The 57,671-nt window shown below is 41.5% G+C and carries 40 protein-coding genes (1 of these 40 cut by a window edge); 13 read left to right on the top strand and 27 right to left on the bottom strand.

What is annotated here, in order from left to right:
* Positions 1–58: 58 nt before the first annotated feature.
* The 3 genes from WKR92_RS13455 to WKR92_RS13445 form a co-directional block, all read right to left on the bottom strand.
* The gene (locus WKR92_RS13455; protein WP_375558356.1) at positions 59–1,696 is read right to left on the bottom strand and encodes a RagB/SusD family nutrient uptake outer membrane protein; all 1,638 of its coding nucleotides are present in this window, start codon (positions 1,694–1,696) and stop codon (positions 59–61) included.
* 50 nt (positions 1,697–1,746) lie between these two features.
* The gene (locus WKR92_RS13450) at positions 1,747–4,761 is read right to left on the bottom strand and encodes a SusC/RagA family TonB-linked outer membrane protein (RefSeq protein ID WP_375558355.1); all 3,015 of its coding nucleotides are present in this window, start codon (positions 4,759–4,761) and stop codon (positions 1,747–1,749) included.
* A gap of 754 nt (positions 4,762–5,515) precedes the next feature.
* Positions 5,516–5,980 (bottom strand): META domain-containing protein, encoded by a 465-nt coding sequence (locus WKR92_RS13445; protein ID WP_375558354.1) that lies wholly within the window; start codon positions 5,978–5,980, stop codon positions 5,516–5,518.
* Between the two features lie 206 nt (positions 5,981–6,186).
* Here WKR92_RS13445 and purL point away from each other — a divergent pair, with 206 nt between their 5' ends.
* Positions 6,187–9,846: a phosphoribosylformylglycinamidine synthase gene (gene purL / locus WKR92_RS13440; RefSeq protein WP_375558353.1), complete on the top strand. Its 3,660-nt coding sequence runs from the start codon at positions 6,187–6,189 to the stop codon at positions 9,844–9,846.
* Here purL and WKR92_RS13435 read toward each other — a convergent pair.
* Positions 9,843–10,856 carry a LacI family DNA-binding transcriptional regulator gene (locus WKR92_RS13435; protein WP_375558352.1) on the bottom strand — a complete coding sequence of 338 codons (1,014 nt, stop codon included), beginning with the start codon at positions 10,854–10,856 and terminating at the stop codon, positions 9,843–9,845. The two genes, purL and WKR92_RS13435, sit on opposite strands and share 4 nt — an antisense overlap.
* A gap of 133 nt (positions 10,857–10,989) precedes the next feature.
* Between WKR92_RS13435 and WKR92_RS13430 the strand changes: the two genes are divergently transcribed.
* The 4 genes from WKR92_RS13430 to WKR92_RS13415 are packed head-to-tail and all read left to right on the top strand — an operon-like array spanning position 10,990 to position 16,074.
* Positions 10,990–12,474 carry a xylulokinase gene (locus WKR92_RS13430; RefSeq protein ID WP_375558351.1) on the top strand — a complete coding sequence of 495 codons (1,485 nt, stop codon included), beginning with the start codon at positions 10,990–10,992 and terminating at the stop codon, positions 12,472–12,474.
* A 33-nt stretch (positions 12,475–12,507) separates the two neighbouring features.
* Positions 12,508–13,839, top strand: a complete 1,332-nt coding sequence (gene xylA / locus WKR92_RS13425) for a xylose isomerase (protein WP_375558350.1) — start codon at positions 12,508–12,510, stop codon at positions 13,837–13,839.
* 56 nt (positions 13,840–13,895) lie between these two features.
* Entirely contained in the window at positions 13,896–14,792 is an 897-nt protein-coding gene (locus WKR92_RS13420) for an AraC family transcriptional regulator (RefSeq protein ID WP_375558349.1), read from the top strand.
* A 43-nt stretch (positions 14,793–14,835) separates the two neighbouring features.
* Positions 14,836–16,074, top strand: a complete 1,239-nt coding sequence (locus WKR92_RS13415; RefSeq protein ID WP_375558348.1) for an MFS transporter — start codon at positions 14,836–14,838, stop codon at positions 16,072–16,074.
* Positions 16,075–16,164: 90 nt separating this feature from the next.
* On the opposite strand, the gene WKR92_RS13410 is transcribed toward WKR92_RS13415, so the two are convergent.
* The 6 genes from WKR92_RS13410 to WKR92_RS13385 form a co-directional block, all read right to left on the bottom strand.
* Positions 16,165–16,842 carry a DUF3823 domain-containing protein gene (locus tag WKR92_RS13410; RefSeq protein WP_375558347.1) on the bottom strand — a complete coding sequence of 226 codons (678 nt, stop codon included), beginning with the start codon at positions 16,840–16,842 and terminating at the stop codon, positions 16,165–16,167.
* Between the two features lie 10 nt (positions 16,843–16,852).
* Positions 16,853–18,712 (bottom strand): RagB/SusD family nutrient uptake outer membrane protein, encoded by a 1,860-nt coding sequence (locus tag WKR92_RS13405; protein WP_375558346.1) that lies wholly within the window; start codon positions 18,710–18,712, stop codon positions 16,853–16,855.
* 10 nt (positions 18,713–18,722) lie between these two features.
* Complete coding sequence (locus WKR92_RS13400) at positions 18,723–21,950, bottom strand: SusC/RagA family TonB-linked outer membrane protein (RefSeq protein WP_375558345.1); 3,228 nt, start codon at positions 21,948–21,950, stop codon at positions 18,723–18,725.
* Between the two features lie 276 nt (positions 21,951–22,226).
* Positions 22,227–25,154 carry a PVC-type heme-binding CxxCH protein gene (locus tag WKR92_RS13395; RefSeq protein WP_375558344.1) on the bottom strand — a complete coding sequence of 976 codons (2,928 nt, stop codon included), beginning with the start codon at positions 25,152–25,154 and terminating at the stop codon, positions 22,227–22,229.
* Positions 25,155–25,169: 15 nt separating this feature from the next.
* A complete protein-coding gene (locus WKR92_RS13390) occupies positions 25,170–26,306 on the bottom strand; it encodes a Gfo/Idh/MocA family protein (protein ID WP_375558343.1) in 1,137 nt (378 codons plus the stop codon).
* 10 nt (positions 26,307–26,316) lie between these two features.
* On the bottom strand, positions 26,317–27,186 hold the full coding sequence (locus tag WKR92_RS13385) for a sugar phosphate isomerase/epimerase family protein (RefSeq protein ID WP_375558342.1): 870 nt from the start codon (positions 27,184–27,186) through the stop codon (positions 26,317–26,319).
* A 251-nt stretch (positions 27,187–27,437) separates the two neighbouring features.
* On the opposite strand from WKR92_RS13385, the gene WKR92_RS13380 reads away from it, so the two are divergent.
* The gene (locus WKR92_RS13380; RefSeq protein ID WP_375558341.1) at positions 27,438–28,334 is read left to right on the top strand and encodes a YncE family protein; all 897 of its coding nucleotides are present in this window, start codon (positions 27,438–27,440) and stop codon (positions 28,332–28,334) included.
* A 79-nt stretch (positions 28,335–28,413) separates the two neighbouring features.
* Here WKR92_RS13380 and WKR92_RS13375 read toward each other — a convergent pair whose 3' ends face one another.
* The 3 genes from WKR92_RS13375 to WKR92_RS13365 all read right to left on the bottom strand — a co-directional run bounded on the left by WKR92_RS13375 (position 28,414) and on the right by WKR92_RS13365 (position 32,483).
* On the bottom strand, positions 28,414–29,673 hold the full coding sequence (locus tag WKR92_RS13375) for a PQQ-dependent sugar dehydrogenase (RefSeq protein WP_375558340.1): 1,260 nt from the start codon (positions 29,671–29,673) through the stop codon (positions 28,414–28,416).
* 75 nt (positions 29,674–29,748) lie between these two features.
* Positions 29,749–31,917 (bottom strand): GH92 family glycosyl hydrolase, encoded by a 2,169-nt coding sequence (locus WKR92_RS13370; RefSeq protein WP_375558339.1) that lies wholly within the window; start codon positions 31,915–31,917, stop codon positions 29,749–29,751.
* A 74-nt stretch (positions 31,918–31,991) separates the two neighbouring features.
* On the bottom strand, positions 31,992–32,483 hold the full coding sequence (locus WKR92_RS13365) for an SRPBCC family protein (RefSeq protein WP_375558338.1): 492 nt from the start codon (positions 32,481–32,483) through the stop codon (positions 31,992–31,994).
* Positions 32,484–32,688: 205 nt separating this feature from the next.
* Here WKR92_RS13365 and WKR92_RS13360 point away from each other — a divergent pair, with 205 nt between their 5' ends.
* The 3 genes from WKR92_RS13360 to WKR92_RS13350 all read left to right on the top strand — a co-directional run bounded on the left by WKR92_RS13360 (position 32,689) and on the right by WKR92_RS13350 (position 37,825).
* On the top strand, positions 32,689–35,688 hold the full coding sequence (locus tag WKR92_RS13360; RefSeq protein ID WP_375558337.1) for a SusC/RagA family TonB-linked outer membrane protein: 3,000 nt from the start codon (positions 32,689–32,691) through the stop codon (positions 35,686–35,688).
* Positions 35,689–35,698: 10 nt separating this feature from the next.
* Positions 35,699–37,330, top strand: a complete 1,632-nt coding sequence (locus tag WKR92_RS13355) for a RagB/SusD family nutrient uptake outer membrane protein (protein ID WP_375558336.1) — start codon at positions 35,699–35,701, stop codon at positions 37,328–37,330.
* A 117-nt stretch (positions 37,331–37,447) separates the two neighbouring features.
* On the top strand, positions 37,448–37,825 hold the full coding sequence (locus tag WKR92_RS13350; protein ID WP_375558335.1) for a hypothetical protein: 378 nt from the start codon (positions 37,448–37,450) through the stop codon (positions 37,823–37,825).
* 73 nt (positions 37,826–37,898) lie between these two features.
* On the opposite strand, the gene WKR92_RS13345 is transcribed toward WKR92_RS13350, so the two are convergent.
* Positions 37,899–39,206 carry a hypothetical protein gene (locus WKR92_RS13345; RefSeq protein WP_375558334.1) on the bottom strand — a complete coding sequence of 436 codons (1,308 nt, stop codon included), beginning with the start codon at positions 39,204–39,206 and terminating at the stop codon, positions 37,899–37,901.
* A 199-nt stretch (positions 39,207–39,405) separates the two neighbouring features.
* Here WKR92_RS13345 and WKR92_RS13340 point away from each other — a divergent pair, with 199 nt between their 5' ends.
* Genes WKR92_RS13340 through WKR92_RS13325 form a run of 4 tightly spaced genes read left to right on the top strand, consistent with a single transcriptional unit; the run spans position 39,406 to position 41,395 of the window.
* Positions 39,406–39,750, top strand: a complete 345-nt coding sequence (locus WKR92_RS13340; protein ID WP_375558333.1) for a TM2 domain-containing protein — start codon at positions 39,406–39,408, stop codon at positions 39,748–39,750.
* Between the two features lie 4 nt (positions 39,751–39,754).
* The gene (locus WKR92_RS13335; RefSeq protein ID WP_375558332.1) at positions 39,755–40,165 is read left to right on the top strand and encodes a DUF2752 domain-containing protein; all 411 of its coding nucleotides are present in this window, start codon (positions 39,755–39,757) and stop codon (positions 40,163–40,165) included.
* Complete coding sequence (locus WKR92_RS13330) at positions 40,162–40,593, top strand: magnetosome magnetite crystal formation protein family (RefSeq protein WP_375558331.1); 432 nt, start codon at positions 40,162–40,164, stop codon at positions 40,591–40,593. Before WKR92_RS13335 ends, WKR92_RS13330 begins: the two co-directional genes overlap by 4 nt.
* 1 nt (position 40,594) lies before the next feature.
* Complete coding sequence (locus WKR92_RS13325; protein ID WP_375558330.1) at positions 40,595–41,395, top strand: M48 family metallopeptidase; 801 nt, start codon at positions 40,595–40,597, stop codon at positions 41,393–41,395.
* A 70-nt stretch (positions 41,396–41,465) separates the two neighbouring features.
* Here WKR92_RS13325 and asnB read toward each other — a convergent pair whose 3' ends face one another.
* From asnB to WKR92_RS13260, 13 genes are all read right to left on the bottom strand, one after another.
* The gene (gene asnB, locus WKR92_RS13320) at positions 41,466–43,157 is read right to left on the bottom strand and encodes an asparagine synthase B (RefSeq protein WP_375558329.1); all 1,692 of its coding nucleotides are present in this window, start codon (positions 43,155–43,157) and stop codon (positions 41,466–41,468) included.
* A 170-nt stretch (positions 43,158–43,327) separates the two neighbouring features.
* Positions 43,328–44,110, bottom strand: coding sequence for a glycerophosphodiester phosphodiesterase (locus WKR92_RS13315; protein ID WP_375558328.1), 783 nt, complete (start codon positions 44,108–44,110; stop codon positions 43,328–43,330).
* Positions 44,111–44,150: 40 nt separating this feature from the next.
* On the bottom strand, positions 44,151–46,058 hold the full coding sequence (locus tag WKR92_RS13310) for a sodium/solute symporter (protein ID WP_375558327.1): 1,908 nt from the start codon (positions 46,056–46,058) through the stop codon (positions 44,151–44,153).
* A complete protein-coding gene (locus tag WKR92_RS13305) occupies positions 46,055–46,351 on the bottom strand; it encodes a DUF485 domain-containing protein (protein ID WP_375558326.1) in 297 nt (98 codons plus the stop codon). Before WKR92_RS13305 ends, WKR92_RS13310 begins: the two co-directional genes overlap by 4 nt.
* A gap of 130 nt (positions 46,352–46,481) precedes the next feature.
* Entirely contained in the window at positions 46,482–47,324 is an 843-nt protein-coding gene (locus WKR92_RS13300; RefSeq protein ID WP_375558325.1) for a sugar phosphate isomerase/epimerase family protein, read from the bottom strand.
* A gap of 30 nt (positions 47,325–47,354) precedes the next feature.
* Entirely contained in the window at positions 47,355–48,473 is a 1,119-nt protein-coding gene (locus tag WKR92_RS13295; protein ID WP_375558324.1) for a Gfo/Idh/MocA family protein, read from the bottom strand.
* 24 nt (positions 48,474–48,497) lie between these two features.
* Entirely contained in the window at positions 48,498–49,232 is a 735-nt protein-coding gene (locus WKR92_RS13290) for a ThuA domain-containing protein (protein ID WP_375558323.1), read from the bottom strand.
* Between the two features lie 7 nt (positions 49,233–49,239).
* Complete coding sequence (locus WKR92_RS13285) at positions 49,240–52,383, bottom strand: PVC-type heme-binding CxxCH protein (protein ID WP_375558322.1); 3,144 nt, start codon at positions 52,381–52,383, stop codon at positions 49,240–49,242.
* An 859-nt stretch (positions 52,384–53,242) separates the two neighbouring features.
* Positions 53,243–53,593 (bottom strand): hypothetical protein, encoded by a 351-nt coding sequence (locus WKR92_RS13280; RefSeq protein ID WP_375558321.1) that lies wholly within the window; start codon positions 53,591–53,593, stop codon positions 53,243–53,245.
* 287 nt (positions 53,594–53,880) lie between these two features.
* Positions 53,881–54,642 (bottom strand): glucosamine-6-phosphate deaminase, encoded by a 762-nt coding sequence (locus tag WKR92_RS13275; RefSeq protein ID WP_375558320.1) that lies wholly within the window; start codon positions 54,640–54,642, stop codon positions 53,881–53,883.
* Positions 54,643–54,741: 99 nt separating this feature from the next.
* Positions 54,742–55,803: a LacI family DNA-binding transcriptional regulator gene (locus tag WKR92_RS13270; RefSeq protein WP_375558319.1), complete on the bottom strand. Its 1,062-nt coding sequence runs from the start codon at positions 55,801–55,803 to the stop codon at positions 54,742–54,744.
* Positions 55,804–55,819: 16 nt separating this feature from the next.
* On the bottom strand, positions 55,820–57,004 hold the full coding sequence (gene nagA, locus WKR92_RS13265) for an N-acetylglucosamine-6-phosphate deacetylase (protein WP_375558318.1): 1,185 nt from the start codon (positions 57,002–57,004) through the stop codon (positions 55,820–55,822).
* Between the two features lie 27 nt (positions 57,005–57,031).
* On the bottom strand, positions 57,032–57,671 hold the end of the coding sequence (locus WKR92_RS13260; protein WP_375558317.1) for a Gfo/Idh/MocA family oxidoreductase. Its footprint extends 704 nt past the window's final position; only the last 640 of its 1,344 coding nucleotides appear in the window; its start codon lies off the right edge, out of view; the stop codon is at positions 57,032–57,034.

The raw sequence follows: 57,671 nt of genomic DNA, 5'->3' as shown, positions 1-57,671 counted from the left end.
AAAATCAAAAAAGCCACCCCAAATGGAGTGGCTTTTGTTACCGAATAAAAATTACATCCTATTGTGGATAACCCGGATTCTGATCTAAATTCGGATTTAAATCACGCTGTCTCTGCGGAATCGGGAACAATTCTCTGTACGGTTCAGAAGGTTCATGGTCCCACCAGCTCTCGGTAGTAAACTTACCGAAGCGGATCAGATCATTTCGCCTAAACCCTTCGAAAATAAACTCCCTACCTCTCTCTGCTAACAATTCATCCATTGTTAACGTCGCAGTAGTATATGCGTTGGCTCCTCTATCCTCTTCATCAAAAGCGCGTTGTCTAGATTGGTTAATCAAATCTACAGCCTCGGCTGTAGCCGTATTACCATTCTTACGCATCAAAGCCTCTGCCTTAGCAAAATAGATCCAAGTTAGGCGATAAATGTTCCAATCTGTATTATTGTAATTTGGATCGATAGGTGTTCCGTCTTCACCCACCACTTGATTTCCAAGTTTATATTTATTAAATCTAACCCCGCTATTCTCTTCGCCTTCACTCATGGTAGATTCAGTAGATCCGCTTTTATTCTTTTGAATGTTGTCTACAAACACAAGCTGTTGCCCATTGTACTCCTCTGATCCTGTTACTGGGTCTCCCGTTTCAAAATTAAACATAGGACCTTCCAACAGCCATTCGCTTTTTCTCAAATCCTCATCATCATAGGTGGTGTAAACACCTGGAATAAGCACGATCCCGTCATTTCCATTTCTTCCTCCACCGTATATTTCACGTTGTTTAAAATGATAGAACTCACTAGGCCACGACGGTTGAAATTGAGCAATGGTATAGTCATAAGCGATCGAGAAAATCACTTCTTTTGACAGGTGGTTTGTTGTATTAAATTGATCCTCTATATTCGGATCCAAGGCCATTACACCATTTTGCGCGCCACCTTCTCCATTCATTAATTTATCAGCAGCAGCTATACAATCGTCCCAACGCGGTGTTCCGGTCCATACTTCTGCATTGAGATAGAGTTCAACCAACATGGCATAAGCCCCTGCTTGAGTCATTCTTCCTAACATATCTTCAGAAAGCTTAGGAGCTTTATCTATGTTTTCCAGAATTTCACTCTCAATAAAATTAAACACCTCAACTCTAGACCTAGTTTCTGGCTGTGCCGGCACCCCAACTTCAGTTACAATTGGAATATTCCCAAAAAGGTCCATCAACTTAAGATAATGAAAAGCCCGCAACAGCTTTAATTCAGCAATAAATGCGTCTTTTTCTTCTTGCGTTATACCCATTTGCACCAAATCTCTGGACTCGATATTTTGTATTGGGTCATTACACAAACCCATCCCCCAGTACATTAGAGACCAGGCGTTGTTTAGTCCCCCTTCATCAACTGTCCATGTGTGGTAATGTAGCCTTTTCCACTTTCCTCCATCCTCTCCGTGTCTTCCTTTGGTTGGCCACGCTAGCTGATCACCGGAAAGTTCCGCAGGCCGCCACCAACCATCTTGCCCTGATGGTGTTACCCAAGCGTTGGCATGAGTATATGGTCTTAAAACTGCTGATATTACCTCTGTTCGATTATTATAAAAATTATCAGTTATCATTTCATCATAAGCATTCTCGTCCAGCTTAGTACATCCCGCCAGCAAGATTATGCCCATCATGAATACTTTTAAAAATGGTTGCTTTTTCATCAAAATATTTTTTTATTAATTACTTTTTCAGATTTCCTTAATTATCAGCACTAAAAAGTCAGGTTCAATCCTAAAAGGAAAGATCGAGTACTTGGATAAGCGCTCCGGCCGTCGATACCAGGTCCGAGACCTGTGTCGGAAACGAAATCAGGATCGTTGCCCGAATAACCAGTAATGGTTGCTAAATTTTGGCCAGTGGCATATACCCGTAGGTTCTTAACAAATTTTGTTGGCAAATTAAAGGTATAGCCCACGGTAACTTCATCGATTTTCCAGTAACTTCCACTCTCCAAATAGTAATCAGAATACATGTACGTATCGTCAATCTCAGAATACTTTCCGAAAGCTTCTTCCAAGAGATTACCACTCCAGGTTTTATTGCCATAAGTCAACGCCGATGTATTTAAGATATCGTAATCAAATTTACCGCGCATAAATAACCGAAAATCAAAGTTCTTATAGGTAAAACTATTCGTCAGTGACAAATAGTATTTAGGAATCGCATTTCCAATATGTTGCAAATCGGTCACGTCCCGATCTTTGGAATTATTAATCTGGTCATTACGAACAGCTTCTCCGTCCCGGTTATAAAAAAGCCACTTTCCATCTTCAGTAAAACCAGCAAAACGTTTGCCCCAGAACTGACCCACTCTTTCTCCTTCATAAGTTGTAATAGCATCACCCAAATCGCCTGCACCACCTATGCCTCCAAATGTTTTGTATTCTACTTTATAAATATCATTCGAATAAGAATCTAACACATTTTCGTTCGTGCTAGCAGTCAAGTCCACAATCCACGAAAAATCCTCTTTTGAAATTGCAGAGTAGCTTAAACCCAACTCTATACCTTTAGAAGAAATGGTACCTACATTTGTGTATATATTCGATTGGATATATGGTGGCTGTGGTGAAGTATATTGATCTAATAGGTCTTTAGTTGTACGGTCATAAATATCAATGCTACCGCTCAATTTATTTTGGAATAGCGTATAATCAATACCAATATTTAGTTCGTGTTTCGTTTCCCATCTCAGGTCCGGATTCGGATTTCTGTTAGGGCCATACGTTTCCCGATATGAACCGTCTGGATAAAGGTATCTTCCGCCTCCACCTAAAGTAACACGCGATGCATTATTGGAAAAACCTGAGTTCCCAGTGACTCCGTAACCGACTCTTAACTTAAGGTAATCAACAAAATCAACGTCCGCCATGAAATCTTCTTGGGATATATTCCATCCTGCTGATACGGCCGGGAAATTTCCCCATTTATTATTCTCACCAAACCGAGAAGAACCTTCGCGACGGAGGATAAACTGTGCCATGTATTTACCATCAAGCATATAATTTACACGACCGAAAAACGCGATTAAGGTATTGTCATTTTTATAACTATCCATTGAAGCTTTACCATCAATTAAGGCAGTTCCATCGCTCAAGTTATCTTCGTGGAACAAATCATTGATAAATCCTCTATTGGATGCGCTTAAGCCTTCGTTGATTTCATACCGATAGCTATAACCCGCAATAGCGGTTAAATCGTGTCTCTCGTTAAGGGTTGTATTATATTGTAGCGTCGGCTCAAAAGCATATTGTTGTGAGAGAACATCGCTTTTAGAGGCCCAAGCGCCACCTGGGTAATCCGAATTTTCAAGTGAGTTTTCACTATCCTGCGGAGCGTACTGGCTGTTTACCCATGTATTTCTTTGATAAGACCCAAATACTGACCCTTTTAAACCTTCAATAATATCCAAATCAGCTTTAAAGTCAGCAGAGGTTGTCTGTTGCTTTCTTAACGAGGTTTCTTGCATTAATCTAGCGTACTCATTCGTGCTCGTGAGATCGAACCGGTAACTGCCGTCTTCATTATAGTTTGATAGCGTAGGATTTTTATAAGCCTCGCTTTCCCATGCACCTCCTCCCAACAAATTAGCATTGTTAAAGTTGGTCGCTAAATTCATAGAAACATTTAAACGGTCGTCCAAACCACGTTGGTTTATATTCAACCTTGCACCGTATTCTTGTCGGCTGTTTTCTAAGCTAATACCTTGTAAATTCCGATAATTAACGCTTGCGCGATAGTTGGTTGTGGCGGTACCGCCGCTCATCGCAAAATTATGGTTGTTGGAGATATTGCTATGATTAATTAATTTGTCGTAAAAATCAGTACTGTGACCAAAGTCTTCTTGATCGATATCTCCTGACGCTATTCTGTCGCGGAACTCTTGAGGAGACAAGGTGTTTGGTCTTCTAGCCAAATATTCTTTTCGTGCATAACTGCTGTAAGAGAACGATGGCTCTCCGGCCTTCCCTTTTTTTGTTGTCACTAAAATAACCCCAGCATTGGCGCTCGACCCATATATAGCCGCTCCAGATCCATCTTTTAATACGTCGATAGAAAGGATATCGTCTTGTTGGAGTAAATCCATATTTCCGCCCGGAATTCCATCAATTACATACAATGGACTTGCACTTCCCGTAACAGTTACAACACCCCTTAATTGAACACTTGGACTTGAATTAGGATTAGACCCGCTAGAACGAGTGACTTGTAATCCAGGAACCTTACCTTGAATTAAATCCAACGCATTTCTTGAACCACTTTGACGAAAATCTTCTGAATCGACGTGCGCAACAGCCGAAGTTACTTCCTTTTGCTTCATCGAACCATATCCCACCTCAATCACCACAGCTTCTAATGCCTTGGTGTCCGGAGCTAGGGTAACATCGATATTTGTACGATTTCCCACAAGTTCCTCCTGTTTGATAAATCCGATGAGGTTAAATTCAAGAACGTCATCAGGGCTAGCTTGAATCTGATAGGTTCCATCTCCATCAGTGCTTGTTCCCTGCGTGGTACCTTTTATCGTCACCGTTACTCCGGGCAACACGATACCGTCGGAATCAACGACTTTCCCGGTAATGGTTTGTTGAGCTTCGGTTGCATAGACATTACTGCCAAATTGAATAAAAAAAGCAAAGAGCAAAAGTAGAAGCCCCTTTGAATACAGTGGAACACGTTCTTTTAGACGATGTCCAAAATCATTTTTTAGTTTAAAGTTTCGCATATTAATCAGTTTATTTTCTCAGAAAATTTTAAGGTTCTCATGGTTTTTCGATAGGCTATTATTGGCTTTTCAGTTTACAATTGTAGCTGCATACTTATAGTTTAGCTTATTATATTATTAAGGCGTGAGTTCATTATAATTGGTTAAAATTGTTAAAACGTTTTAGCTATTGCAAAATAATCGTAGTAACGATTATTTGACATGTAATAATATAGACGATGTGGAAAAATAAAGTGTAGTTAATGAGGATATTTCCGGCAATTTACATTCACGCCAAAACCAACATTTTATTTCCATCAAAAACGAGATTACAAAAACCCTATCTACCAAGTGACTTTCTTATCGGCACTAACGACTGGATAACATGGAAATGTTTTGGTTTACTTCAATGAGGAATCTAACCTTGACGCATAGGCACCAAATCCGCATTTTGAGCCTAAAATGCGGATGAAATGCGGATTGAATGCGCCCTGAATCCATTATGATGTCAAACAATTTTAATCGAACTTATGCAGATTATATCTTACTTTAAGATGGACCTTGTATAGGACTTGTTCGACACGCCTCCGCGGTGGCCGGACGGTGACTCCCTAATGCTCGTAGTCAAACCGCCGTTCCAGCGGGTCCACCGTGTGGTCACTCTTGGTGCACCAAAGGAGTGTCTCGAAGAAGCATTTAATATGGTTAGTAGGAAAAGTTCGAGCAACTAAATACGATTGGCTAGAAAGGTTTGCTGGCGATAAAATGAATTGTATTAAAAATAAACAGCAACGAACTTGGCCAAAGGGGCCATACGTGCTTTATTGAGCGTCAGCGTGTCACCATTTAAGGAATAATTATCGGCTTTGCTTAGTACATCCATAAAGGCCTGTTCAACCGACATATCCGGACATGCCATTTTTGTCGAGAATAGTTCTGAAAAGGAAATCCGTTTGGTTTCTTCATTTACTGTATAAGTCCCGCCGAAACCATTGCAACCGCCATTGCCGTTTACACGATTATCTTCATTTTTCAGAATAAAATGTGGTTCCCTGTTGAAATCTCCAGAAATAGGCTGACCATTAATCTCGGTTAACTTCCAGTATTTTTCCTTAACAGATTGATCGAAATCTTTAGCTCCGTTCGAGCGACCGCCACCATGCTTTCCTTGAAAAATAGAACAAGCAGAAAACAAGATAACTGCGACCGTTACAATACTCAATAATAATCGATTTTTCATATTCATTATTGTTTATTCAAGATACGAAAATAAAACTATTGGTGCTACACACAAACGGAAACTTTTCGAAAATGCAGTGGAGACTGATCGGCTAAGGAGTATTTTAAGTCGATATCGAATGGCTAAAATAAAAGCTAGTCGGAAATAGGAACGAGATAAGGATATTACCTTAATAATCCTTAAATTTGTGCTTTCTAAATAAGATCATGATTTATTTCTTTTCAAGTCCCTCAAACTCCATTTTTGCACTACAAACAGAGCAAAATTTATCATCCGAAGACATCGCTAAATTGAACTGGCTTTTTGGTGGCTCAAAACTGCTTGACGACAAGACAGTAAGCGGAACTTTTGTTGGCCCTCGTGCTACGATGGTTACCCCCTGGAGCACGAATGCTGTCGAGATTACCCAGAACATGGTTATCGACGGGGTGCAACGTATCGAAGAGTTTCATGAGGTAGATTCTGATTTTGAAGGTCTCGACCCAATGCTGTCGCAGAAATATTTGCAATTGAATCAGGATATTTTCACCATTGATATTCAACCGGAGTCGATTTTGGAAATTGATGATATAGCAGCTTTCAATGATCAAGAAGGCTTGGCACTTAGTGAAGATGAAGTAGATTACTTGAATAACCTGGCGAAACAAATCGGCAGGAAGCTAACGGATTCTGAAGTATTTGGTTTTTCACAAGTGAACTCAGAACATTGTCGTCATAAAATATTCAATGGCACTTTTGTCATTGACGGCGAAGAAAAGCCACTGAGCTTATTTAAATTGATCCGCAAAACATCGGAGACGAATCCTAACGATATCGTATCGGCTTATAAAGACAACGTGGCCTTCTTAAAGGGTCCTTATGTACAGCAGTTTGCACCAAAAAGAGCAGATGAACCAGACTATTATAAGTTGAGTGAATATGAATCTGTTTTCTCACTAAAAGCTGAAACGCATAATTTTCCGACAACGGTTGAGCCCTTTAACGGGGCTGCTACAGGCTCGGGAGGTGAAATCAGAGACCGACTCTCGGGCGGTAAAGGATCCTTGCCTTTGGCCGGAACGGCTGTGTATATGACTTCCTTTTCAAGACTCGAGAAAAATCGGCCTTGGGAGCAGGGTGTAAAAGAAAGGGAATGGCTGTATCAGACACCGATGGATATTTTGATTAAAGCATCAAACGGTGCGTCCGACTTTGGCAATAAGTTTGGCCAACCACTAATTACAGGGTCGGTTCTGACCTTCGAACATGAAGAAGACGCTCGCATTTTGGGTTTCGATAAAGTGATTATGCTTGCCGGCGGTGTAGGATATGCGAAAGCGGACCAAGCCAAAAAAGGCACACCACAGAGCGGCGATAAAATCGTTGTTCTGGGTGGTGATAATTATCGCATCGGTATGGGAGGCGCAGCTGTTTCTTCCGCAAACACGGGTGTTTTTGGAGCAGGGATTGAGTTGAACGCGATTCAACGTTCAAATCCCGAAATGCAAAAAAGAGCCGCCAATGCGGTGCGGGGCATGGTAGAAAGTGATCATAATGACATTGTTTCAATTCATGATCACGGTGCAGGCGGACATTTAAATTGTTTATCGGAACTGGTGGAAGATACGGGAGGTCATATAGATCTGGATAAATTACCGGTGGGCGACCCTACCCTCTCTGCAAAAGAGATTATCGGAAACGAATCTCAAGAGCGCCTAGGATTGGTTATTAGTGAAAAACACATTGATACCTTACAGAAAATAGCAGATCGTGAACGTTCACCGATGTATACTGTCGGGGATGTTAGTGACGATCATCGCTTTGTGTTTCAGTCGAAAACCACCAATGCGAAACCAATGGATTTTAAGCTGAGCGATATGTTCGGCAGTTCGCCAAAGGTGGTGATGAACGACAAGACTGTTGACCGCGACTATGCTCCTCTGGAATACGAACAGAGTAAATTATCATCCTATCTGGAGAGTGTATTGCAATTGGAAGCTGTAGCATCTAAGGATTGGCTAACAAACAAAGTGGATCGTTGTGTAGGGGGCCGAGTTGCGAAACAACAGAATGTGGGTCCGCTTCACTTGCCCTTAAATAATTGCGGCGTGATGGCATTCGATTTCCAAGGGAAGGAAGGGATTGCAACTTCCATTGGCCATTCGCCACTGTCAGCATTAATTGATCCAGCTGCTGGAAGCCGGAATTCAATTGGCGAATCTCTATCCAATATCATCTGGGCTCCATTGAAAGAAGGCATCAAGAGCGTATCGCTTTCTGCCAACTGGATGTGGCCTTGTAAAAATGAAGGTGAAGATGCTCGTCTGTATGAAGCTGTTGAAGCCTGTTCAGATTTTGCTATCCAACTAGGTATAAATATTCCAACTGGCAAGGATTCCTTGTCGATGAAACAAAAATATTCAGATAAGGAAGTAATTTCACCAGGAACGGTGATTATCTCAGCCGCAGGCAACTGCGTGGATGTAAGGAACGTTATCGAACCGGTTTTAAATAAAAACGGAGGATCGATTTATTATATTAATCTATCAGGCGATGCGCACAAGCTGGGTGGGTCTTCTTTCGCACAAATACTAAACAGAATTGGTAGCGAAACAGCAGATATAAAAGATGCGGCACAGTTTAAAAAGATCTTCGACACCATACAGGAATTAATTAAGGCGAAAAAGATACATGCTGGTCATGACGTCGGCAGCGGAGGTCTGATCACGACCTTACTGGAAATGTGTTTTGCAGATCGTGATCTGGGTGCAGAAATCGATCTAAGCAGTGTCAACGAGGCTGATACGATCAAACTTCTATTTTCTGAGAACATTTCCATTGTATTCCAAGCGGATGAATCGGTTGAGGCCGTCCTAAATGAAAAGGACATTGAATTTCATAAGATAGGTCGCGTTAGCAAAACTGCGAATCTGAATCTCAAGAATGCTGGGAAGGAATGGAATTTTGATATCGATCAGCTAAGAGATGTTTGGTTTAAGACTTCATACTTGCTGGACAGAAAGCAGAGTGGCGACAAAAAAGCAAAAGAACGCTATGATAACTATAAGGATCATGTTCTGAAGTTCAGGTTCCCGTCACACTTCCGTGGACGAGCACCGCAGATAGACCCTGCCAAACCAAGACCGAAAGCCGCTATTATCCGTGAGAAGGGAAGTAACTCCGAACGAGAAATGGCAAATGCTATGTATATGGCAGGGTTTGATGTAAAAGATGTGCATATGACCGATTTGATTTCGGGAAGAGAAACGCTGGAAGATATTCAGTTTATTGGTGCAGTCGGAGGTTTCTCTAATTCGGATGTCTTAGGTTCCGCGAAAGGTTGGGCAGGTGCATTTCTTTATAACGAGAAAGCCAAGAAAGCCCTTGATGATTTCTTCAAGAGACCAGATACGCTTTCGATTGGTATCTGCAACGGTTGCCAGCTGTTCATCGAGTTAGGTTTAATCAACCCCGATCATAAAATTAAACCAAGAATGCTGCATAATGATAGCCGGAAACACGAGAGTGGGTTTACTTCCCTAACGATTCAGGAAAATAATTCGGTAATGCTTTCGACTTTAGCCGGAAGTACCTTGGGTGTCTGGATTTCAAATGGCGAAGGCAAATACGATCTTCCTTATGGTGAGGACCAATACAATATTGTGGGTAAATACACATACCAGTCCTACCCCGCTAACCCAAATGGTTCGAGCTACAATACGGCGATCATGTGTGATTCAACGGGCAGACATTTAGTAACCATGCCACACATTGAACGCTCTTTATTGCAATGGCAGTGGCCGTACTATCCTCAAGGAAGAAACGATGAGGTTTCGCCATGGATGGAAGCTTTTTTGAACGCTAGGAAGTGGATAGAGCAAAACTAGATAGAGCTTTCCCTAACTAACAAGGTAGGCTCAAATACAAATTTTTCGGGAGTATGCTTGTAGTAGTCACCTTTTTTAAGAAGTTTCAAAAAAAGGTGGGCTACTTCCCTTCCCATACCCATTGAATTTTGATCTACTGTAGATATTGACGGTGTGACCAAACTTGTGAAGTCTTCGTTAGCGAAACCGACCACCGATACATCGTCCGGGATCTTTATGGAATATTCCTTAAGTTGTTGAACTACACCCATGGCAGTAAAATCTTCAAGAGTGAACACTGCATCAAAGTCGATTTTCTTTGAAACTAGATCGCAGATGCATTGGCGACCAAAATCGAGTGAAAAGTCGCCTTTTATAATCAAGTCTTCATCGATCGGTAACCCATAGTGTTTCAATGCATCCAAATAACCACGCAAGCGTTCATTGAAAATATTAACATTTCGATATTGGTTAATATGTACAATTTTCTTGCGCCCTTTTTTAATTAGGTGTTCCGTTGCAATAAAACCTCCACGATAATCATCTATTGTAACGGACGGCACTTCTAAATCAGGCAAGATCCGGTCGAAGAATGCGAGTGGCATATTCCTTTTTATAACGGCGGCAAAAGCATCACTCTTGTCCGTCTCCAGTGAAATAGAAGCAATAATCCCTTCGACTTGTGAATTTAGAAAGGTTTCTATCCCCTTCTTTTCCCGATCAAAATGTTCTTGTGACTGGTACAAAAGAATAGAATATCCATTTTCATTCATCACCGCTTCAATACCATGAACAACGGAGCTAAAGAACGTGACATCAAGCCGAGGAACCAAAACTCCAATCGTCTTACTTTTTCCCGATCGAAGAGAAGATGCAATTTTATTAGGTTGATAGCCCATCCGCTCTGCCATCTCTTTGACCGCTTTCTTGGTGGGTTCGCTGATTGCTTTATGATCATTCAGCGCTCTGGACACCGTCGAGAAAGAAATATCGAGTTCTCGAGCGATATCTAAAATAGTTGTTTTTTTCACTGATATTGAGTGTTGTGTAAAAAGTTTATTAAGAAGTTGAACAAAAGTACTGATTGATTTTTAAATTCTTCAACAATAATTTAACTTTATGCCAACGTTTGCGTAAATTCGTACAAATACTTAGACCTAATTTATGTTATTACTAGGAATCGATGTAGGAACATCGTCAATCAAAGTCTCGGTTGTAGACTCTCAGACTCAAGACGCAATAGCTAGCGCACAGTATCCGGAGGATACGGAGAATAAAGTGATATCTGTTCAACCCGGCTTTGCGGAACAAGACCCTAATACGTGGTGGGAACACACGCAATTGGCGATAAGCGCAGTACTCGCGCGAGATCAAGTGAATGCGAGTGACATTTCAGCTGTTGGAATTGCATACCAAATGCACGGGCTGGTTGTGGTCGATGAAGAAGGTCAACCGCTACGCAATTCTATCATCTGGTGCGACAGTCGGGCAGTCGAGCTCGGCGAGGAGGCTTTTGAAAGTATCGGGCATGAAAAATCCTTAGAGCGCTTATTAAATTCGCCGGGAAATTTCACAGCAGCTAAATGGGCTTGGGTAAAACAGAACGAACCAGACGTCTACAAGACTGCACACAAAATTATGCTGCCGGGCGATTTTATAGCAATGAAGTTAACTGGAGAAATGACAACGAGTATATCGGCACTATCGGAGGGTGTATTCTGGGATTTCCAATCCAATTCACTATCAGCCGATGTAATGAGACATTTTGACTTTGAGGATAATATTTTTCCTGAATTAAGACCTCTTTTCTCGGAACACGGCACATTGCAACAATCCGTGGCGCAGAAGCTCGGCTTAAAACCTGGAACGACGGTTAGTTATAAATCCGGTGACCAACCAAATAATGCCTTATCGCTAAATGTTCTACGTCCGGGTGAAGTAGCCGCTACAGCAGGCACTTCCGGTGTGATTTTCGCAGTAAGTGATCAGCTGGTAAGTGACAAGGAGTCGCGTATTAATACATTCGCTCATGTTAACTATACTGAGGACGACATCCGAACGGGAGTTCTCTTATGTATAAACGGTACGGGAATCCTTAACAGCTGGGTTAAGCAAACCATGGGGCAATCGCTTAGCTACTCAGAAATAAACCAATTAGCCAGTTCCATTCCTCCCGGAAGTGAAGGCTTAAGTATTCTTCCATTCGGTAATGGAGCAGAACGGATTTTTAATAATCGGATAATTGGTTCGCACTTCTTGAATCTCAACTTCAATCATCATAACCGTGCGCACGTATTTCGGGCAGCTCAAGAAGGCATTGCCTTTGCTTTTCGATACGGTCTTGATATCCTACGAGAAAACGGCATGAATCCTTCAATTATTCGTGCTGGAATCGCCAATATGTTTCAAAGTAAATTATTTGCACAGGTGTTTTCGAACGTGACCAATACGCCGGTAGAATTATACAATAATGATGGCAGTGTAGGTGCTGCGATAGGTGCCGGAATTGGTAGCGGAGCCTTTGCTTCATACGATGAAGCGTTTGAAAAGATGAAAGTTCAAGAAACAATCGAACCTGAAAGCAATCATCCGTATGAAGAACTATATAGCCAGTGGCACCACTTGCTAACCGACAAAATAAACAAGTAAAAACAAGTAAACTAACAATTAAATCCATCAACTATGTCAAATGTATTAATCGGAAATCAAGAATTTTTTAAAGGAATTGGAAAGATCGGCTACGAAGGGCCCGAATCTGACAACCCTCTAGCCTATCGTTGGTACGACGAGAACCGCGTTATTCAAGGGAAGACCATGAAAGAACATCTTCGCTTTGCTGTTGCCTATTGGCATTCATTCAATGCCAACGGTAGCGATCCTTTTGGAGGACCTACTCTCTTCTTCCCATGGGATAAGAATGCAGATGTGATTCAGCGCGCCAAAGACAAGATGGATGCCGCCTTTGAATTTTTTACCAAAATAGGATTACCTTATTATTGCTTCCATGATGTAGATGTGGTGGACTATGGAAATGATGTCGCAGAGAACGAAAAGCGGTTGGCAACCTTGGTGGAGTACGCCAAAGAAAAACAAGCTGCCTCTGGTATGAAGTTACTCTGGGGAACAGCGAACCTATTTAGTCACGAGCGCTATATGAATGGGGCGGCTACCAATCCTGATTTTCAAGTTTTGACGCACGCTGCGGCGCAAATTAAAGCCGCACTTGATGCTACGATAGCACTTGGAGGTGAAAACTATGTATTCTGGGGCGGACGCGAGGGCTATATGTCGCTTCTAAACACCAATATGAAACGAGAAAAGGAAAACCTGGCTAAAATACTTCATCTGGCTAAAGATTATGCTCGCAGTCAAGGCTTTAAAGGCACATTCTTTATTGAACCGAAACCATGTGAACCAACAAAGCATCAATACGATTATGATGCGTCTACGGTACTTGGCTTTTTGAGAGAATTCGACCTGATGGACGATTTTAAGTTGAACCTAGAGGTTAACCATGCTACGCTAGCTGGTCACACTTTTCAACATGAATTACAAGTGGCAGCAGATGCCGGACTGCTAGGGTCTATTGACGCAAATCGCGGTGACTATCAAAATGGATGGGATACCGACCAGTTCCCAAATAACATTAATGAGGTTGCAGAGTGCATGTTGATCATTTTGGAAGCAGGTGGTTTTGCAGGTGGTGGAATTAACTTCGATGCGAAAATTCGACGAAACTCAACGGATCCGGCCGACTTATTCTATGCACATATTGGAGGTGCGGATACATTTGCGCGTGCATTGGTTATTGCGGATAATATATTACAAAATTCAGATTACAAGGCAATAAGATCTGAACGCTATAGCAGCTACGATAGTGGCAAAGGAAAGGAGTTTAGAGACGGTAAGTTAGATCTGCAAGCATTGAGAGACATAGCGGCTGCTTCCGGCGAACCTGAAGTGCGCAGTGGTAAACAAGAATTTTTGGAAAACCTGATTAATCGGTATATTTAGAAAATCAATAGACATTGTATACGATATAAACCATCAATCGTCGTAAATGCCTAAATATGGTACGGAACTTTGTAAGAAAATCATCTATCCCTGATTCAAAAGTTTTTTTAATCAAAAAACTTGATGAGCCTTATTTTGATCCTACTTTTCATTTTCATCCTGAATATCAATTGTTTCTTGTTCTGAAAGGACGTGGCATGAGGGTAATTGGCGATACCATTAAACCTTTTAAAGAGGGAGATCTGATCTTTACCGGTCCAAATCTCCCTCATGTTTGGAGAAACGAGAACCGATACTTTGAAGACGACAGTACAAATCAGACTTCAGGAATCGTCATCTATTTTCAAGAAGACTTCTTAGATAACTCCATCAGGAATAAAGAAGAGTTGAATATCATAAGTTGCCTATTTGAGAAAGCAAAGCGCGGACTGGAGGTTTTGGGAGAAACAAGAGAACAGGTAAGCACGATGATGCAGAACTTGCTTGGGATGGACGGTTTTAAAAGTATTATACAATTGTTAGAAATATTTCATACTATTGCTATATCACAAAACATCCGATTATTAACGAGACTCGACTATGTTCCCGTTGCAAAAAAAATATCTACCGATCGCATGAACATCGTTTACGAATACGTAATGAAAAATTATAACAAAAAGATCGGGTTAAACGAGGTTGCTGAACGTGTCAATATGACGCCGACATCTTTTAGTCGCTATTTCAAAACACACGTTAACAAGTCGTTTTCAGATTTTGTGAAGGAGATCAGAATCAATCACGCTTGCAAAATGCTACAAGAGGAACAGTTGAACATCAGCCAAATTGCTTATGAATGTGGTTACAACACCTTATCGAATTTTAACAAACAATTTCGAGAAATTACAAGCCAAACTCCTCTATTTTACAAAAAAACATTTCATGACTTGAATATTGATACCTATGGTAATTTTTAACTAATAAAGAAAAACAACAACAAACTTAAACCAACCAACAATTATGGAAAAACAAATCAACAAGAGTGCGCTGTTTAATGGGAGCTGTTTTGCGATTATTACAACCGCATTTTCATTCTCGATCAGAGCTGGTATCCTACCGATTCTTGGCGACAAATTCGGGCTTACGGCTGAACAGCTGGGCTTTATCAATTCAATGTGGTTTCTTGGCTTCCCCATCTCAATGGTCATTGGCGGACTAATTTACCACTCTTTCGGCCCGGCAAATATTATGCGCGTGGCGTTTGTAGCTCATACGCTAGGAATTATCTTAACGATTTATGCGGGAGGCTACTCATCGCTACTCCTATCCACGCTGTTTATCGGCTTTGGAAACGGGTGTACGGAGGCGGCCTGTAACCCCATGATCGCCGACGCCTATGAGGGTAAGAAGATGAATAAAATGATGAACCGCTTTCATATGTGGTTCCCAGGTGGAATTTTCTTAGGAAGTCTTATATCAAAGTTCATGACCGACTTTGGCTTTAGCTGGCAATCACAAATGTGGCTCCTCATGATCCCTACCATCATTTACGCCATTTTATTTTATGGTCAGAAGTTTCCAAAACCTCACAAAGCGGAATCGACCTCCCTTACACAAAACCTTCGGGCAATGTTCTCTCCTACCTTTTTATTTTTATTTTTCTGCATGGCGCTGACAGCAATTTCAGAGTTTGGGCCGCAGCAATGGGTAGGTCTCATTATGAGTAACAGCGGTGCTAGTCCGATGTTAATTCTTGCGCTCGTTACGGGTCTGATGGCGGTTGGACGCTTCTTTGCCGGTCCGGTAATCAATAAACTGGGACAAACAGGTGTATTGCTCTCGTCAGCCATTTTCGCTTCCATAGGTATCTACCTTTTAAGCGTGGCGACAGGACCGTTCGTATACCTAGCTGCGGTCATCTTTGCTATTGGCGTTTGTTACTTCTGGCCGACAATGGTTGGTGCTGCTGCACAGCGCGTACCATTAAGCGGTGCATTAGGATTATCGGTAATTGGGGGTGTTGGAATGCTCTCAACGTCGATCTTCCAGCCTATTATTGGTCGCTGGATCGACCAGGCACGGGCTGAGAAGGCTGCAGAAGGCTTTACGGGCAGTAATTTGGAATTACTAGCAGGACAGCAAACACTATCTCAAATGGTAATTTTCCCAGTGATACTTATCGGTCTCTTTATTTTCTTTATCATTTGGCAAGGAAAAAAGAAGAAAGCTGCCTTACAAGATGAATTAGCGACATCATAGGACAACAGATTATACAAACACGAAAAAAGCGGACCTTTATATAAAGGATCCGCTTTTTTTGATGCACAAGGCATCAACATTAACCACCTATTAATTAAGATTGATTCTTATTGGTTGAGAGTAAACAAATTCTGCAACGCCGACTGTCTTTACCCCTACACGCGCAAACGCATAACCTTTATTTCGTAAGATTTGCGGGATATTCGCAGACAAAGAGATCGTCTGATCGACATCAACGTCTGCTGCCAGTTTCTCCGCGCTTGAAACATTGAGGATGTCATCTACAATAATCGTTTCACCAAGGTAGATTTTGACCCTATCGAGATCCCTGCCGGTATTGATGTGGCTAATCTCAACAGTCGCGTTCACCATATCACCCGCTGGCTGGAAACTGCTGTTGTCAATAATGAAATATGGGTCGACCGGAACGTCAATCACTGTACTCCCGCTAACATTCACATCCAACGAGTCGGTATTTTCAGCCCATGGACCATTTCCTCGTACCAATGTCAACTTATAATTACCGTCAAATATCTCAGCAGAAAAGCTTCCATCTTGGGCTACGAAGACCGGTATTTTATTAAACAAATCATAACCATGTTGCCACAGCTCTAGCTGAACGCCGTCCGATCGAAGGCCGATCGCTTCACCGTTATATACGATCCGGCCGGTCAGTTTCGATTTGGGTGCTTCAAAATTATCTTTTTCACAGCTGGTAAACATGACCGAGGCCACCAACATGTATATAAATATTCTAAGTATTTTCATAACATAAATATTAATGTCCCGGGTTAGGAACAATCTTTGGATTATTGTTTCTCACATCTTGTGCGATAGAAGAATAGTAGTTTTCTACTCTGAAAAAGCGCGGTGCCCTAAAACGTGGAGCAAGCATTTTAACAAAGACATACTTTCCATCGCGCGCGGCGTCACCTGGTCGAACCACACGATAAGGGTAGAGCGCATAAATCATTGCATCCTCGTTAGATGCATTCCCATTTAATACGGTGTGCGCAATACGCCACCTTTTCAGATCCCATAGACGGTGGTCTTCAAAAGCTAATTCTACTCGTCTTTCATTCCTTATCTTTTCTATGGTCAAGTTACTCAGGCTATTTGGACCAAAACCAGCTCGTTCTCGCAGGGCGTTGATATAGTCGACTGCATTGGCCTGTCCCAGTTCAAAAGCTGCTTCGGCGGCATTAAGATAAATTTCCCCTAAACGGAACCAAACCCACCAAACATCACTTAAAATCCCCCGGGTACTTGTTCCCGCGCCAATATCAACGTACTTGCGAAGATAGAAGCCAGTATTACTCACCTCCTGGATAGAGCGATGTGGACCTGCAGCTGAGGTCAACAAATCACCATCCGTATAGTTTGAGCCTAAAGCCGAGCCTTCAATCGTCTCATAAGAATTACTAGCGGCATCCCAAAGCATAACTCCGGCTTGAATTTCTATTTCAAGTCCTTTAAAAGTTGACCCCGGATAAATTATTGTGCCATAAAGCCTTCCATCCTTGTTGGCAAACAAATTCTCTGGATCGTCATAGTAAATAAAATCGCTATTATCATCAGTCCTGATTTTGAGTGTACCGTCGGTTCCATCCAAATATTCATAACTTTCAACCAAACCTAAACCGGGCGTAATACCTGACGATGCCAGGTTATCCTCTCGAACGCTCCGCACAATATTCTCATAGGTAAAACCATGTCGCTTGTTTTTGTCTGACAGAAAATCTTTTGCAAAAATGACTTCCGGATTGTCTGATTTGGACAAAAATAGCTCTTGAAAATTTGCACCTGGATCAGGGTTATTTTGATACAAACTATAAACGCCACTATTAATAATTTCTAAAGAAGCTTCTAAGGACTTGCGATAATAATCGTCTGCCAAAGATGCGGGAATACCCACTTCTCCGTTAGGAGTCTGAATCGGGCTGCCCATCTGATTATTATATTTAGCTAAGGAAGCCGCGTATAGCATGGCGCGACTTTTCAATGCTAATGCCGTATACTTATTCGCTCTTGTATTACTACCGGCATTACCTAACTGATCTTTTATAGCATCCATCTCAGAAGCAATAAAATCATAAATTTCTGATTCCTTAGCGCGTGGTAACTGTAGGTCAGAAGGATCGCCACTATAGTCGTAAATCAATTGCGACGTAACCAGAGGCACTCCACCCATACGCTTAACCATTTCAAAGTAAATAAATGCCCGTTGGAATCGCAGTTCAGCTGAAAACTCTGCTTTTTGCTGTTCAGTTAGATTTTCACCATAAGCCTCAATACTTTCGATTGCTAAATTAATATCTCGGATTAAGCCATAATCCCAATACCTCCAGCTTTCAAAGCCATAATTAATGATGTTATTTCGCCAATCCTCACCAGAGTAACCTGACCACATGGCATCTGCGTAATTGGCTGCGTTTCTAAAATTGCCCTCCAAGCCGGTTTCCGTAGGGAATCGGTCGTAATAATTAGCAAGCAAACCAGTAATCATGACCGGGTCATTCCACACCTGATCCTCAAGGATAATATCCTTGGGTGTGCGTTCTAACCAATCTTTCTTACAGGATGAAAACAGGAGTCCCATCGTGCATATCAGAAAGGTGTATTTAAATATATTTTTCATCTTATTAATTTTATAATGAAACATTTATACCGAAATTATAAAGTTTTTGTTGAGGATAGATCAAGCCATTTTCGCTGCTGATCTCCGGATCAATTCCAAAGTCTTTTACATTGTCAATTGAAAATAGATTGGTTCCATTAACATACACCCTGACATTCTTTAATCCTACCCTTTCTATCCACTCGGTCGGAAGTGCGTACGCCAACTCCAGATTCCGCAAACGGAAATAGCGCACGTTGGTTAGCCAGAATGAACTTTTTCGGAAGTTATTGTGATTATTTACATCCTTCCTAAATGCGGGATAGGTTCCTGCCACCCATTCGCTTTGTGGATCATAAGGGTCGACACGATGCCAATGATCGTCCGCGAAATAATCGATCAGGTTTCCATTATTTTGAAAAGGGAATTTGAGCTCCCAATTTCTAAGGAAACTTTGCATGCCACCGCCGGAGAAGTCGAACGACAAGGTAAATCTCTTGATGCTGAGACTACCATTAAGACCATAATTGAAATAAGGCAATGCGCCTTGAGCGTAGCCGATTGGTCGCTCATCCATTCCGTTGATAATTCCGTCGCCGTTAACGTCTTTATAAATTAAATCGCCCGGTAATTGCGAACGGTTTCCTTGTCCATCATTATTCACTAAATAATTGTCAATTTCTTCTTGCGACTGGAACTGGCCAATCACCTGATAACCCCAGTTGACATTAGCCCAACGGTCTTCAACCGAGTAGCGGTACTCTTCCCATGCATTGCCAAAGCGAGGCTTATAGGTTTCCAAACTGCGAAGACGACCGATGGTAGCGTTCATACCGATGGAATAATCAAGCTCTCCTACCCGATTGGTATAGCCGATAGCTCCATCCATACCACGTGTCGCATCAGAATTTAGATTATCAACCGGCAAGGTATAGCCTACTTCTACTGGCAAGAGAACATCATATTTTGGAGCTGGTAAACCACTTCTTCTGCGTTCGAAAACGTCGAACTGACCGGTTAGTTTTTGCTCAAAGAGGGTAAAATCAACCCCAAAGTTCATGGTTTTGTTGGTCACCCACGAAAGATTGGTAATAGGTAAGCCCCGAGGGCGTAAGCCGATGATATAACTTCCATCCAAAACTGCACTGCCCTGATTAAAGTTGTATCCACCTATGTAACTAAACATCGTTGGCGGCGTCCCCAACCCTAGTTCACTTCCCGTTTCACCGTATGAGGCACGTAACTTCAAATCGTCAAGAACTCCGTCGGTCAGGTTTTTCATAAAAGGCTCATCGGAAAGTCGCCATCCCAACGATACACCCGGGAAAAAACCCCAACGCTTATCACCATGATACAAGAAAGAGCCGTCATAACGACCCAGCACTTCTATCAAATAGCGCTGTTTATAGTTATAGTTTATCCGGCCCACATAACCTGCTCTAGCTTCAATAGCCCATTCATCTGCTAAGTAATCTTGTGTAGAGAAATTCATTAGAGGCACATAGTTATTCGGAGGAACTGAGTGTATAGCTAAATACGAGTTTTCATTCTCTGAACGCTCATAAGCAGCAACCCCGGAAATGAAATGATCGCCAAATTGCTTTTCATAATTCAGCTGAATCTGTGCGAAATTAGAAACGACATTTCTCTTATGTTTTTCCCGCCAAGGGTTTTGGTTACCATAGAGGGCGCCGCTACTCGGATCCCGATCTTCATACGTATCGGTCGCTTCATTATAGCGATAAGCTTTATACGTATACTCAAAACCATCAAAGTCTTGATTTGTATAGTTATACGAATAAAGTCCCTTTACCGATAAGCCAAAATTAAAATCGTATTGCGCATTAATATTTACATTCATCGCACGTGTAATCTCATCGACATAACCCGTAATATCGTCTGTATACGTAGCCGGATTAACATTGACGTTGTGTGTTTGGTGCACGTAGTTCGGGTTATCATTGGCATACGGACTTTCAATTGGCCACATGCTGAAGATACTTAGCAAGGGATTAAAATAATCATCTAAGCCGGGAACACCTACATTATGTCGATCTTCTATCCGTCCTGAAACCTGCGCTCCTAGGGTTAAGCCATTGGCGATATTCGTAGACAGATTCGCTTGCAAGTTGGTGCGGTTAAAATTAAAATCCTTTAAGATGGCATCTTGATTAATGTGACTTACCGCCAAGTAGTAGTTCGACCTCTCTGTCCCACCCGATGTATTCAGACCGATGTAAGCCTGCGGGACATTATTACGCGTCACGATATCATAATAATCATAGCTACGGTAACCTTTCTCTGTTCCCGCTTCCCATTTGGCAAGCTCTTCCGGCGTGTACAATAAGGAAGGGTCACCACCCAGGTTTTGTACCGACTCCAATAAGCCGCGAACATATTGACCTGCATTAGCTACGTGCGGAAAACGTGTAAAGTTCTGAAGACCGTAATAACTTGTCAAGTTAATTGATGCTTGCTCATTTTTCTTTCCTTTTTTCGTCGTTACCAGAACGACTCCATTTGATGCACGTAGGCCATAAACTGCAGCAGAAGCATCTTTAAGTACGGTAATGCTTTCTATATCCTCAATTCCTAGATTATTAAACATATTCTGACCCGAAACACCGCTATTCAGTCCGAAATCTGTTGTTTGATCATTCATGCTATAAGGAACACCGTCAATTACATACAGAGGCGAACCTAGGTTTCGTATCTGTAAATTGGTTCCATTTCCTGGTCTTGAGTCGGTAGCACGGGATGTGATTCCCGGAATTTTACCTACCAAGGCGCTGGTAGCTGAAACAGCCGGCGTCCTCACAATATCTTCTGAATTAATGGCACTAACTGCACCGGTAATCGATGCTTTGGTTTGTGTTCCATAACCAACAACTACTACTTCAGACAAAGCTTCCTGATCTGCAATGAGTTGCACTTGAACAGACTCACCAGCTGACACTTGTCTTTCAAGTTTCTGAAAGCCCATATACGAGAAAGCTAAAACACCTTGGGTATCGGGGATAACGAGCGAAAAGTCTCCGTCCGCGTCAGTACTGGTTCCGACATCCGTGTTCTTGAGAAGGACGCTCACTCCCGTAAGCGGTTCGCCGTTCACATCGGTCACCTTTCCGGTGACAATCTGCTGCGAATTTGTCTGCGCAGCAGCGAGCAATGGAATCGACAAACAACAAAGCAAGGATAGCATGAAGCCTAACTTTTTCAGGTGCCGATTCATTGTCATTTTTTTGATAAAAACATCCATAACAATAAAGTTTTAATTAGCGAGATTTGATCCTTTTAGGAATCCATAATTTATTGTGCCATGAAAGCTGACTTTCATGGTCTCACAATTGGTTTATACTCAATATCAATATTAACTTAATATCTGGATTATGCCGCCCTCTATATTATCCATTTATAACTGTATTATAGCTAGTTAAGTCACCGTGACACGAAATTATAGATATAATAAAAGCGAAAGGCACCCATTTCTGAGTGCCTTTCGTTTATGACCGGTATATTGCTTTCTAATCTTCCATTACTTGGTAACTGTCATGACACCGTTCATGATTCGCCAATGTCCTGGGAAAGTACAAACAAAGGGGTAATCGCCTGTTTGCTCCGGAACTGTGAAAACCAACTCAGTTTTATCTTCCGGGTTAACGAGCGGTGTAGCAAATAGAACTTCTGGGATATCTGGTATGTATTGCAATTCAGCTCCGTTGGTTTGCATGGCAACCTCATCTGCAGCTTTCCCTACTTTCTCGAGCGACCCTGGCTTAATAATCAACAGGTTATGCTGCATAAAATCAGGATTCTCTAAAACAATCTTTACTTTGGACCCAGCTTTTACAGAAAACTTAGTTTTGTCATACTTCATTTCACCAACAATAACTTTGATGGTAATGGTTTCATCGATACCAACTTCGCCCTCTGTTCCACCACGAGAAGTATTGGCAATATTCTTCTGAGCTAAAGAAATGTAATCGCTATTGATAGTCTCTGCTATTTTTAGAGCTTCCGATATCCATTTATCGTCCTGGTTTTCCGAGACCTGTGATGCTTCCAGAATAGCTTGTGCAACTTCTTCTGAGGGCTGTGCATCAGCCAATTTTAAGATCGCAGCTAAACGAACCCTTAAATCAGAATCCGATAATACATCCGCATCAATTAGACGATTGATAAGCTCTACGTCATTTGCCGGAACAAGTTGGACGGCAGCTCGACGTACGCCGCCAGACGGGTGATTTAATGCGGCGAAGAGTACGTCCGTGCTTTCTTGGTTAGGATGCTCTAATAATCCCAACCCCTGCAAAGTCCATAGAGCGTGGATTGCAGGTGCATCGACATTTATCTCGTCAACTTGCTCTGCTTGTATTATATTATATAATTCATCGGCAACCGACTGATCACCCGACTCAACTAACAAGCGTTGGGCGGTTGTCCGCCAAAACATATTATCACTCTGCAAGGCATCAAGTAAACCAGCGGTATCTTCTTTATCTAAGCTATACGAATCTGAAGGTTCAGCATCCTCATAAACAAGGCGATAGATACGACCACGGGTATTATCACGAAGTGGATCAATATAAGCATTACCTTCTCCGTTTTCTGCACCTTCAGGAGTCGGGTTATGTTGGATAATAAAGTTATACCAATCTAAAAACCATACCGAACCATCCGGCCCCACTTTTGCTTCTACAGGACCAAACCATTCGTCAGCACTTGCCACCAAATTCCACCCATCCGGACCTTCGACAAAGCCGGAGCCTTCTTGCTCAAGCACATGCTTATGGATTACGCGACCTGTAGGTTCATTGATAAATGCTACACGATTCCAATATTCTTTTGGATAAGTGCGCGCCGTATAAAGACTATGTCCAGCTGCAGCGGTGAAACCACCGTGAACATCTACCTGACGCAGATTCTTCGTTACCACGTGCATTCCATAATGACTGTCAATTTTCTGTGCACCTCGTCCTCTGATTTCTGCTTCTGCATAGTAACGATTAGGAATGGCAAAGAAGTTACTATGCTCATTATTCGCTGTAGAAATAAATACATCAAACTCTTCTGAGAAGCCAAGTCCCCAAGTATTATTGGTAGTAAATGTCAAAAACTCAAACTCAGAAGCATCCGGTTCGAAATGATAAATTCCCGAACCAAATTTAAATTCTTCACCACCGATAATCCCTTCAAAACCTGAATAGCCTACCGTCCCCCATATTTTATTATCTAAACCATAGCGCAGATTAGAAGGTCCGGCATGGGTATCAAAGGTACCCCAGCCTTCAATTAATACTTCTCGAACATCTGCTTTATCATCCCCGTCTTCATCTTTTAAAAACAAGAAGTAAGGTGCTTGTGAAACGATAATCCCGCCGTTTGCAAAGACAAAACCGGTCGGAATATTCAGGCCTGCTGCAAACTCTGTAAACTTATCAGCCTTCCCATCCCCGTCCGTGTCTTCTAAAATCAAAATCCGATCATCCCCTTCACCCTTATCGTTACGCACGGTATTTGGGTAATCAACGGTTTCAATAATCCATAGACGTCCTTTTTCATCCCAATCCATTGCAATCGGCTTTTTGATATCCGGCTCACTTGCAAATAGTTCCAACCTGAACCCTACTGGCACCTGAACGAGCGACTGTGACTCCTCAGGCGACAACGGTAATTGATACTTTGGCGCAGGGTCTCGTTTTTCATAATTAGGTAAATGTGCATCCTCATAACTCGCTTCAGCTATCACAAACTTATTCAAACGCTCAACAGCTGCATCCCCAACGGCCCATAAAATCCCGCTTTTAATCAGCTGCAAGAAACCTGGATTTCGAAATGTTCGCTCATCATGTCCGAAAGCAGTATAAAAGACTCTTCCTTTGCCATGTTCCTTTACCCATGTATAAGGTTCACGATGACCGTCTTCTACCCGCTCCATCAACACCTCAATATCGTCCGCTATTTTATCATGAACATAGGTCTCGTCCCATTCGGTCGTAAAAGACTCTACGCCCTTCATAGCAGGATGATCGGGTTTGATTATCTCCGCTGAAAACGATCCGCCTTCATGGCTTTTAAACTGACCACCGATCAGCGCTATCGCCTCTGGAGAATTTTGAAAACAAAAGGATGCAGAATGGATAGGAATAAAACCCTTACCCGATGCGACAAAATCTAATAAGGCTGTTTCCTGTTCCGCTGATATCGTATCATGGTTGGCGTATAATATCAAACCGTCGAAACGTTTTAGATTGTCCGATGTCAGATCTTCCGGATCAGTTGAATAGGTTATATTGAATCCATCTTTGAAATATTCCTGAGACAGAATTTCTGCCAATTGCTCCGAATCATGATGTTTACTATCATGGCCTAAAAAAAACAATTCCAATCGTTTTGGCGCCTCTTCCTTACAGGAAAACAAGAAAAGAGAGAGCAACAGAAAACCAAAATATTTAAATTTCATATCGTTTAAATTATATTATCGTTTTTGGGATAAAGTAAAGTCAGGCATTTTTAGGACCTCACCGTTTTTTAATGCTGACTCATGGGCTAATATACCTACACAAGTGATATTAGCCGACTGTACAGCATTCGGAAAAGGTTCTCTTCCCTCAACCAATGCGCTAACAAATTCATGCACTAGATGTGGATGAGAGCCACCATGTCCTGCTCCTTGTGTATAAGACAAATGCTGATTGGAGTCCTCATCATAAACACCACCTGTCGTAAACGCCTGAATTTCTGGCGGAAGTAAATGAGCAAAATCTGGACATTCAACAGACTCAGGAATCTCTGGCTCAGGTTTTTTAGCAGTATGCACCACTAATGGTTCTCCTTCGATCAACGGCCATTCAACCGCCTTCTTAGAGCCATACACTTCAAAACTTTCTCGATATTGCCTAGCCGTATCAAAGAGAGAACGATAAACATGACCTGTTAGATCCGAATCTCGAAATTTGACGTGCGCAGTTTCTACAGCAAAGGGAGAGTTATAATATTGATGAAGTTCCTCATCAATCGTACCCGACCCGAAACAGGAAACATATTCCGCCTCGTCTCTCGTTAAGCCCAAGACAGGGCCAACGCAGTGTGTGGCATAATGCATCGGCGGCAGACCTGGCCAATAGTTTGGCCAACCTTCCATGTCCTGTTGGTGACTAGCCTTTAGAAACTGTATTTTGCCAAGTTCTCCCTTTTCATATAATTCTTTCATAAATAGAAACTCGCGGGCATAGACAACCGTCTCCATCATCATGTAGGTCAGTCCCGTTTCATTGACAGCCTCCACAATCTGTTTACACTCATCGACCGTCGTTGCCATTGGAACCGTACAAGCCACGTGTTTTCCCGTTCTTAATGCTTTAATCGACTGTTCTGCGTGGTTCGGGATGGGTGTGTTTATATGTACCGCATCAATCGCCGGATCTTTTAGCAACTCATCATAATCGTCATAGCGTTTCTCAATAGAAAAATGATCTCCTATCTCATTCATTTTCTCACGATTGCGTTGACAAATCGCGTGCATATTTGCGTTTGGGTGTTTTTGGTAAATTGGTATAAATTCAGCACCGAAACCTAAACCAACAATCGCTACATTAATTACCTTTTCTTGCATAATTTATCTATTAATAATCGTTGTTAATCCATTTTCTTAAAAAATCATGACCTTCTTTAGCGAAGTCATCCTGACTTGCTGTGAAGGTCTTCCAAATGCAAACAGCAGCCGCCAATTCCTTATTTTCAGGAGTAAAGCTTTCTATTGAGACCGTCCCTTTGTAGGCTATCTTCTCTAATCCTCTATAGTAAGCGGCCCAATGCGCGCCACCTGTACCCGGTACGCCGCGATAATTTTCTGAAACTTGCATATGAAGAAGCTTATCTCCTGCTTGCACAATGGCATTTTCAGGATCGGGCTCTTCTATATTCATATGAAACATATCTAAACAAATTTTTGCCGCCGGATGATTTATATCATGAATAAGAGCCAATACATCCTCTACATTATTGATAAGATCAGACTCAAAACGATTTAAGGGCTCAATAGCCAACCCTAACCCTCTCTTCTGGGCCATTACGCTTGCTTCTTGTAAACCTTTTACCGCACGCTCCCATTCTATTTTCTTTTTTTCTGGGGGAACTAATCGTGCTTTACCAACAGCCGAATACATGGGTCCGGCAAAAAAGCCTGCTTCCAGTACCGCGGCAATGTCAAGACATTGTTCAATATAGTCTAGTCCCACTTGCCGATACTTTTCATCGTCGTTTGTCAGGTCCCGCGTTTCCCCAAAAGCCCCACAAACCGTCGCCTTCAAATCAAAGTCGAGTAAATATTGTTTAATTTCCTTTGCATCAATCGCTGAAGGGTCTTCTATGGCGAGTTCTACGGTATCATATCCTAATTTCTTAATTACGGGGAACAATTCAGTCGCTTTATTTGTTGTAAAAGGCGACATCCAAAGCCACGTACTAGCGCCGAGCTTTACATCTAAAGGCATATACTTTTCATTTTAGCTTACAATTAAAATAAAGATAGGACTTCTTATATCTGCTTAAAAACACTAAAATATCCATAATTGACTGTATTATATCCTAACTTCCCGTGTATTGGATTTAAAATACATAAATAAGCTTATTGCCGAACTCTAATTGGATCCAAACAGAAAGCGTATTTATCTATTATGTTCGATTAGTTTTTTATATGAACTAAGATTTATCTATTTTGGTAATAGAATCAAAACATGAAATTATGAGAAATCTGATTAGCAAGACCTTAGCAACAGTTGCCGTCGCAGCATCATCGCTCTTTTTATTATCGTCCTGCGGTAATAGTGGGCAGTCAAATTCAGCAGAATCTACAGACAGTACTGCGACCGAAAACTTAGAACTGTCTCTTTCACTTGAATGGAAGACCGATTCAACATTCACAGGATCGGAGTCCGCACTCTACTATGCACCTAACAACATCATTTATCTTTCGTGCGGAAATACAGATCCTTCAGCGAAAGATGGTGACGGGTTTATCGCTCTTCTGCACCCTGATGGAACTGTAAAAAACAAAGATTGGGTAACCGGACTAGATGCTCCACGCGGAATGGCCATAATGAATGATAAACTATATGTTACGGATATCGATGTGGTACATGTGATCAACATCGAATCGGCAGAGATAGAACAGACGATCCCTGTTGAAGGAGCTGTATTTCTGAACGATTTGGCGACGAACGGCGAGTCTATTTTCTTTTCGGACTCTAGAACCGGAGTCATCCATGCGTTAAACGAGGCTGGTGAAGTTACCGCTGTGGTTACAGGTGCCGAAGGCATCAACGGTCTTGAATGTTACAATGGGGACCTTTACAGTCTTGATGCAGAGGGTTTAAAAAGATATGATTCGGATTATACCAGTATGCTGATTAACTCGGAAGTTACAGGTGGTGATGGTCTCGTTATATTGGGCGATAGCACCTTTATTGCTAGCCGCTGGGAAGGTGAAATATATTATATAAACGGACAGGAAACCACGCTTCTTTTAGATACAAAAGGAGAAGAATCAAAGACGGCTGATATTGGCTTTATTGAGGAAATGAACATGGTACTGGTTCCAACCTTTACAAAAAATGAGTTAGCTGCTTATCGTCTTGAGTAATACATTTTACTTTTACCAAAAAACAAGAAACCCGGCACATATGTACCGGGTTTCTTATTTTAGATATACTTATGAAAAATTATTTCCCAATTCTATATAACCTACCTTGGTCGGTGACCGCATATAATGCTCCGTCTTCACCTTGCGTAATATCTCTAAACCGTTGTACCTCGTCAACTAATAAGCGCTCTTCCCCAACTACTTTGTTATCCTCAATTACCAAACGAGCGATGTGTGTTCCACTCAAAGCAGCGATAAATAAGTTATTTTCCCATTCAGGGATATTGTTCCCGGCATAAAAGGTTATTCCACTAGGTGAAATCACCGGATCCCAATAATACACCGGTTGCTCCATACCTTCTTTTTGCTGGATCGGCTCTCCAATAATCTCCCCACTATACTCAAGGCCGTAGGTAATTGTTGGCCAACCGTAGTTTAAACCCGGCTTAACCAAATTCACTTCATCACCGCCGCGTGGACCAAATTCTGTTTCCCATAAATCGCCTGTTACTGGATGGAATGCCAAACCTTGAACATTACGATGTCCATACGAATATATTTCTGGTCGCGCTTCACTGTTTCCTTCGAAAGGGTTACCATCAGCCGGCTCACCATCAGTCGTTATACGGATAATTTTACCTAAAGAAGTTTGTAGATCTTGTGCCAAGGGTCTTGTCTCTAGGTCAGAACGCTCTCCAGTACTGAAAATGATGTTTCCTGATTTATCGAACAAGATTCTACCGCCGTAATGTAACTCACTCTTGTGTCCCGGTGTTGCGCGATAGATAACTTCAGCGTTTTCAATCGTCTTTTCATCGTCAGCCAGCCTCCCTTTTGCTACGGCAGTTAAGTTTTTACCATCCGTCTCTTCAGAGAACGTCCAATATACCATCCGATTATCCGAGAAGTCCGGGTCAATTGTCAAGCCTAACAGTCCACCTTGGCGACCATCATTGACTTCTGGTATGCCAGTAATTTTTTCACTTAATGTTCCGTCTTGACTAGCGATCCGCATCGTACCACCCTTCTCGGTTATCAGAAGACGCCCATCAGGAAGACTTGTAACGCCCCAAGGACTGTCTAAACCATCGCTAAGCACTTGAACCGAATAATCCGAAGTTGTTTTAACGCCGGCTATGCGAGTCTGTCCTTCAAAAGCCGGTTGATAGCTTGTGTTAGCTGAGTCAGTCTCTACTGGGTCGTACTTGGTTGTGTCGCCGACTACAGCTGTACTATCCTGAGACCCGTTATCATTTGCAGCGGAATTACATGCTGCTAGCGAGAACACCAAACCGGTGGCTACGCCAAATAGTTTTAAATTAGTAGGTAAAGAAGTCATGAAGTGATGTTTTGTTGTTAATTTATATGATGCAAAATACGTCGTTAATAACGTAAAAATAAGCTTTTTGTTTTATTAATCTGTTTTCAAGTCAATAACGCCGCCTTTGTCGAACAAATAATGTGAAATAAAATAGCCCTGAAGGCTTTCATCACCAAGCGTTATGCCCTTCAATTCTCGACCGCCGGATGAATTTCGTATAATAATAGGTTTCTTTCCTTTAACTTCCCATTTTACTTCATCAAATATAGGTACAGTTAGTAAATAATTGGCATCCGCAGTAGAAAATGGATAAAGACCACCCGCACTGAAAACATACCACGAAGACATTTCACCTGCATCATCCATTCCACCTAAAGCTAATCCAAATTCACCAGCTCCATAAAAGCGTTCGAAAATACGATCCAATATCGCTTGTGATTTCTCTGGCTTATCGATAAAGTAATACGCGAACGGGGCTTCGTGATCCGGTTGGTTTCCATGCGAATATTGACCAATAAAGCCGGAAATATTTCTGGCGATATAACGAGGGTTCCATGGCACTGTAAACAGGGAATCCAACTTATCTTCAAAAGCTTGTTCCCCTCCATACAGCTCGATCAACCCTGGCATATCATGATTCACATAAAAAGATACCTGCCAGGCATTGGCTTCACGATACATGTATTCATAATACGGGTATTGTGGGTTAAACGGATTAATCCAGTCGCCATTAGCCAAACGTCCACGCATAAAGTTAGTCGACTTATCAAAAACATTACGATAGTTTTGCGATCTTTCTTGCAAATCGATAAAGTGTTTTTCGTCGCCTAGACTTTTCGCCAAGAGAGATAAAGCATAATCATCATGGGCGTATTCAAGTGTCTTCGACACTCCTGCCTTCGCCTTCGTTTCTACATGTGGTTTTTTAACATCAGGGTCACTGATAAAACCCTTTTCAATATACTCCTTGATATGTGGCCGTGCGCCCTTCTGTTTATAAGCATTGTTCAATAAAAGTTGGTATGCATTGTTTACATTAAAATCGCCAATCCCTCTAAAGTAACTTCCGGCAATAAACGGCGCTGCATGATCTCCGTGAAAGAAAGTCGGAATAAAACCAGTTATATTTCCTCTGTCAATAAGCGATTTAATGACATCGTTCGTCACGTCGGGTCTGATTAGACCCAATAAAACCAATTTGTTACGGTAGGTATCCCATAATGCTGGGGTTGTATAATAATTAAATTCCTCTTGCCGTACTTTTCTAGCAGCATCAACAAACTGCCCGTTTACATCGCTGCGTAGGGCTGGCCATAAGAATGATCGGTAAAGCGAGGAATAAAACAACTCCCGTTGCTTCTGAGTCCCGCCTTTCACCTGAATCTGAGAAAGGAGGTCGTTCCAAACTCTTTTCCCAGCATCATGAATCTCATTAAAAGTACGCTCCCCTACTTCAGTCTTAAGATTTTCTGCTGCATTCTCAATACTTACGAATGATAAACCTATCTTTAGTAATACCGGATCTGGATTTTTATCACTCAATGTTATGAAGGCATAGCCCTTCCGATCGCCTGGCCTAACCACCTCCAATTCATCGATATGATGATTAAGCTCGGCATAAAAGTAAATAGGACCATGACCTATTTGTTGAAATCCTTGAAGAGTATTTCCCTTTTTGGTGATTTCCCAATTTTGAACTCCATGATTCGCACGCGCCAGATCAAATAGGATTTTTCTATCCGACTGGTCGGCATAGGTGTATTCATGAACACCCGCTCTAAGTGTGGAGGTTAAGCGTACATCAACTTTATAGTCATCAAGATGTACTTGATAAAAAGCTGGTGACGCACTTTCGCTTTTTTTCGAATATTTGGATTTGAAAGGACGGGCCATTTCACCTGAAATTGGCAAAATAGGTATATTCATCTGGTCCCAATGCCCTTTATTGGTATGTGCAAAACCCAAAATTTCATCATCTTCATATTCATACCCTGCCCCACTTCCATATTCCGTTACGGGACTTAACTGCACCATCGCATTGGGTAATGACGAGCCTGGAAAAACCAAGCCGGCCCATACACGCCATCCTTCAGGCGGCGTGTAGCCAATGATTTCAGGATCCAGCAAAGGCGCTGTACCTAAAAAAGGATTCACATACGAGGTTAGATCATTCGTGCTTTCTCGGGCAGATTGCTTTTTAACGCCGCACCCAAGAAACAAAGAACTGAAAGCCAGGACTAATAATAGATTCTTCAAAGACATAGATTCGTATAGTTGTTTCACGAATATACATCAAACATTGAAAAAATTGCAATTAAAATCGTTTTAGCTTATACTTATGCTAACAAATCAGCTAATTGATTCAAACAAGCCGTGTAACCCTCCACAAAGCCCATATTCAAGTTCCCATCCAAGTCCTCTTCACTATCAAATGATATATCTACTTGATAACGAGTTGAACTTCCTTGATCGATAAATTTATTATGCCAGGTAGCTTGGGGCATATCTTGATTTATATTCCCTTTATCATCGCTAAAAGCGTCCTTCGCGGTATACGATTTCATAGGGTCAATTGAAATATAGTCAACGATCGACCAATGCTTCTCGCCTTCGGGTCCGACCATGGCAAATAACCAACGTCCCCTTTCGTTAAAATCCAATTGTTTACTTTCTACTTTCCAAGGTTCTGGTGCAAACCATCGGCTAAGCTGTTCCTCTTTTGTAAATGCATCCCATACTTTATCTAAGGGAGCAGGGAATTCCTTTTCGACATGTATTTTTCTGTTGGCATGGTCAACAGAGAAAACAAATTCTTGTTTTTTGTCCATTATGTAATCTTTTAGATTGTTGTTAATCTCTAATACCAAATTTCTCAGAATTGTTTGGTTTTCAGGCTGTGTCATTCCGACAATCCAAGCGGTAAATTACGACAATACACAAAAAAATTACACAAACGGTTGTGTTTTATAATCGCTTTTATATGATTTAATAAAAAGTTAACATTGCTTTTAGAATGAAGAAAAACACTGATTTATGAAAAGAAATGATTACAATTTTTGTTTTCAAAAGAGACTGATTCCTATTGTGACTTTTTTGTTTCTAGGAAGTAGCATTGTTTCAGCAAGCGACTTAAAAGCCCTTGAGAAAAGTACCTTAGGATTATCGATTGAAAACCTGAAACAATCAATGATCCGCGGACGGGTAATGTCCGCAGGCGAATCGCTTCCAGGGGTAACGGTTTCGATTAAGGATCAACCAATACAAGCGACTGCAACTGATATGGAGGGAAATTTCAGTCTAGAAGCACCGGTTGGCAGCACCCTAGTTTTCCAGATGGTCGGCTTCGAGACGGTTGAAGTTTCCGCAACTAGCCAAACCATGACAATCAACATGAACCCGTCGATTACTTCACTCGATGAAATTGTAGTAACGGGGTATTCTACGCAAAAAAAGGAAAACATCACTGCTTCGGTGGCTACCGTTGACGGAGATGATTTACGAGATGTATCATCGCCAAGTGTCGGCAATATGCTGCAAGGAAAAGTTGCCGGTGTAGATGTGGTCAGCTCAACAGGTAGGCCGGGCGATAATCCGAACATCCGTATCCGAGGTAGAAGCTCGATTTATTCTGACATCTCTCCATTATGGGTTGTAGATGGTGTGATTCAGCATGGCGTACCAAACATTAACCCGAACGACGTAGAAAGTATGTCTGTTCTAAAAGATGCGGCAGCGACAACACAGTATGGTTCCAGAGGTACGAATGGAGTCATTGTCGTTACAACCAAAAGAGCCAAGGCCGGAGAAGGGACGCTCAATGTGAATTTAAAAAGTGGAATCTCGCAATTCAACCACGGCAACTTCAAATTAATGAATAGCCAACAAATTTACGACACCTTTCAGCAATTTAGAAATCAGTCGGACATCCCAGCAAATATAACTAAGGATGTTCTTGCGAACGACTTTAACTGGGTCGACAATGGCACGCAAGATGCCGCTATGCATGATCTCAGTGTTTCATACGTGGCTAGAACCGACAAGGCTTCTGTCTACTTTGGTGGCAACTATTTCACCGAAGAGGGAACTGTTAAAGGATACCAATACGACCGCTGGGCCGGGCGCTTAAATATTGATTATTTTATCAACGACCGGATAACCTTTAAACCGAAGGTAAATGCTACGTATACCAGCAATGATAATGCGCAACATAGCTTGTATCAGATGTATCTAAATCTTCCTTGGGATAATCCGTTCGATGCTTCCGGCAAGCTGGTCACTCCACGAATCCAGGACATCAATTGGTATGGTCGTGACGACAACAACTATTTATACGACCTACAATGGAATTACGGAAATGGTGAAATTTTTGACATACAGATCAATGCAGATTTCGACGTGAAGATTAACGACCATTTCACGTTTGTGTCAACTAATAACTTCGCATATTATAACTCAAATTCTTTCTCCTACACGGATCCTAGCTCTGTTGGTGGCTTGGCAACGCAGGGCTCCATCTATAATAGTAACGGTCGCCGAAATGTCCGTTTCACCAATCAGATGCTGAAATTTGATCGATCATTTGGAGATCACAACGTGAACGCATTCGCCGCCTATGAGTATATGGACTATGTGTATAAAGATATGGGTGCAACCGGTATCGGGATTGTAGCCGGCTCTGAAATTCTTAACAACACTTCAGAACCACAAGATATCAGTGGAACGAAAAACGATTACGCAGCCAATTCAGGAATCATCAACGTTGCATACAACTATGCAGACAAATACAATGCGCAAGCCTCCTATCGTATCGACGGGTCTTCACGCTTCGGTGGCGAAAAACAATACGGTAGTTTTTATGCAGTGAGTGGAGCATGGAATGTGCATCGAGAGGATTTTTTCCAGTTGGATCGTTTTGACTATTTAAGACTTAAAGCTTCCTACGGACTAGTCGGAAACGTTCCGACTGCACTCTATGGATCGTATGATCTATTTAACTTAAACGCCCAGTATAATGGTGCACCGGCAGCCTATCCCGGTCAACTGGGCAATTCCCTACTCACCTGGGAAACCTCTAAAGATTTTAACCTAGGTTTAGAGTTTGGCCTCATGAGGAGATTTACTTTTACAGCAGATTATTATAATAAAAACACAGACGGATTATTACACTTTGTCGCGTTACCTGCGACGGCCGGATATTCCGGATATTATGAAAACATCGGTGCTGTTAGCAACAAGGGTATTGAGTTTGCCATCGGTGCGAATATCTTTAACCCGGAAAGCCCATTTCAATGGCGTATAGATGTGAACTTCGCGAGAAACATCAACCGTATCGAAGAACTTGTAGACGGCAAAGATCAGCCCGCAGGTAACAAACGCTACTCAGAGGGACGTGATATCGACTCGTGGTATATGAGGAAATGGGCAGGTGTTGACCCTGAAAATGGCGATCCACTTTGGGAAGTAATTGATTCGGAGTCCGGTGCAGTGACAACAACCAACAACTACAACAGTGCGTCGCTTCAATTTGTTGGTACTTCCACACCCGACTTTTTAGGAGGATTCGCATCTGCCATGCAGTTCAAGAATTTCTATTTGAACGCGAGCTTCGCTTTCAACAAAGGTGCTTACGCCTATAATGCAGGTCGTGAGCTATTTGATAGTGACGGAGCTTATCCTTTTTACAACCAAATGGTTCTTCAAGATGGGTGGTCGAGATGGTCTGAAAGTAACCCCAACGCCACTCACCCGGTGGCTGTATATAATGGCGGCACAAATTCAAACAAAACTTCATCTCGTTACTTAGAAGACGCCTCATTTATCAGATTAAGGAACATAACACTAGGTTACTCGTTTCCGGAATCCATCACTTCAAAACTGAATGTAAAAGGACTCGGAGCTTATATATCAGGAGATAACCTGTGGATATCAACTAAATTTTCAGGTATAGATCCAGAAGCCGCGCTGTATGGCGATGCAACGTCACAGTATCCTTCACCTAAACGTCTAACCTTCGGACTAAACGTATCTTTCTAAAATGACTAACATGAAGAAACTATCAAAATACATCATAGCAATCGGCCTTTTTGCAAGCTCTTGCAGTCTGGACCGAACACCTTATGACGCTTTACCAGCTGATGATCTGGATGACATTCAGGGCAGCGTGGAGTCGATCACTTTGGGCAACTACAGTCGCTTAAAAGACTGGGTGAATAATTGGCACCGAGTAGTAGAATACCCTGGAGACAATGTAGCACTCAGTGGAACTACAACGGATAACTTATTCTATTCATATAACTACCAGCGGCTGGTAACCAACGCAAGAGTAAACGACTTTTGGGAACAATCGTACAAAAATATAGTAGGAACGAACATTGTTCTTGAAAAACTACAAGAGGGTGAAAGCATGGAAAACGATCAATTGATCGCAGAAAACCTTTACCTCCGCTCAATGCTTTATTTCTATTTAACGAATGTATTCGGTCGCCCTTATGTTCAAGGTCCTGAAAATATGGGAGTGCCGATTAAACTATCGAGTGATGTTGATGAAAACCCAGCTCGGTCCAGCGTAGGCGAAGTATATGCACAAATAGAAAAGGACCTGTTGAAAGCAGAGTCACTTTTCAATACGTCTAAGGCCAATGTATACGCATCCAAAGAAGCGGCTCAAGCATTATTAGCGCGTGTCTATCTTTATAAAGGCGAAAACCAAAAAGCAATTGAATATGCTGATAAAGTTATCAATTCAGGTCGGTTTACGCTCCTGTCCACTGCGGAGCTGCCTAATATGTCTGTGAAGGTCCCGGAAGATAATAGTGAAACAATCTTCGCTATTAAATTTGTTAAAGACGCTGATTATCCAAATAACGGATGGTACACCGTCGGCTCTATGTATGCAACCATACAGGGGGCCGGCTGGGGCGAAATGTATGCCTCTAGACCATACTTAGAGCTCGTAAGGAAATATCCCAGCGATAGAAGGAACGCTTTCATCGATCCGGTGGTAAAAGACGCAGCTGTGACGATGGCCTATTATGTGAACGATCAGTATACCTACCAAGGAGTAGAAGTGACCAAAAATGGCGACGATTATCGCTACACAGAAAACGGCACACAAAAGACACTGATAAAGAGTCCAAATGGTGCAGGTGATTATGAATACGCTATCAATATCGGTGGTAAAACTCGCTCTGTGTTAATCGACAAGCAGCTCGACGACCGCAATGGCTATTTAAAATACTTCATAAATAAATGTTCAGGTCAAGAGGGACAGGCTCATTTATGGTCGCCAATCATCTCAAGGCTAGCTGAAATGTATTTAATCCGGGCGGAGGCTAATGCGAAACTAGGAAATGTCAATGCCGCATTGGAAGATGTGAACATCATTAGAAAACGCGCAGGAATACCGGAAGCAGGTCTTTATACTGCAGCTTCCTTAGGGAATAAAACAGCGCTAGATGTTGTTCTGGAAGAAAGACAGTTAGAGCTTGCATGGGAAGGCCACCGCAAGTTTGATATCTTCAGAAATAGCCGAACGCTCAATCGTCAATATCCAGGAACACACTTGTCGGGAGCAAATCCGAAGTTTACCATCGCTCCGACTTCCCCGGATATTGTCGACTATATTCCGGAGTCGCAAATTGTGATTTCAGGTGGGGTTCTGATACAAAACCCATAAAAATCTAACTGTTAAATCAGCTGAAAATGTTACAAGGGCTGCAGGCGTAAAACCTAGCAGCCCTTGTCTTTTGGCATAATGCTTGTCTTTCTAGTGATTAAACAAGAAGGATTAATTATGAAAAAGATTAAATTACTAGGCGCTATGATCATTGCTATTATGATGGTCACCGCGGTTGCTTGTAGCAAAGATGATGACCCAGCAGATAATGATTTTTTTGTTGGCACGTATGATGGTGATATTTCTTTTAACGACGGAAGTGAAACCATTATAGACGATGACGGCCGCGTTACGGTTGTAAAAGTTGGTGACAGTTATTCATTTGATTTTGGAAGTGGCATTCCTAACATCACGGGAGTAAAGTTCCAAGAGAGTGGCGATAATACCTATACAAGTATAGGTGATGGTGTTGCGGGTATCACCATTGATGCAAACTCATTGACGATGCTTGTAATCAATACCGAAGGTACGTGGACGGCAGACTGTACGCGGTAGTCGCACCACAAAATCCTTAAAAAGAATGCCTCTGATTTTCAATCAGAGGCATTCTTTTTAAGGTCAAGTTCTACTACAAAGTAAAACCGGTCTCTACCCATGGCTCAACCGAATTCAAATGGGTTAGATCTGCATTAGCTCGCCCTCTCAAATCTTGAAAACAGCTTTGCGGTTCGATGTAGTGAAGATTCATTGAATTAAAGTCCTCTTTTGATACATTCATCGAGATCAAACAGATTAGATCCTGCCCTTCTCTTGCATTCCGGACCCAACCGTTATAAACAAATTGATTTACGTTTCCCGGCAAATCGGCTTCAAATATTTCATAAGCAGTTCGTAAAACCATTTTATAGACTGCATCATTATAAACCCTTGAAAATTGGCGGTCAGAGAGGAGGTAATCTTTCAGTATACCACGGGGCGGGACAAACCGAACTTCCGAAACGCGAGGAACCTGCTCCGATGTAGGGATCAAATAATCGACCACCAAAAGTTTTTCGACAGCCCTATATTGAAGCTTAAAAAACTTCGAAACAAAATCGGGATAAGCTGAATAATGCAATATATAGTCGTAATAGCTGAGCACTGCATCTTCTTTGCCCTGTTGATAGTCTACTTCCCATCGGCTGACCGCTTCATTATGTTTGTTCTTCCGCTCGGCAAATTCCTTATGTGCAAGATGCCAACGATTGACTTCCTTTTCACATTTCTCGATCAGAGATTTCTTTTGTGCCTCCGCTTCAGCCAATTTCACTAAGTAATCATTCCCTAATTGTAGATTTTCGGCTTCGATCTTCTCAACTTCTTCCTCCCATCGAGCGTAGGTGCTTTGATATGCCGCCTGTGCTTCGGCTTTCTTGCGCTTGGCGCCGCTGCCTAGTAGTTTGTCGAAGAAACTTAATTTCGGTTCAAAATCCTCCTCTTTCGGTTTATTAGGCAGGTCTTTAAACAAAGGTTCCGTAGGAAAGGGAACTTGGTCGATTTCAGAAAGCAAGTCAGATTCAGGGTTAGGAACCGGGAACGTTGAATGGTTTTTCAGTTGGCTCCAATTTAGCTTGATATCCGTATTAAGCGACTCAGTAAGAATGTCCTTAACCAGCTTTAAGTTGGATTTTGCCAATGCAGTCAACTGGTCGGCTAGTTCATGGCTATATGGCTGTGCCGGTTCTGTGTCTATTTTATATTGTTCAGATTTCCATATCGCATCCCAAGTGGCGAATTGTTCTTTAATTCGAGCATCCAGGTTGCATTTGTCAAAGTCTTTTAACAAAAGACGTCTATTCAAACCGAGATGCTCTACCTCAGCGCAGTAACTTGGGATATAAGCCGAATGGTCAGTCCATTCATTGTAATGGTAATGGTCATTTTCATCAAAATTCATTCGTCGCAATTAACTTCTTAATCAACTGAAAGTGATATCTAATTTAACGAAAAAGCTGACAAATAAGTATTCTAAAATATCAAATCGTAGACATTAAACAGTTATTTTATTTTGATGATTTTACAATTATTTTTCGTATGCTTGCGTTTTTAATTAATATTACAAAATATAAACCCCAATTTTAAATCAATAAATTCCTATGGATGCTCAAAAAGTGGACATGTTCATCATGACAAATAATAAATTCTTTGAAGGTCATCAAATACCCTTAATTCGTGAAACGCTGATCAATGCAGATGAGTCGAAATGGATCGGATTGCAGTCCCTATCATTTAAGGACCCTACCATCAGCTTAATTGTTTCGCTACTAGGTGGTTCATTTGGCATAGACCGCTTCTTGATCGGTGACACGGGCTTAGGCATTGGGAAACTGCTGACTTGCGGAGGACTGGGCGTGTGGACTATTATTGATTGGTTTCTAATTATGGGCGCCACTCGAGAAAAAAATCTTGAGAAACTACACGAAGTGATATATTACAAATAGGGCAATGACAATAGAGAGAAATAAAATTTATACTATTTTATTTTTAGCATGTCTAGGTGGATTCACTTGGATTCTTGTCTCTGCAAATCATCTGGCCTCAACAGACGCAAGTGTCTGCATCGTAAAAAATGTGACCGGACTCCCCTGCCCTTCATGCGGGTCAACAAGATCGGTCCTATCACTTTTTCACGGCGACTTGGCAGGAGCGTTCTATTGGAATCCTTTAGGGTATATTATTACGATTACGATGATTGCCGCACCGCTGTGGATTCTTTTGGATATTATTCGTAAACAGGACAGTCTACATCGTTTTTACTGCAAAGTGGAATGTTTTATGCGACAAAAATCGGTCTTTATACCGTCCATTCTTCTCGTTGCAGCAAACTGGGTCTGGAATATTATGAAAGATTTATGATCCGCATCAAACAATTTGATTATAAGCCGAGTGAACATGAAGCCGAAAAAGCTTCGAACAGTTATTTGATTTCGCTGGTGACGGCAATCGCAGGGATGCCCTTGCCGATCGTAAACCTAATTGCAACCTTATTTTTTTATATAGCCAATAAAAAAGGGACATTCTTCGTACGTTGGCATTGCACACAAGCATTAGTTTCACAACTCTCTCTTCTTTTTATGAACAGTGCAGGTTTTTGGTGGACTGTCGGCATCATATTCGGCAATCAATCCATTAGCAATACCTATATTGCCTATATCATCACCATATTCTTATTCAATATGGGAGAGTTGATAGCGAGTATATACACCAGCATCAATACAAGGCGAGGCAAACATGTTAGCTGGTGGTTCTATGGAAACCTGACCGATCTTTTATGTAAAAATTAAGATGAGAAAGCTCTTTATCCAATTTCTATCAATTCTCGTATTATTCTTCGGAAGCTGGTTGCTATTAGGTCAGATTGATTGGATGCGAATACTAAAAGTAGAGCAACTTAGTGAGAAAACAGAGGAAAAGCTAGGGCAACTTTATTGGAACTACTTTAAAAATTCGCAAGAGGAGATTCTTGATGATGAAGTCTATAAACCTATCGATAGCATTTTTACAGTCCTATGTGACGCCAACGGAATTGATCGAGATGAGATAAAACTTCATATTTTAGACAACAGACAAGTAAATGCGTTCGCGTTACCAGGGAAACAGATCATTTTATTTTCCGGACTCATCTCAGATAGCCAAAACGAAGCAGAACTGGCTGGTGTGTTAGGTCATGAACTGGCACATATCCAAGAACAACATATTACAAAGAAATTGATCAAAGAAGTGGGGCTTTCCGTGTTGGTCTCTACTGCCACCGGAGGAAACGGCGAAATTGTACGCCAGTCTGCCAAGGTTTTGTCTTCGAGTGCTTACGATCGTAGCCTTGAGAAAACGGCCGATAAAAAGGCGATCGATTATCTGGAGAAGGCAGGCTTGCCTTTAAAACCTATGGCCGACTTCCTCTTACGCATGGAAGAAAATAGCGAAAAACTCCCTGAAAGCTTGGTCTGGGTCAGCACACATCCAGACGGCATGGCGCGCGTGGATTACATTCATGAATACATTAAGTCAAAATCGGAGTCCGACAGAACAATCTTAAATAGTTCTACTTGGAGTAAACTTCAAGACTTTTTGGATCCTGAAAAGTAGGCAGTTGCCGCCAAAAAAAAGCCCTGAAAACGTACATTTTCAGGGCCTGTTATAAACTCCAATTTTTAATTTATGGCTGTATGACAACTTTGTCCTTCGAATAGCTTTCTTGGTGAACGGAACCTACCGCTCTTCCCGATGGATCATTTTGGTTCTGGAACGATTCATCCCATGCTAAAGCTTCGGGTGTGCTACATGCTACGGAAGGTACCGAAGGAACCGTCATGGCTGCTGACTCTGACGGGAAATGCTCTGCAAAAATACTTCTGTATAAATACTCTTCCTTGTTACGTGGAGGATTGATTGGGAATTTAGTAGCCGCAACAGCTAGTTCCGCATCAGAAACTTTCTCCTCTGCCTGCTCTTTTAGCGTGTCAATCCAGCTATAACCCACACCGTCCGAAAACTGCTCTTTTTGTCTCCAAGCAATGCTATCTGGCAAATAGTCTTCAAAAGCCTTACGTAAAATCCATTTCTCAATACGACCGTCTTTGATCATTTTGCTCTCCGGATTTAGTCGCATAGCGATATCGATAAAGTCCTTATCTAAGAACGGCACCCGTCCTTCTATCCCCCAAGCGGCGAGCGACTTGTTAGCTCGTAAACAGTCATATAAATGCAGTTTACTCATCTTACGCACGGTTTCCTCATGGAACCTTTGAGCATCTGGCGCTTTATGAAAATATAAATAACCTCCGAAAAGTTCATCTGAGCCTTCACCTGAAAGTACCATCTTAATACCCATCGACTTGATTACCCTTGCCAGTAAATACATCGGCGTAGACGCTCTTATAGTTGTTACATCATACGTTTCTAAATGATAGATTACATCACGAACCGCATCAAGTCCTTCTTGAATAGAGAAGTTGATTTCATGGTGAATAGTACCGATATGATCCGCCGCCTTTTTTGCAGCAATCAAATCGGGCGAACCTTTCAAACCTACCGCAAAAGAGTGCAATTGTGGGTACCATGCATTTTCCATGTCATTCGACTCAATACGTTTAGATGCAAAAAGCTTGGTTACTGCGGCAATAATCGAAGAATCTAATCCGCCAGACAATAGTACACCATAAGGTACATCTGACATAAGCTGACGGTGTACTGCTTCTTCCAACCCCTTACGAAGATTGTCAATATCAGCATCATTATCTTTGATATTATCGTAGTCTTCCCAGTCACGCGTATACCACGGTTGAAAATGATTCCCATCTCCACTATAGATATAATGGCCGGGTTTGAATGTTTCTATTCGTACGCATCTTCCTTCTAAAGCCTTCAGCTCGGAAGCAACATAAAATGATCCCTCGGCATCCCATCCGATATACAAAGGGATAATACCGATATGATCGCGAGCGATAAAATACTCATCTCGCTCGATATCGTAAATAGCAAAACCGAAAATACCATTTAGCTCATCAAGAAAGGTTGGCCCTTTTTTCTGATACAAAGCTAATAGTATCTCGCTGTCCGTTTCCGTCCTAAACTCATATTCAGGGAATTGCGCACGAAGACTTTGGTGGTTATAAATTTCACCATTTGCAGCCAGGACCAATTTACCGTCAGAACTATATAAAGGCTGATTACCTGACTTCGGATCTACAATAGCCAGTCGTTCATGAGAAATAACTGCCTTTTCGTTACTGAAAATCCCAGACCAATCTGGGCCACGATGACGAATCTTTTTTGACATCTTTAGAACATCTGCTCTGATTTCTTCAGACCGTCCTTTTATATCAAATGCTCCAATTATACCGCACATATTATAATATTTTGTTAATCCTTAAACGCTACTTTTCTAATTTTTAAACAAATATAGCGCTTTAATATTTAAATTATCAAACAATTGACAAAATAAATATTAATTTAATAACATTTTTACAAATTCATTGATAAAATGATCAACAAACGATGCCAATAACCGAGTAAATACTATTTTCCGATTAAATTGAACAAGCGGCTCGGCTGATCGGTAGTAATGTATTCTACATCTTGATCAAGGAAGAACTGCATATCTTCCGCTGTGTTAACTGTCCATACGTTGATCGCCAGACCTAAATCATGTGCTTCTTTAATCCAGCTAGGATTCTTTTTATAGACTTTATGATTATAATCCAACCCAAAATATCCTGCGGCATGGGCTTCCGCCGGTGTCAGATCTCCATTTAAATAAGACACCTTGGCTTTCGGGTCGAGTTCTATTAATTTCTTACCTGCATCGTGACTGAAAACGATGTATTCGATCATCTTTTCAGCATTCAGCTCCTTTACAAGTGCTACCGTTAACTCAGCAGCTTTCAAGGTACGTTCCGTACTTATACGCGAGGTTTTTAATTCATAAATCAACTTTGTTTTCTTTCTTCCTTTCTGCTTCAATCCTTCAAGTATATATTCTCTAGCGGTTGGAATTTTCTCGCCATTCGGATGTTTCTTCGTCAAAAGCTCTTCATAGGTCGACTCCTCGATCTCTATCCCATAAAAATCATGATCATGGCATACTACCAGCACATCGTCTTTCGTCAGATGAACATCAAATTCGGAACCGAAACAATTGAGATCAATCGCTTTGTTTAATGACGCGAGTGAGTTTTGAGGAATCTGATCATCCCATCCTCCGCGATGGGCGATGACTTGGTTCTTGTTAAACTGAGCAAATGCGTGGCTTGAGACAAGCAACAAACCACAAACGAAAGTAAATAGCGTAAACTGTTTCATTGATTTTTTTTTCTGCTAAATTATCGATTATTATCGAATGTCATATATTAACTTTTTGCTTTTTAGTGGAAATCGAAACTAAATATAAGGTGATTACCGCTAAAGGGAAAGAAATAATAGCTGGATTTTCTAACTGATGAAGCGCATCAGCAGGACGTAAGCCGTAGCGTCCCCACATTGTAGGTGATGTAAGAATAATCGCCAATGATGAGACGATACCCATAACAATTGACCAGGAAATACCTTTTGCGGTCGTTTTTTTCCAAAATAAAAGGAACAAGATCGCCGGGAGATTAGCTGACGCAGCTATTGCAAAAGCCCAACCGACTAAAAAGGATACATTCATTCCCTTAAAAGCAATTCCCAACGCAATGGCAAATATACCGACACCAAAAGCAGCCAGCTTACCTGCCAGAACCTTGTTGCTATCACTCAGGTTTTTGTTAAAATAACCATCTAGCAAATCATGAGCTATCGCACCGGATGACGCGACGATCAATCCAGAGACCGTCCCTAAAACTGTGGCAAATGCTATGGCTGAAATCACCGAGAAGAGGACAACCCCAAACGCTTTTGCTAATAGAGGTGCTGCCATGTTACTAGATTCAACGTCCATAACGCCATTGACCGCAGCTCCAATTCCTAAATACAAAGTCAATAAATAGAACGCGCCAATAGCCGCAATGGCTAAGATGGTCGACTTCCTTGCGTCACGTGGGGAATTCACCGTATAATAGCGAATTAGGATATGAGGCAATGCTGCTGTTCCCAAAAACAGAGCCATCATAAGTGAAATAAAGTCCATTTTGCTCCACCAACTCGCGCCTTTTCCTATTTTATACTTCAGCCCAGGGAGCATGAAGCTTTCTCCTGAAGTTTCTTGAGGATAGTACAAGGACACCTCTTGATTGTTGCTGGTAAATTTTACATTGAGAAAGCGAACAACCTCACTATTCTTGATAATATTCAAAAATTGAATCGGGTTTACAGAGCCACTGCTTTCAACCTCTTCACCGTTGACTACCACCTTACTCAAATGACCTACCTGGTAAAAATTACCGTTCTCTTTGGGTTCTCCATTATAAAGCTGCATGCCGCTTTCATCTGTAGTGATTGACAAGGCTTCGTTTAATATAGGTTCCCCCTCCATTTTGTTAAGTAAAAACCATCGCTGGATACCATCCTTTTCAAGGTTTACAAATTCTTTACCCTGTACATTATGCTGGGAAAGCACATTCCAATCGGTAACCGACTCTACTTGGTCTCCATTCATGACCGGGACCAATTCAACGAAATCATGGTAGGGTTTTCCTTCATGATCAGGGTTCAGCGTAAACCCGTTTTTCATGATATAAAAGGATAAAATCCCGGAAAGTAAAATTAACAGGCCACCCTTTAAGAACTGAACATAGGTTGTGGATGTCATCCCAGCTGTCGCCACAATGAGGATTACAATCACGCCCACAATCAACACCCCTACCCAATGCGGGAAGCCTAGTAGTGGAGTTACCAAATCTCCCGCACCCACCATTTGGGGTATTAAATAAAATATGGAGACAATTAACGTACTAATAGATGCCGTTAACGTTACCAGCCGTGATTTAAAAGTAGAATTAAGCGCATCTGAAAACGTGTACTTTCCTAATTTCTTAAACGGTTCGGCCACAAGGAAGAGGGCAACCATCCATCCCGCTAAAAAGCCGATAGCATATAAAAAACCGTCATAACCAGAGGTCGCTATCATCCCACAGATGCCCAAGAAAGATGCAGCTGATAGATAATCTCCGGCAAATGCTATTCCGTTAACCGACCAGTGAATCTGTCCTCCCGCCGCATAATATGATGAAGCCGATTTCGTCTTTTTACCAAAATAAAACGACAACCCTAATACAAGGCCGACAAAGCCGACAAAAAACACAATAGCCGTGTAGGATACATCGTAGATCATGCCTGCTCACTCCTTTCAGCTAATTCCTTTTCAGCTTCATCCTCGTAACGAGAACAAAAGAAATTATAGAGCCCCCCAAGCAGTACGGCGAAAACAATCAACGCAATACCGTAGAGTGTCGCTAGGTTTAATCCCCACAAAGTTTCAACAGCAAGCAATTCGTAATTGACTACCCCGATAATTACAAATCCACCGTATAGAAAGAAATAGATAAAGAAAAATAAAATACCAAGACGAGACTTTTTTTTAGATGCATAGTCTTCGTTAACACTTGTACTAGGCTTGTGCAACATACTTTAGGTTTTAGAGTAATAAAAAAGGTTTAGATAATAAATATCATAATTTTTTTTATAAATCAATCATGATTTGACAATTATCTAAACCTTCTTGTATGAAGCTTCAAAAACCTAATATAGCCTTAGGCTAAAAACATCGCTTATAGAAAGCTAATCCTTCGCTAGCCAATTCATCGGCGCTATTTGCCAGCGGTCGCCAAATACTAGCAGCTCTGGCTAATTCCTTTGAGGGCGCGCCGAAAGTTTCGATCACGATGGCGCCATCATACTGAATGTCATTAAGTGCTTCTTGAATACCCTCCCAATCAAGGTTACCCGTACCGGGCGTACCTCGATCCGACTCGTTCCCTTGAACATGACACAGATCCTTTCCAATCTTGCGGATAGTTTCTGGAATACTCTTTTCTTCAATGTTGCAATGGAAGGTATCAAGCAATATTTTTAAATACGGGCTGTCAACTTCCTTAATCAATGAAAGTGCTTGGTCTCCCGTATTAATCATATCAGTTTCAAAACGATTGAGCGGCTCTAAGCCCAAGACAATACCATATCGCTCGGCAAATTTTGCCGCTTCAAACAGATTTTCGATACACCAGTCTCTTTCCTTTTTCTTTTGCTCGTCAGAGACAACACGAGTTTTTCCGACCGCAGAATAGAGAGGCCCACCAAATACGGGGCTTTCCATTTCGTTGGCTATCTGAACGCAGTCTTTAATATACGATAAGCCCGTCTTTCTAAATTCCGGATCGTCGCTTGCGATATCGCGTTCTGTACCGAAAGCTCCGCTTATGGTGACACTCAAACCGACCTCATCAGTAAGCTTTTTCAGTCTTGCCCAATCGATAATGTCCTTATCTTCTACAGCTACCTCAATGATGTCATAGCCCATATCTTTAATCTTATGGACCAAATCGAACGACGCCGTGTTAAACGGAGAGACCCACACGAATGTACTCACCCCAAATTTCATAGTTCTTCTTTTATTTATTTGACAATCTGTTTATAGTTCAAAATCAGGAATTTCTACGCGCACACCGCCTTTCATCGCAGATTCATGTGCACAAATACCTGCACAGGTATAGTTTGCAGCTACATCAGCATCTACAGCCGAGTTCCGTCCTTCAACTATAGCGGCCACAAACTCCTGAACTAAATGTGGGTGCGAGCCACCGTGTCCTGCTCCTTGTAAGAACGATACGTGATTTGGGTCATCAATTTTCTCTCTCTTTGTAAAATGTTTGATCGGCTCTATTAACAATTCATCTGTATCAGGCACATCAATTCGTTCGGCATTCTCACCGCCATCAAAGATCACATGATTTTCATCTTGAAGTTGTTCCCATTCGAACGACATTTTATCGCCATAAACATCATAGCTCTCACGGTACTGACGTACAACATCGAAAAGAGAGCGTGTAGCTTCGGCAACTACATCAGAGTTTTTCAACTTAAATGTAGCTGTCTCAACCGCATAGGGGGCATTGTATCGTTTCGCCAAATCTTCAGATAATTTACCTGAACCATGGCAAACTACCGACTCTGCTTTGGTATTGTTGATTCTCAAAAGTGGAGAAATCGCATGTGTTCCATTCAGCATCGGAGGGAAACCTTTCCAGTACTCGGCCCAACCTTCCATGCTCATGTCCTGGATGTGAGAGCCTCTAACAAATTGGATTCTTCCCAGTTCGCCTGTTTCAGCAAGTTTTAGACCATATAGGAACTCGCGAGTATACAAAGCGGTTTCCATCATCATGTATACTTTGTTCGCCTTTCTTTTGGCTTCAACAATAGCTTTGCAATCCTCAACGGTCATAGCCATCGGTATTGTACAGGCTGTATGCTTATTAGCGTTCAGGGAAGCTAAGGTCATCCGCGCGTGTTCAGGAACAGGAGTGACGATGTGAATAGCATCCACGTCGTCCCGCTTTGTCACGTCATCGAAATTGGTAAAACATAAATCATCATCAAGGTTGAATTTGTTTTTCAGTTCATTTAAGGTGTTCTCATTTCGTGTACAGATTCCGACAGCCTTAATGTTTGGATGCGCTTGATAAATTGCAATGAACTCTTTTCCAAAACCCATCCCGACGATAACAACCGTGATTTTTTTCTCTTCCATAGTTTTTCTTTTTTTGTTTATAATTTATTTATTAGCTGTCCACTTAACAGCATTTTTTAACATTATTTTATAATTATCCAAGTTATGAGCTTCTCCATCGTGACCTAAAGCAATTCCAACGATTCTGGCGTCAGCATTATTAACGATAAATACCGAAGGAAATGAATCACCAGACTCCTTATTCTTCGCTTCAGCTAACACTGTGACACCGGGTCCTGCTGCATCTACCTTTTGATAATAGAGTTCGTCCTTTAACTCGAATGTTTTATCTACGCCTTTTACAACTGGATGCTTTTTAACGATTGACACAGTAAACGCACCATATGGATCGTGTCCACGAGAACCGCCACTTACTAAGGTTTGATTGTATTCCGGCCAGTCTGCCCAGTTGTACCACAGAGCCGCATGAGCCAATACCAAACCCTTTCCAGCTTTTACAAAGTCAAAGATAGCTTCGCGAGTTGCCGGATCATTAATAGGTTGGTTATTCGTCAAAAGCAATACATCGACTGTCGACAGGTGATCGAGGATCTGACTAACGTCATCGGTATACGTCACTTCCGCAAAACCATCCTTTTCCAAGGTGGCTACATCAGCATCTTTATACCAGGTGTTGAAATCGTGTGATGCACCTCCGCCTACCATTAAAACACGAATGGGTGCTTTAGCATATGCGCCGGCATTGCCCACACCATAAGCGAGGATAACAAGCAGTAAGAGTCTGATCATGAAAGACCTGCGAATTAGATACTTTTTCATATATTCTTTATTTAGTTACACGAATAATACCATTCATACCTCTCCAGTGCCCCGGAAACGTACAAACGAATGGATAATCTCCCGGTGTACTCGGCACGGTAAATTCAATGGTATCCGATTCACCAGTCGACAACAACTTAGTTGAAAACAATACTTCAGGAACCCTCGGAACATATTGCAAATCGGCTGCGTTAGGATTTCTCAACATGGCATCAGCAGCTGCGCCTACCTTTTGAAGACTACCTGGTTTGATTATTAATAAATTATGCAACATACCGTCTGGATTAACAAATCGTAGAGAAACCCGATCACCAGCCTTTAAAGTAATCAATTTTTTGTCGTATTGCATAATATCTTTAACAACACTGATTGTCACCTTGGTTACTTTCGGCTTTTCTTTTACCGGTGCTGGCTTTTCTTTTTTAGGCTCCTCTTTCGGCTTTGGCTTTTCAACTGGGAATTCACTATTAAGTCCTTCAACAATCCTGTTCGTAAATGAACTGCTGGAAGCAGCATTCGCGCTTTGTGCTTGTCTAAAACCATCACGATGGACAACTGCTGCCGAATAAATTGCCTGTGACAACCACTTATCCGCTTCATTTTCTTTATCCAAACTAGCTTGATATACGAGCGCACCAGCCTGATTAGAAGCCGGAAGCAATGCAAGTTCAACAAATGTCGCCAAGCGGGTATTCAAGTTTGGATCTTCTAACAGGCCATGCTCTTGAATAGTCAAGATACCCTGTTCTGTTTTTGGAAAAACTTGAACCGCTGCTTTTCGAACACCTGCTGCGGGGTGATCTAATGCTTTCTCCGCAACAGCCAGCGCTTGCTCATTTGAACCATCTAAAGCACCCAAACCATGCAATGTCCACAATGCGTGTACCGCAGGGCTATTCAAGCCGATCTCGTCGACCGACTGGTCATTCACAATTTCATAAAGACCGGGAAGTGCATCTTGATTCTGTGATTCAACAATAAGTCGTTGAGCCGTTGTTCTCCAAAATTTATTATCATTCTTGATGGCTTCAACCAATCCTTCCAAATTATCTTTTGAGAGAGACATGGGTTCCTTTGCTTCGGAATCTTTGTACACAATCCGATAAATTCGACCATGATTAGTATCGCGCATTGGACTTGAGAATGCATTTCCCGGCCCTTTCGGTTGATCCTTAAATGGTAATACAAATTCAGCTGGAGCTTGCGCTGGAACAAAAACATTGTGTTGAATAATAAAATTATACCAATCAGCTACCCAAACAGCTCCATCTGGACCCACAGAAGACTGTACCGGACCAAACCATTCGTCTGAACTCGCTAATAAATTCCACCCGTCTTTTTCAGTAAATCCAGCACCGTCAGGTTCAATGATCGAATTGTGCACCAAACGAACCGTTGGTTCTGATACGAAAGCTATTCGGTTCCAATATTCCTTAGGAAAGTCACGAGCCGTATAGAAATCATGTCCAGCCGCCGCCGTAAAACCACCTACCACGTCTACTTGTCGCAGGTTTGGCGTCATCGTATGTAAATCATAGTGACCGTCTATCTTCTGCACCGCTGATATTCTAGGGTAATCTTCATTCTCAGGAAGCTTGTGTTTCAACAGCTGCTCAGGCATTGAATAGTAAGCGCTGTGCGTATTATTCGCAGTCGATATAAATACATTATTATCCTCTGTAAAGCCCAATCCCCAGGTATTATTGCTTGTCGGGGCAAGGAAATCAAAGTCACTTCCATCTGGATTGAAATGATAAACACCTTGTGAGAATTTCATCTTCTCCCCATCAATCTCGCCTTCGAAACCTGCATATCCGGTAACACCCCATATCTTATTATCAAAACCGTACAGCAAATTAGACGGTCCGGCGTGTGTGTCATTTTTGTTCCATCCAGTCATCAGAACTTCACGAACGTCTGCGACATCATCTCCGTCGGTGTCCTTTAAGAAAACAAAATCCGGAGCTTCAGACACAATTATCCCTCCGTTAGCAAATACGATACTTGTAGGAATATTCAAGCCGTCTGCAAACACGGTAAACTTATCTGCTTTACCATCGCCATCTGTGTCTTCACAGATTTTGATACGGTCGTTTGCTAAACCATCCGTTTCAACAAATGTATTCGGATAGTCTACCGACTCAACAATCCACAAGCGTCCACGTTCGTCCCACGCCATAGCGATCGGATTAATAATATCAGGTTCAGAAGCGAATAGCTCAATATCAAAATCGGCCAACACCTGTGTTAACTTCGTAGATTCTGAAGGTTCGAGAGCTTCTTGAATCGTAGGCACAATATGCCTTGCTGTATAATCAGAAATTGTGTCACTATCATAGATATCCACGTTTGGAATGTTCAATGCTTTCATCTCTGCAACCGCTTGATCGCCGACAGCCCAAAGCACTCCATTCCGAACAAGATTTAAAAACCCAATGTTTTTCCATGTTTTTTCATCATGTCCATAAGCAGTATAGAACACGCGACCCTTTCCTTGTTCTCGAACCCAGGTGTAAGGTTCGTGATGATCGCCTTCTACGCGTTCCATTAACACCGTTTTATCCGGATTAAGAGCTTGGTGAACATAGGTTTCGTCCCAAGTTTCGAACTCAGTTATACCCTGCATAACCGGGTGATCTGAGTTGACAATTGTACCCTTGAAGACACCTTCACCATGCGAAGCGAACTGGCCACCGACGGTTTGAATATACCATTCCGAGTTCTTAAAACAACCAGTTGCTGAATGAAGCGGGATGAGACCTTTTCCACCTTCAACGAATCCTTTTAACGCGGCCTCCTGACTAGCAGAAATAGTATCATGATTTGCATAGATGATGAGGCCGTCAAACTTTTCAAGGTTTTCTAGATTCAAATCAGCCAAATCGTCTGTATAGGTCATATTAATACCGCTCTGAAAGAGCTTAATCGCCAACCAAGGTGCATATCGATATGAATCGTGATGGGTACTTTTATGACCCAAAAAGAGAACTTCTATTCTCTTAGGATTAATCGGATCTTGCGATGTAGAGGTCGTATCCTGCTGAGAAACAACTTTAGGCGCACAAGCCGCAGCTACAAGCATTCCGATTAAAAAGAAGGATAAAATCAGTCTCGGTGTCCTTCTTCTTTTGTTAATTTGGTTTTTAAACATGGGGTTTTGTTAATTTATTTTAGTTAAGTCTTTGATTAGCATAATCACAGTTGTATCTTCTCGACATGAGAAAATATTACAATTCACACTGACCAGTTAATCGTTTTAGCTACTTGCATAGACACAATTAGTATTCTCTTTTTTAAATAGTTTCTTTTACGGTTATATTGTTTCTCACCAACGTAATCGATTACGCTTGTTCCTGTCCTTTATCTTCTGTTTACCAAAGACATTGACCGTTTATGATACTCGTTAATCACGCAGCCTCAAAAGGCTACAGACATAATCGATATATAAATCGGAACTAATTTAGTCTTATAATGAAACTAATATAGAATAAATATCTTAAAAACCACAAATAAAAGAAACTAATTCATTAGGTTTTTCCAGCTTCATACAAGGGGGTTTAGATTATTGTCAAATCATGATTGATTTATAAAAAATCATAATATTGATTATCTAAAGCTCTTTATAGGTGGGGTTGTTAGGTCCGTCGTGATATAACCTTTTTAGATATAGTTTCGACTATTGTATTGTTTATTAGATCTTTCAATGGTCGCAATGGTTAAAATAAACTCTTACTTCAAAGTTTCGACTACAGCACTTTTAGATTTAAATATTAAATCTTGCCAAGTTAAAGCCAAAACATCAAGCATGCTACATTCAGATTAATAAATTAGGATCAATCTATTTGTTGGCTATATGATCTGTAGTTTTGAAACATCTGAAAAAAGATGAGTGTTTGGCTTTAAAATTTTTCTGTTATCAACTAACATCAAAGTTGGGCATTTCATTGTAATGAAAATAAAAAGAGCTAATGGAGATATTCACTAACTCTTTTTATTTTTGACGTTGATGTTTAATAGATTGAAAAATAACATACTGATGTATGGGTATCCACCCCATTAGGGGGAAAAGAGTGCCACTCTGAACTGATGATGAAATCATAAGATTGCAAATAAAGCGGTACGCCGGAATACATCGGTTGAGAATACATACCTCCCCCAGGCAATATCCAGTCAATTCTGAATTTTTTCAAGTGATCTCCCGGTTTGGGGACTATCGTTATGCCAGAAGATGTATAGGTTATCTCTATAATGGGGCCAGAGCCGCCATTGTAATGTACGGTAGGCTGAGCTAAAGCTACATTTGTTGAGCTCGACGCGGTCAATAAAAAAGTAAATACTAAAAAGAAGATTGATTTTTTCATAATAAAAGAATTTAGACTGGTTAACTTATGTGTTCGTTAATATAATACTTTTTTTGAATATATGGCAATTTCTTTTGTACTTCTGCTCCGAGTTTTTTTAAATTTATCTACTTTATTTTCTGATTGTCTTTTAACTCAACTTTCAAATTAAGCTCGAAACTGGATGTTCAGTTTAATCAAATGAACCATCCTAGATAGCTATATTCAGACATGGAGAATAATACATTTATTGATTACACTCGGTGGGCAGCATATGGAGTTTTTACTTCGCGGGCAGGTCTATTTATCTATAAGAGTGATGCACTGTCTTTATCTATAAAAAGCGTCGCATTGGGATGAGTTCTCAGGACGGTCGACGGATACCGTGTGCTTATGTCATCTTTTAGGGTGTGGAAAATTGCCCTAGCTTTATTTTTACCAGGAACAATACAGTAAATATAATCGGCATTCATAAGTGCGGGTATTGTAAGCGTTAATGCGTGTGTAGGCACCTCACCTATCGAAGCAAAACAGCCGTCGTTTACCTGTTGCTGTCTACTATCATCGTCTAGATCAACAATTTTCACAAGTTGAGAATCGCTAAAATTTGCGACATGGGGATCATTGAATGCTATGTGGTTATTTTCGCCTATCCCCATGCAAACAATATCGATCGACTTCATTTTTAATAATTCTGTATATCGTTCACATTCCCCCAAGGGGTTTTCGTTGTTACCATTTATATAGTAAACGTGGTTAAACGGCAGAAGATTAAACAGTTTTTCACGTAGAAAATTGGCAAAAGTTTGGGGATGTTTTGAGGCAAGTCCAATATATTCATCCATATGAAATGCGTTGATACGCGACCAATCCACATCCTCAGCTGCAACCAGTCCCGTCAAGAATTCATTTTGAGATGGTGCAGAAGCGAACACCATATTAACGTAGTCTTTTTCTTCTAAAAGATTTTTAATCGTTAAAATAACCGACTGAGCAGCGGCCTCCCCCATTTCGCTCCTAGTTTCGAACTCCCTAACTTGCAAACTACCTTGAAAAGTCTTGTTTATCATACTTATTTGCTTTTAACATCTATTAATAAAACAATGTTCCATCGTCAAGCCTGTGTACGTACCCGAAATTAGCGACGGAAACAAGCCCCGATTGTATTTTTAATTTTTATAAAATTGACAATTTTCTTTGGTTATGATGTCAATTGGCATAAAATATTCGCTTTCTATATCAACCTCAAACACCAACTTCTGGTAAAGAGCCCTTACCCCTCGATATGCTTGCTCCTGTGGTTTTTCACATATCAGAAAGTCGATGGTTCGGTTTTCTAAGTACTTTATATTTTCACTTAGAAAATCGTACCCGATTAAAATAATATCTTCTCTACCTATCGAAGCCAAATATTTAGCTACTTTAGATACACGCGAATTCGTAACAAAAACAAGTTTTATATCAGGGTGTTTTTTAAAAGCTGACGACATACTTTTTTGTACCGAAGGATAATCTGTTTCCGTTATACTTAGCTGGATCGGCTCTTTGATATCATGATCCTTTAAATATGCTTTAAAACCTTCTTCCTTTCGTAGAATATGATGGTCGGCTCCAATATCTTTTGAGATATTTACCAAGAGAACTTTATCATCCTTTTCTATCAGATAATTAACCAGATGAGCGACAGAGTAACCACTGTGGTATAAATTGGGGCCGAAATAGCACAAGCTCTTTTGGTTAGGAATATCCGAATTAATAAACACAAACGGGATCTTCCTTTCTTGACATATATCCGTAAATTCTATTGCTTCATCAATAAACGCAGGTGCTAATAACACCCCGTCAACTTTATCATTTAATATAATCTGGGTTTGGTTCACAAAAGACTCGCGATTATTCATATCGTAGAACAACTTTGTGATTTTAACATTATAGGGTTGTATTTCCTTTTCAGCCTGTAACACGCCTTCTAGAGGTACGCTCCAATAGTCCGTTTCTTCAGATACTTCAGGTATCAGCGTAACCAGATTTAATGTCTTACCTGAAGCTAAGCGCCTCGCCAAAAGGTTCGGTTGGTAATTGAGGTCCTTTATAATCGCTTGAATCTTAGTCTTCGTACGCTCGGATACACCGGAACGATTATGCAAAACGCGATCTACCGTTGCAATGGAGACACCCGCTCTTCTTGCGATCTCCTTGACCCCAACTAATTGTTTTTCCTTTTTACCCATTAACGTGAATACTTGTTTATAATTTGTTAAACAACACTTGGCCCTTGATTACGGTCATAAATATATTGATTTTATCGTCAAAAACGGTAATATCTGCATCTTTACCAACTGCTAATGATCCTTTCTGAGAATCAACGTTCATAATTCTAGCAGGTGTTAATGACATCATCCTAACAGCTTCAACAATCGGAACATCTGCCAATTCCATCATGGTCCTTACCAAACGATCAGCAGTTGCCACACTTCCAGCGAAAGCTGATCGATCCGGCAATTTCGCAACCCCATCCTCCACAAGCACCTTTAGACCTGTGTCTTTATTCCCAAGAATACTCTCACCGGGTGGCATTCCGGCAGCTCGCATTGCGTCGGTAATCAAGGCTATTCGGTCCGGACCTTTAATTTTATAGATTAATTTGAGCAAGGGTGCAGGCAAATGAATCCCGTCGGCAATCACCTCCACATCCATATGATCGATAAGAAATGCACTTTCAATAACACCTGCATAACGAAATGCATTCCGTCGCGTCACACCTGACATAGCTGAATAAAGATGTGTCGCTAAAGAGTAGCCCGCTTCAACAGCTTCGATCACCTCTTCATAAATCGCGTCCGTATGAGCAATCGCGGCTAAAATACCATGCTTCCCTAAATACCGCCCAAACTCTATTGCACCAGGCAGTTCAGGAGCAGCACTCCATCGGCTTATCGATCGTGATTTAGCAATAACCTCCTCATATTCGTTCGGATCGGGATTTCTGATATACTTAGGATCCTGTGCACCTCGCTGACTTAATGCAAAATAGGGTCCTTCTAAATGCATTCCGAGAAACTGGCTACCTTGCTGATTCAAGCCATTGGCTTCATCGTATATAGCCAAAGTATGCAAAAGATGCTCTTTTTCGCTCGTCAATGTCGTCGGCACCATCGAAGTAGTCCCATATCGGGCATGTGTTTCTGCGATACGTAGAAATGCATCTACACTTCCATCCATGAAATCGCGGTTACCTCCACCATGAACATGAATATCAACAAAACCAGGCGATATATAATTTCCTCCGACATCGATTACTGTCGCATCCGAGCATGTAATATCACCAGGGCTAACTTCCGCTATTTTATCATTTACGATGAGAACAGAAGCATTCGAAATAATTCGTGCTTCCGTAATTACACGGCCATTAATCAGCTTTATTTTTGACATGTTGATGCAGCAATTACTTTTGGTCGACTAAACCTTGGGTTCCCATCCCGGTTCATACTCCCGACTCCAATACTTCATTGCGTCAGGGTTATTTAGAATATGGCCATTCGACGGATCTATATCCAGTGTCCTGCCCGTCCGTTGTGCGATATTGCCCAGTTGTACCAGCAGCGTACTTTGATGTCCACCGATGATATCTGAATTTAGCTTTTCGCCGTTTTTGATAGCAGAAAAGAAATTCTGAATATGATGGGCGTCCAGCGCTTGCGACGGGTTCATTAAGTCGCCTTCCACAAAGTTGGTATCATTTTTAACCTCTTTTACCAACTTATTTTTCAAATCGAATATTTTATATTCATTTCCACCGTTGATTTGTAAAGAACCTTTTTCTCCATAGAATACAACGCCAACTGTTCCTCCGTCTGATGTGCGACCGTTACAGCTCCGGCCCTCCCAGGTAATCGTTCCTTTATCACCAAACTCCAAACCAATAGTCTGTGTATCCGGCGTTTCCCAATCGTCTTTATATCGATAACGACCACCGACTGAGGTGACCTTCGTCGGATATTCAACATCCAGCCCCCATCGAGCTAGGTCAACAAAGTGGGTTCCATTATTTAAGGCCTCACCGGTTCCCCAGTGCCAGAACCAATGCCAATTATAATGG

Origin of the sequence: Albibacterium profundi (assembly GCF_042159835.1) — a bacterium.
Classification (GTDB): Bacteria; Bacteroidota; Bacteroidia; order Sphingobacteriales; family Sphingobacteriaceae; genus Albibacterium; species Albibacterium profundi.
This window is presented reverse-complemented; position numbering and strand designations above follow the sequence as displayed.

What these genes read in the sequence shown, in the direction of transcription:
- WKR92_RS13455 (WP_375558356.1), bottom strand. Translation starts at nt 1,696, where the DNA reads ATGAAAAAGCAACCATTTTTAAAAGTATTCATGATGGGCATAATCTTG.
- WKR92_RS13450 (WP_375558355.1), bottom strand. Translation starts at nt 4,761, where the DNA reads ATGCGAAACTTTAAACTAAAAAATGATTTTGGACATCGTCTAAAAGAA.
- WKR92_RS13445 (WP_375558354.1), bottom strand. Translation starts at nt 5,980, where the DNA reads ATGAAAAATCGATTATTATTGAGTATTGTAACGGTCGCAGTTATCTTG.
- purL (WP_375558353.1), top strand. Translation starts at nt 6,187, where the DNA reads ATGATTTATTTCTTTTCAAGTCCCTCAAACTCCATTTTTGCACTACAA.
- WKR92_RS13430 (WP_375558351.1), top strand. Translation starts at nt 10,990, where the DNA reads ATGTTATTACTAGGAATCGATGTAGGAACATCGTCAATCAAAGTCTCG.
- xylA (WP_375558350.1), top strand. Translation starts at nt 12,508, where the DNA reads ATGTCAAATGTATTAATCGGAAATCAAGAATTTTTTAAAGGAATTGGA.
- WKR92_RS13420 (WP_375558349.1), top strand. Translation starts at nt 13,896, where the DNA reads ATGGTACGGAACTTTGTAAGAAAATCATCTATCCCTGATTCAAAAGTT.
- WKR92_RS13415 (WP_375558348.1), top strand. Translation starts at nt 14,836, where the DNA reads ATGGAAAAACAAATCAACAAGAGTGCGCTGTTTAATGGGAGCTGTTTT.
- WKR92_RS13410 (WP_375558347.1), bottom strand. Translation starts at nt 16,842, where the DNA reads ATGAAAATACTTAGAATATTTATATACATGTTGGTGGCCTCGGTCATG.
- WKR92_RS13405 (WP_375558346.1), bottom strand. Translation starts at nt 18,712, where the DNA reads ATGAAAAATATATTTAAATACACCTTTCTGATATGCACGATGGGACTC.
- WKR92_RS13400 (WP_375558345.1), bottom strand. Translation starts at nt 21,950, where the DNA reads ATGGATGTTTTTATCAAAAAAATGACAATGAATCGGCACCTGAAAAAG.
- WKR92_RS13395 (WP_375558344.1), bottom strand. Translation starts at nt 25,154, where the DNA reads ATGAAATTTAAATATTTTGGTTTTCTGTTGCTCTCTCTTTTCTTGTTT.
- WKR92_RS13390 (WP_375558343.1), bottom strand. Translation starts at nt 26,306, where the DNA reads ATGCAAGAAAAGGTAATTAATGTAGCGATTGTTGGTTTAGGTTTCGGT.
- WKR92_RS13385 (WP_375558342.1), bottom strand. Translation starts at nt 27,186, where the DNA reads ATGCCTTTAGATGTAAAGCTCGGCGCTAGTACGTGGCTTTGGATGTCG.
- WKR92_RS13380 (WP_375558341.1), top strand. Translation starts at nt 27,438, where the DNA reads ATGAGAAATCTGATTAGCAAGACCTTAGCAACAGTTGCCGTCGCAGCA.
- WKR92_RS13375 (WP_375558340.1), bottom strand. Translation starts at nt 29,673, where the DNA reads ATGACTTCTTTACCTACTAATTTAAAACTATTTGGCGTAGCCACCGGT.
- WKR92_RS13370 (WP_375558339.1), bottom strand. Translation starts at nt 31,917, where the DNA reads ATGTCTTTGAAGAATCTATTATTAGTCCTGGCTTTCAGTTCTTTGTTT.
- WKR92_RS13365 (WP_375558338.1), bottom strand. Translation starts at nt 32,483, where the DNA reads ATGGACAAAAAACAAGAATTTGTTTTCTCTGTTGACCATGCCAACAGA.
- WKR92_RS13360 (WP_375558337.1), top strand. Translation starts at nt 32,689, where the DNA reads ATGAAAAGAAATGATTACAATTTTTGTTTTCAAAAGAGACTGATTCCT.
- WKR92_RS13355 (WP_375558336.1), top strand. Translation starts at nt 35,699, where the DNA reads ATGAAGAAACTATCAAAATACATCATAGCAATCGGCCTTTTTGCAAGC.
- WKR92_RS13350 (WP_375558335.1), top strand. Translation starts at nt 37,448, where the DNA reads ATGAAAAAGATTAAATTACTAGGCGCTATGATCATTGCTATTATGATG.
- WKR92_RS13345 (WP_375558334.1), bottom strand. Translation starts at nt 39,206, where the DNA reads ATGAATTTTGATGAAAATGACCATTACCATTACAATGAATGGACTGAC.
- WKR92_RS13340 (WP_375558333.1), top strand. Translation starts at nt 39,406, where the DNA reads ATGGATGCTCAAAAAGTGGACATGTTCATCATGACAAATAATAAATTC.
- WKR92_RS13335 (WP_375558332.1), top strand. Translation starts at nt 39,755, where the DNA reads ATGACAATAGAGAGAAATAAAATTTATACTATTTTATTTTTAGCATGT.
- WKR92_RS13330 (WP_375558331.1), top strand. Translation starts at nt 40,162, where the DNA reads ATGATCCGCATCAAACAATTTGATTATAAGCCGAGTGAACATGAAGCC.
- WKR92_RS13325 (WP_375558330.1), top strand. Translation starts at nt 40,595, where the DNA reads ATGAGAAAGCTCTTTATCCAATTTCTATCAATTCTCGTATTATTCTTC.
- asnB (WP_375558329.1), bottom strand. Translation starts at nt 43,157, where the DNA reads ATGTGCGGTATAATTGGAGCATTTGATATAAAAGGACGGTCTGAAGAA.
- WKR92_RS13315 (WP_375558328.1), bottom strand. Translation starts at nt 44,110, where the DNA reads ATGAAACAGTTTACGCTATTTACTTTCGTTTGTGGTTTGTTGCTTGTC.
- WKR92_RS13310 (WP_375558327.1), bottom strand. Translation starts at nt 46,058, where the DNA reads ATGATCTACGATGTATCCTACACGGCTATTGTGTTTTTTGTCGGCTTT.
- WKR92_RS13305 (WP_375558326.1), bottom strand. Translation starts at nt 46,351, where the DNA reads ATGTTGCACAAGCCTAGTACAAGTGTTAACGAAGACTATGCATCTAAA.
- WKR92_RS13300 (WP_375558325.1), bottom strand. Translation starts at nt 47,324, where the DNA reads ATGAAATTTGGGGTGAGTACATTCGTGTGGGTCTCTCCGTTTAACACG.
- WKR92_RS13295 (WP_375558324.1), bottom strand. Translation starts at nt 48,473, where the DNA reads ATGGAAGAGAAAAAAATCACGGTTGTTATCGTCGGGATGGGTTTTGGA.
- WKR92_RS13290 (WP_375558323.1), bottom strand. Translation starts at nt 49,232, where the DNA reads ATGAAAAAGTATCTAATTCGCAGGTCTTTCATGATCAGACTCTTACTG.
- WKR92_RS13285 (WP_375558322.1), bottom strand. Translation starts at nt 52,383, where the DNA reads ATGTTTAAAAACCAAATTAACAAAAGAAGAAGGACACCGAGACTGATT.
- WKR92_RS13280 (WP_375558321.1), bottom strand. Translation starts at nt 53,593, where the DNA reads ATGAAAAAATCAATCTTCTTTTTAGTATTTACTTTTTTATTGACCGCG.
- WKR92_RS13275 (WP_375558320.1), bottom strand. Translation starts at nt 54,642, where the DNA reads ATGATAAACAAGACTTTTCAAGGTAGTTTGCAAGTTAGGGAGTTCGAA.
- WKR92_RS13270 (WP_375558319.1), bottom strand. Translation starts at nt 55,803, where the DNA reads ATGGGTAAAAAGGAAAAACAATTAGTTGGGGTCAAGGAGATCGCAAGA.
- nagA (WP_375558318.1), bottom strand. Translation starts at nt 57,004, where the DNA reads ATGTCAAAAATAAAGCTGATTAATGGCCGTGTAATTACGGAAGCACGA.